The following is a 57,397-nucleotide window of genomic DNA, read 5'->3' on the forward strand; positions in this document are numbered from 1 at the left end:
GGCGGCTTTCAGCCCGGAAGTGCTGGAAGACGGTGCCAACAGCGGTGCCATCGAACTGGACCCGGACACCACCTTGGTCCTGCGCCTGAAAGAGCACAAGAAATCCGCGCTCATGCCACTGGAAGAGGTTTCCGCCGGCATTCATGAAAACCTGGCGCGCAAGAAAGCCGGTGAGGCCGCCAAGGCCGAGGGCGAGGCCATGGTGGCCGAGCTGGACAAGGCAGCCGTCAAGGACTGGAAGGTGGTCCAGGCTGCCACCCGCAACCAGGAGGGCGTCGAGCCCGAAGTGCTGCAGGCGCTGTTCCGCATGGCCAAGCCCGGCGAAGACGGCAAGCCGATCTACTCGGGCGTCAGCCTCGGCAACGGCGACTACGTGGTGGTGCGTCTGGACGGTATCGGCCAGACCAAGAGCGAGCTGAGCGAAGAGGAAAAGGCCAGCTACAGCCGCTTCCTGTCCTCGCGTGGTGGCCAGCAGGACTTCGCCGCCTACCGCCAGCAACTGCAGGAAAAGGCGGATATCGAGCGCTTCTGAGCTGATATCCCTTTCTTAGGGACGGAGCGAGCCGTGGCTCGTTTCAGCCCGTTTCTGATTCGCCTGCAAGGCGCGCTCAGGACGAAAAAGCCGACGAGTCTCTCGTCGGCTTTTTTGCTTCTGCGACCTATAGCCTTTTTCCCGGCATGAAAATCCTCCAGCACCAGTCAAACAGGGAGTGCGAGAGGAGTGCTGATTCATGCCTGCTATGCCATCTTTGGATAAGTTCGCTATGTTCTTATTCCGAGTAGTGCGGCATGGCTTTTGCTCTACTTGGAAAAAGGTCAATAAATTGTCAGCCTTCATGAACGACCAGGCATAACAATCATGAAAACAGTCATTCTGGCCGGCGGCTTGGGCACTCGCATCAGCGAGGAGTCCCACCTGCGGCCCAAGCCGATGATCGAGATAGGTGGCAAGCCGATCATCTGGCACATCATGAAGATCTACTCCCACTTCGGTATCAACGATTTCGTGATCTGCCTGGGCTACAAGGGCTACGTGATCAAGGAGTACTTCGCCAACTACTTCCTGCACATGTCCGACGTGACCTTCGACATGGCGGAAAACCGCATGCACATCCACAACCGTCACGCCGAGCCGTGGCGCGTGACCCTGGTCGATACCGGCGAGAGCACCGCCACTGGCGGACGCCTGAAGCGCGTGCGCGACTACATCGGCGATGAGACGTTCTGCCTGACCTACGGCGACGGCGTCTCCAACATCGACATCCCGCAGTTGATCGATTTCCATCGCAGCCACGGCAAACTGGCCACGGTGACCGCTGTGCAGCCTCCAGGGCGATACGGGGCTTTGGACGTGCAGGGGCAGCAGGTGCACGGTTTCCAGGAAAAGCCCCTGGGCGATGGCGGCTGGATCAATGGCGGATTCTTCGTGCTCGAGCCTGGCGTATTCGACTATATCGACGGGGACGACACGACCTGGGAGTACGAGCCGATGCGCCAACTGGCCGGGGAAGGCCAGCTGATGAGCCATCTGCACCGTGGCTTCTGGCAGCCGATGGATACCCTGCGTGATCGGGTTCTGCTCGAGGAGCGCTGGAAGAGCGGCGAGGCGGAATGGCAGCTATGGCGCTGAATCCGGCGTTCTGGGCGGGGCGCCGGGTCCTTCTCACCGGGCACACCGGCTTCAAGGGGGGCTGGCTGGCCTTGTGGCTGCGCGAGCTGGGGGCGCAGGTCCATGGCTATTCGCTGCCCGCCGCTACCACGCCATCGTTGTGGCAGGAAGCGCGGCTGATGGATGTGGTGCCCGGCACCCTGGCCGATGTTCGCGACGCCGAGACGCTGTCCCGGGCGGTCGCGCAGTTCCGCCCCGAGATCGTCCTGCACCTGGCCGCACAGGCGCTGGTACGCGAGTCCTACCGGACGCCGGCGGATACCTACGCGACTAACGTCATGGGCACGCTCAACCTGCTCGAGGCGGTGCGTCGTTGCGATTCGGTGCGCGCCGTCGTGGTGGTGACCAGCGACAAGTGCTACGAGAACCGCGAATGGCTGTGGCCGTACCGCGAACAGGACATCCTCGGCGGACACGACCCCTATAGCAGCAGCAAGGCCTGCACCGAGCTGCTCTGCGCCTCCTGGCGCGAATCCTTCCTGCGCGAGGCCGGCATCGCCCTGGCCACGGCCCGGGCGGGCAACGTACTCGGAGGGGGCGACTGGTCGGCCGACCGGCTGCTGCCCGATATCCTGCGCGCCTGGCAGGCGGAGCAGTCGCCGGTCCTGCGTTATCCCCAGGCGGTACGGCCCTGGCAGCATGTGCTGGAACCGCTCGGCGGCTACCTGCGCCTGGCACAGGCGCTGGTGGAGCAGGGCGACTCCGTGGCCTCGGCCTGGAACTTCGGACCCGATGCCGAGGGCCTGGTCAGTGTCGGCGAACTGGTCGAGCGGCTGGCCCGGCACTGGCCCGGCGAGGCGCGCTGGAGCATCGATGCCACGGCGCAGCCGCACGAGGCAGGCCTGCTCTCGCTGGACTCCACCAAGGCCCGCGTACAATTGGGCTGGCGACCGCGCTGGTCGCTGGAGCAGGCTCTCGCACGGACCCTCGACTGGCATCGGGCCTGGCAGGCTGGCGAAGACATGCAGACATTCAGCCGCGCACAGATCGCGGCCTATCAGGGCGAAACCCCATGAGCGAGCAGACGGCGCAGCAGTTGCGCCAGCAGATAGCCGAACTGGTGGGCCGCTATGCGGAACTGCAGCTGGCGCCAGCCCCGTTCGTTCCCGGCCAGGCTGTGGTGCCGCCTTCCGGCAAAGTGATCGGCGCCCCTGAACTGCAGGCCATGACCGAGGCCGTGCTGGACGGCTGGCTGACCACCGGGCGCTTCAACCAGGCGTTCGAGAAACGCCTGGCGCGCTACCTCGGCCGGCGCGGCGTGCTCACCGCCAACTCCGGCTCCTCGGCCAACCTGCTGGCCTTCTCGGCGCTGACCTCGCCGCGCCTGGGCGAGCGGGCGATCCGCAAGGGCGACGAAGTGATCGGCGTGGCCGCCGGCTTCCCGACGACGGTCAACCCGATCCTGCAGTTCGGCGCGGTGCCGGTGTTCGTCGACATCGAACTGGGCACCTACAACATCGACCCGGCCCTGATCGAGGCGGCCATCGGTCCGCGTACCAAGGCCATCATGCTCGCCCATACCCTGGGCAACCCTTTCAACCTCAAGGTGGTCCGCGAGTTGTGCGATCGCTACGGCCTGTGGCTGATCGAGGATTGCTGCGACGCCCTCGGCTCGACCTACGAAGGACGCCTGGTCGGCGGCTTCGGCGACCTCGGCACCCTGAGCTTTTACCCAGCGCACCACATCACCATGGGTGAGGGCGGCGCGGTGTTCACCGATTCGCCGCTGCTCAAGCGCATCGTCGAGTCCTTCCGCGACTGGGGCCGCGACTGCTACTGCGCGCCCGGCGAGGACAACACCTGCGGCAAGCGCTTCGGCTGGCAGCTGGGCGAGCTGCCGGCGGGCTACGACCACAAGTACACCTACTCGCACCTGGGCTACAACCTGAAGATCACCGACATGCAGGCCGCCTGCGCCCTGGCGCAGATGGACCGGCTCGACGACTTCATCGCTGCGCGCCGGCGCAACTTCGCCTGGCTCAGCGAGCGCCTGGCCGGCTGTGCCGATCAGCTGATCCTGCCGCACGCCACGCCGGGCAGCGAGCCGTCCTGGTTCGGCTTCCCGCTGACCCTGCGCGATGGCTGCGGCGTCGAGCGGCTCGGCCTGCTGCGCCACCTGGAGGAACAGAAGGTCGGCACCCGCCTGCTGTTCGCCGGCAACCTGACCCGCCAGCCCTACCTGCACGGCCTCGAGTACCGGGTTTCCGGCGAGCTGACGGTGACCGACAAGGTGATGCGGGACACCTTCTGGATCGGCCTCTGGCCCGGCCTGGGCGAGGATCACCTGGAGCATGCCGCGCGCAGCCTGGAAAGCTATCTGCGGAGGCTGCGCTGATGCGCGCCTACGTGCTCTGCGGCGGCTTCGGCACGCGCCTGCGCAGCGTGACGGACGCGCAGAAGGCGCTGGTGCCTGTGCATGGCGAGCCCTTCCTGGCGCGGGTGCTGCGCCAGCTGGGGCAGGCCGGCATCGACGAGGCGGTGCTGTGCGCCCACTATCGTGCCGACCAGTTGGCCGAACAACTTGACGCATTGGCCGCCGGTTCCGGACTGAGGCTGGAAATGGTGGTCGAGCGCGAGCCGCTGGGCACCGGCGGCGCCCTGCTCAACGCCCTGCGCGAGCGGCCGCCGCATGGCCGCTACCTGGCGCTCAACGCCGACACCTTCCTCGATCCGGAAGGCTACCGGCTGGCGGCCCAGGGCGAAGGCAACGCGCTGCTGGCCGTGCGGGTCGCCGACCGCAGCCGCTACGGCAGCCTGGCGCTGGATGCCGCGGGCCTGCTGGTCGCCCTGCGGGAAAAGGGGCAGGGTGGCGAGGGCCTGATCAACGCGGGTGTCTACGCTTTCACCCATGAGGCGTTCGCTGCCGTGCCCGTGCATGCCTGCTCGATGGAGCACGATCTGCTGCCGGCCTTGCTCGAACGGCAGCCGGTCAGGGTCATTGAGTACGCCGGGCGCTTCATCGACATCGGTACGCCGGAGTCGCTCGAACGCTACGCCAACGAATTCCACCCGGATGCTTCCTCATGAGCTTACTCGTGCAGACCCTCAGCATCGGCGAAGGCCAGAGCATCCTCGATGCGGTCAAGTGCATCGAGGCGGGCGATCTGCAGATCGCCTTCGTCGTCGCCGAGGATCGCCGCCTGCTCGGCGTGGTGACCAACGGCGACGTGCGCCGCCATCTGCTGCAGGGCGGGCACACCGATCTGCCGGTCACGGCCTGCATGAACCGCCAGTTCCGCGCGGTGCAGGCCGATGCGACGCGCGAGGAGCTGCTGAAGGTCTTCGACCTCGGCTACAACGCCATTCCCGGTGTGGACGAGCAGGGCCGCCTGGTCGAGGTGTACACCCGGCTGATGGCTGCCAGTGCGGAGGTGCCGGTGCTGGCCCGGGCCCGCGCGCCGGTGCGCATGAGCTTCTGCGGCGGCGGCGCGGACCTGACCTATTTCTTCATCGACCACCCGGCGGCGGTACTCAGTTGCACCGTGGGGCTGTACGCCCACGCCACCCTGGTGCCGCGCGACGATGAGCAGATCCGCATCTTCTCCGAGGACCTGGGGAACGAGGAGCACTACGCCTCCATCGCGGAACTGCTGGTTGCCGCCGACAAGAGTCTGCTGGCGACCATCGTGGCGGTGATCAAGCCCAAGTACGGCTTCGATCTGTACCTGCGCTCGGATTTCCCGGTGGGCTCCGGGCTGGGTGGTTCCTCGGCGGCCACGACCGCCACCATCGCGGCATTCAACGAGCTGCGCCAGGACCGCTGGAGCACCTACGAGATCGCCGAGCTGGCTTTCCAGGCGGAGCGCCTGTGTTTCGGCATCGCTGGCGGCTGGCAGGATCAGTACGCCTCGGCATTCGGCGGCTTCAACCTCATCGAGTTCGAGAACCAGCGCAACCTGGTCCATCCGATCCGCCTGGAGGATGCGATCCGCAACGAGCTGGAATCCTGCCTGGTGCTCTGTGACACGGGGATTTCCCACGATTCGGGGCGTCTGCATGAGTTGCAGCGCGAGGAGATCGAGGCTGAGTCGTCGCAGACCGAACTGCTCAGTGCCAGCGTGACCCTGTGCCGGCGCATGCACCGCTACCTGATCCGTGGCGAGCTGCGCGACTTCGGCAAGTGCCTGGACGAGGCGTGGCAGCTGAAGAAGCGCTTCTCCTCGGCGATCAGCCACGGTCGTCTCGACGACATCTATGACGCTGCCCTGGCGGCCGGTTCCCTCGGCGGCAAGCTGCTGGGCGCCGGCGGCGGTGGCTTCTTCCTCTTCTACGTGCAGCCGCAGCATCGGCAGCGGGTGGTGCAGACGGTGCGCACGCTGGGCTGCCATACCCAGAACTTCCGTTTCGAGTCCTGCGGTGTCACTTCATGGCGAATGAAAATCCAATGACTTCCATGCTTCTAGACGGCATTCCGGTGGGTGACGAACGTGTCTTCGTCATCGCCGAGGTGGGCAACAATCACAACGGCTCGCTGGCGCTGGCCCGACAGCTGGTGGATGCGGCGCTGGACGCCGGCGCGGACTGCGTGAAGTTCCAGCTGCGCAACCGCGAGGCGCTGTATCGGCGCAAGGCCGACGGTTCGCGCGCCGAGGACCTGGGGGTCGAATACATCCAGGACCTGCTGGACAAGGTCGAGCTGAGCCTCGACGAGCACCGCCAGCTGCGCGCCTATTGCGCGGAGAAGGGCATCAGCTACCTGTGCACGCCGTGGGACGAACCCAGCGTCGATGCCCTGGCGAGTTTCGATGTCGCGGCGCTGAAGATCGCCTCGGCCGATCTCTGCAATCCCTATCTGATCGCCAAGGCGGCCAGCCTTGGCAAGCCGCTGATCCTGTCCACCGGCATGTCCTTCGAGCACGAGATCGTGCGTGCCATCGAGCAGCTGAACGCGCTCGGGGTGCCCTTCGCCCTGCTGCATTGCAACAGTGCCTATCCGGCGCCGGAGGCCGATATCCAACTCGGCTACCTGCGTCGGCTGCAGGAACTGCACGGCCTGATCGGCTACTCGGGCCACGAGCGCGGCATCGCGATCACCCTCGGCGCCGTCGCGTTGGGCGCCAAGCTGGTGGAGCGGCATATCACCCTGGATCGCGGCATGGAGGGGCCGGACCACCTGGCCAGCCTGGAGCCACAAGAGTTCCGCCAACTGGTGGAGGGCATCCGGCAACTGGAACTGGCGCTGCCCTGGCAGGGCCCCGGGCGTCACGCCAGCCAGGGCGAGCTGCTCAACCGGGAGAATCTCGGCAAGAGCGTCATCGCGTCGCGCGACATCGCCCAGGGCACTGTCCTCGACGAGAGCATGCTGCGCGTGGCCAGTCCCGGCCAGGGGCTGCCGCCTTATCGGTTGCCCGAACTGCTGGGCAAGCCCGCGAGCCGCGATATCGCCCAAGGCGACTTTCTCTTCGACAGCGATCTCGACGAGCAGCAGCCGGAGGCCGCGCTTTCCTTCGCGCTGCCGATCCGCTGGGGCGTGCCGGTGCGCTATCACGACTTCCTCGACTACCGCCGGCGGATCGAGCCCGACCTGTACGAGTTCCACCTGTCGTACCGTGACCTCGGCCTCAAGCCGCAGCCTTTCCTGGCCGAGGTGGACTGCTCGCGTCTAGTCGTGCACGCCCCCGAGCTGTTCGAGAACAGCGAGTTGCTGGACCTGGCCTCGGATGATCCGGCCTATCGCCAGCGCTCCATCGACAACCTGCAGCGCGTGGTCGAGGCCACGCTGCAGATCGGCGAGTTCTTCCCCAGGGCCGATGCCCGGCTGATCGTCGCCAACATCGGCGGCTTCTCCGCCGACGAGCCGCGGCCGCTGGCGATGCGTCCGGAGCTGTACGAGCGTTTCCACGAGGCCTGCGCGCGTATCGACTTCGCCGGCACCGAGCTGATCCCGCAGAACATGGCACCGTTCCCCTGGCACTTCGGCGGCCAGCGCCACCAGAACATCTTCATGATGCCCGAGGAGCTGGCGGCCCAGGCCCGGGAGCATGACCTGCGCCTGTGCCTCGACCTGTCGCACCTGCAGATGACCTGCTTCCACTTCGGGCTCGATTTCCAGGCCGCGCTGGAGTTGCTGCTGCCCCATTCGGCACACCTGCACGTGGCCGATGCCAAGGGCACCAATGGCGAAGGCGTGCTGATGGGCACCGGCGATATCGACTGGCCCGCCACCTGGGCGCGTATCAGGAAGCACCCCCATGTCAGCTTCATTCCGGAAGTCTGGCAGGGGCACAAGGACCATGGAGCCGGTTTCTGGTCGGCTTTGACCTACTTGCAATCACTATGAGGAAGCGGCCATGGAGACCATGGGCTTGAGTGCGCGACTGGACGCCTTGCTGAGCGAATCGCTGGAATCCATACGGGATCGCCAGTCGCATACCCTGGAGCGACTGATCGGCGGGCTGGATCGTCCGTTCGTGCTTTTTGGCGCAAGCCACCTGGGGCGCAAGACCCAGTCGGTGCTCAAGCAGATGGGCTTCGTCCCCGAGGCGTTCATCGACAACAACCCGGCGGCGTGGGGCACCCTGATCGATTCCATCCCGGTGATGAGCCCGGCGCAGCTGGCCGAGCGGAGCGACGGCCCGCTGCCGGCGGTCATCTGCACGATCTGGAGCGGCCACATCACCGACCGCATGACGGAGCGGCTCGAGCCGCTGAGGGCGCTGGGTTTCGACCGTATCGCCCTGTTCGGCCATCTGGCCTGGCGTCATCCCGAGCACTTCCTGCCGCACTATTCCCTGGACCTGCCGGAGAAGGTGGTGGCCGAGGCCGAGCAGGTCCGCCGTGCGTTCACCCTGCTGGGCGACGACGCGTCGCGGCAGCTGTTCGTGGACCATGTCGAGTGGCGGCTGTCGCTCGACCACGATCTGTTGCCGCCGGCATCGCCCCTGGCGATCTACTTCGATGGGCACTTCAGCAGCGACCGCACCGACGAAGTTCTCTACGACATCGGCGCGTTCAATGGCGATTCGGTCGCGGAATACCTGGAGAGCGGCCGGGGCTACCGGGAAATCCATTCGTTCGAGCCTTCGCCCGCCAACTATGCCGATCTGCGCGATAACCTGGAAAAGCTCGGCGGCGAAGCGCGGGGCCTGCATGCCTACCCGCTCGCCATCGGCGACAGCAACGGGGAAATCCTCATCGAGGACAGCAGTGGCGCCGCCAGTCGGGTAGGGCGTGGCAGCGAGCGCGTACGGATCACCACCATCGACGACCTGAGCGCGCAGATCGCGCCGGCGACCTTCATCAAGATCGATATCGAAGGGTTCGAGCCGCAGTGCCTGGCGGGCGGGCGGCGCCTGATCGCCGAGCGGCATCCGGTGATCGCGGTGTGCGTCTACCACGAGCAGAACCACCTGTGGAGCGTGCTGCTGCAGTTGCACGACTACCACCCCGACTACCACTTCACCCTCTGCCCGCACCTGGCCGAGGGTTGGGACCTGGTCCTCTACGCCGTACCTGCCGCGCGTCTTCCCCAGCAGCCTCTTGCCGAGTAGTCACCCCATGCGTGTTGCCGATTACATCTTCGAGTTCATCGCCAACCAGGGCATCGGCCATGTGTTCTTCCTGCCCGGTGGCGGGGCCATGCACCTCAACAACGCCCTGTATCGCCAGCCGCGCCTGACGGCGGTGAGCATGCTGCACGAGCAGGGCGCGGCGATTGCCGCCGAAGGCTACGCACGCACGTCCGGGCGCTTCGGCGTCTGCCTGGTCACGTCGGGGCCGGGGGCCACCAACGCCATCACCGGCCTGGCCGGCGCCTGGTTCGAATCGACCCCCGCGCTGTTCATCTCCGGGCAGGTGAAGCGTGCCGACCTCAAGGGCGACAGCGGCCTGCGCCAGCTCGGTACCCAGGAGCTGGACATCGTCAGCGTGGTCGGCCCGCTGACCAAGTACGCCGTCTGCCTGCTCGACCCCCAGCGCGTGCGCTATGAGCTGGAGAAGGCTCTGCATCTGATGCTCGGCGGGCGCAAGGGGCCGGTCTGGCTCGATGTGCCGCTGGACGTGCAGGCCACCGAGATCGACCCGGCGCAGCTGCAGGGCTACGTGCCGGAGGCTGGCGAGCAGCCGGCCCCTGTCGACGAGCAGGCGCTGGCGCGCCTGGTGCAGCGCCTGCGCGAGGCGCAACGGCCGGTGCTGCTGGTCGGCAACGGCATCCATGCGGCCGGAGGGGAGCAGCAGACGCGCGAGCTGATCGAGGCGCTCGGCATCCCCACCCAGACCACCTGGATCGGTGCGGACCTGCTGGAGTACGACCATCCCCTCTATGCGGGCCGCTGCGGTACCGTGGCCCAGCGCGGGGCCAACTTCACCGTGCAGAACGCCGACCTGGTGCTCGCCATCGGCTGCCGCATGGACTTCTCCATCACCGGTTTCGACCGCAGCCAGTTCGCCCGCGCGGCGGAGATCGTGGTGGTGGACATCGACCCGGCGGAGATCGCCAAGCTGGGCGACATGCCCGACGAGCGCTTCGTGTGCGATGCCCGGCTTTTCGTCGAGCGGCTGCGCGAGGCCATGGGCACGGATCGGCTGGACTGCCAGGCGTGGCGCGAGCGTTGCGCGGCCTGGAAGGCGGCCTATCCGGTGGTCCTGCCCGAGTACCGCCAGGCCGGCGAATACGTCAACACCTATGTGTTCACCGAGGCGCTGTCGGAAGCGCTGGCCGAGGGGGACCAGATCATTCCCGGCAGTTCCGGGGCGGCGCTGGATACCTTCTGGCTGTCCGTGCGCCTCAAGCGCGGCCAGCGCGCGGTGGCCACCGGCGGGCTGGGCTCGATGGGCTACGGCCTGCCGGCCTCCATCGGCGGCTGCCTGGGCAGCGGCAGCCGGCGAACCGTGTCGGTGGATGGCGATGGCGGCTTCGTCATGAACATACAGGAGCTCGAAGTGGTGCGCCGGTTGGGCCTGCCGATCAAGTACTTCGTGCTGAACAACAATGGCTATGCCTCGATCCGCGCGTCCCAGGGCGGGTACTTCAAGCAGACCATCGGCTGCGACCCCACCTCGGGCCTCACCTTGCCGAACATTCCGGCGTTGGCGGCGGCCTTCGGCCTGCCGGTCCTGCGCATCGACGGCAGCAGCGATCTGAAGGCGGGAATCGAGGAGGCGCTGGCGCTGGAAGGCCCGGTGGTGTGCGAGGTCATGGTCCAGCCCGACCAGGCCATCGGCCCGCGCGTCACCTCGAAGATCGGCCAGAATGGCGCGATGGTCTCCAGCCCGCTGGAGGACCTCTTCCCGTTCCTTGATCGCGATGAGCTGCGCGCCAACATGCTCGTTCCGCTGGTGGGGGAATGACATGGGCGACTATCTGAATCGCTATGCCGACGCCGGCCTCTACACCATGCAGGGCCGTCTGGGTGCGCCGGAAGACGGCCGCTTCCAGTCCTTCCCCCGGCAAGGCTGGCGCCTGGAGATCGAGAGGGCGGCGCAGGCGGGCCTGCGTGGTATCGAGTGGATCTACGACCTCTACGGCGAGGGCGCGAACCCGCTCGAGAGCGACGCCGGTCGGAGCGAGTTGCGCGACCTGCTGGCGAAACACCGGGTCTCGGTGGTTTCCATCTGCGCCGACTATTTCATGGACCGCCCGCTGCTGCGCTGCACCGCAGCCGAGAATGCCGAGCTGCTGCGGCGCATGGAGTGGCTGCTGGGCATCTGCCCGGAGATGGGTGTGGGGCGCGTCGTGCTGCCGTTCGTGGATGCGTCGAGCATCCGCAGCGACGAGGAATTCGAGCAGGTGGTCGCCAACCTGCGGGAGGTCCTGCCGCACGCCGAGCGCCATGCCGTCGAGCTGCACCTGGAGACCGACCTCGCCCCCGAGGCGTTCCGCGCACTGTTGCTGCGCCTCGACCATCCCCTGATCAAGGTCAACTACGACGCCGGCAACAGCGCCTCGCTGGGTTACCAGCCGGCGCAGGAGTTCGCCGCCTATGGCGAGCGTATCGGCAGCTTCCATATCAAGGATCGCCGCCGTGGGGGCAGCACCGTGCCGCTCGGCCAGGGCGATACCGATTTCCGCAGCCTGCGCGAGCTGCTGATCCAGTACGGATATGCGGGCGACTTCGTCCTGCAGGTGGCCCGCGGTGAACCCGGTGACGAACCCGCCTGGCTCGCCGGCATGGCGCGCTTCGCCGAGGATTGGCTAAGAGGTCGCGCACTCTGCGACGAGAAGAGAGAGATATCTTGAAGATTCTTTTCTGTGGGCTCGGCGGGATCGGCCAGCGCCATCTGCGCAACTTGCGCGAGTTGCTTGGCGATGACCTTCGGGTCCACGCCTATCGTGTACGCGGCCAGCGCATCAAGCTGCGCGACAACCTGACGATCGACGAGGGCGCCGACCTCGAGCGGGACTATCGGATTCAGGTTCACCACGATCTGGCGGCAGCTCTGGCGCAGCGGCCGGACGCCGTGTTCGTCTGCAACCCCAACGCGCTGCATGTGCCGGTGGCCCTCGAATGCGTTCGCGCCGGCGTCCCCGTGTTCATGGAGAAGCCCCTGGCCAGCGATCTGGCGGGGGTGGCCGAGCTGCTGGCCGAGGTGAAGGCGCGCAAGCTGCTGTTCCATGTCGGCTACAACTTCCGCTTCCATCCCGGGTTGCAGCGCCTCAAGGCACTGGTCGAGGCAGGCTTCTTCGGCCGCCTGCTCAGCGTGCGCTCGGAAATCGGCGAGTACCTGCCCAACTGGCACCGCTACGAGGACTACCGGCAGATGTATGCCGCGCGGGCCGACCAGGGCGGCGGGGTGATCCTGTCGCAGATCCATGAGATGGACCTGATCTACTGGCTCTTCGGCCTGCCGCGCAGCATCGTCACCCATGGCGGCCAGCTCAGTGGCCTGGAGGTAGACGTCGAGGATACGGCTTCGTCGCTGATGCGCAGCGACGGGCCCGGCGGCAGCTTCCCCATCCTGCTGCATCAGGATTTTCTCCAGCGCCCGCCGGTCCGCACCCTGAAGATCGTCGGTGACGCCGGTTTCGCCGAGATCGATCTGCTGGCCAATCGCCTGCGCATCCACGATGCCCAGGGCGAACTTTGCGAACAGGACGACTTCCCGGGGTTCGTGCGCAACGACATGTTCCTGGCCCAGGCCAGGCATTTTCTCGATTGCCTCGCCCAAGGCACCCGGCCAGTGGTCGATCTGCAGGATGGTCTGCAGAGCCTGCGCCTGGCGCTGGCAGCCTTGCGCTCGCTGCGCGAGGGCCGGGAAGTATTGCTGAGCGAGGTGGATATCCATGGCTAGTACGGAAAGCCTGTTCCGGCTGGACGGCCGGGTTGCGGTCATCACCGGCGGCGCCGGTCTGCTCGGCTACCAGCATGCCGCGACCATCGCCGGCCTCGGTGGCGTGCCCGTGCTGCTCGACATCAATGGCGATGGCCTCGCGGGCAACGCAGCCCGGCTGGCCGGGGAGACCGGCTGCGAAGCCTTGACGCTGGTGGCCGACATCACCGACCTGGGTGCACTGGAGTGCGCCTTCGAGCAACTGATGGCGCGCCATGGCCGGGTGGACATCCTGATCAACAACGCCGCGCGTAACCCCAAGGTGGAGAGCGCCGGCGACAAGGACTTCTCCCGCCTGGAGAACTTCCCCTGGGAGCAGTGGCGGCTGGACCTGGATGTGGGGCTCGGCGGTGCCTTCAACTGCGCCAAGGTGTTCGGCGCTCAGATGGCCCGGCAGGGCGCCGGGGTGATCGTCAATATCGCCTCCGACCTCGGCGTGATCGCCCCGGACCAGCGCCTCTACCGGGTCGAGGGGCGGGAGCCCGAGCGGCAGCCGGTCAAGCCGGTGACCTATTCGGTGGTCAAGCACGGGCTGATCGGCCTGACCAAGTACCTGGCGACCTACTGGTGCGAGCAGGGCGTACGCTGCAATGCGCTTTCTCCAGGCGGGGTCTACGCGGGGCAGAACGATGTCTTCGTGAGCAAGCTGACCCAACTGATCCCGCTCGGTCGCATGGCCGACGCCGACGAGTACCGGGGGGCGATCGCCTTCCTCTGCTCGGATGCCTCCTCATATATGAACGGCGCGAATCTGGTCGTCGACGGGGGACGCAGCACATGGTGAATCGCGAACTGATCGCCCGGCAGTGCATCTGCTGTGGCGGCGACCGCCTGGACAAGTCGTCCGCGGTGCTGATGCCCTTCGTCGCCCACCGGGTGTTCGGCCACGAGCCGGTGGAGATCAAGGCGGAGTGGGGGCTGCGCGACCTGCGTTCGGGCATGGCCTATACCCTGTGCAATTCGCTGCAGTGCCAGGATTGTGGCGCGTTGTTCCTCGACTACCGCTTCACCGACGAGCAGATGAGCGCGCTCTATCGGAACTACCGCGACGAGGCCTACAACTCCGAGCGCATCAGCTACGAGCCGGGCTACACCGCGGTGGTCGCGCACTACGAACAGCGCGCGGACTACCTCGCCGAGGTCGAGGCCTGGCTCGCGCCGCACCTGCCCGAGGCCCCGGCGGTGCTGGACTGGGGCGGTGATACCGGGATCAACAGCCCGTTCCGCGAGCGCAACCGCCTGCTGCACATCCATGACATTTCCGGCGTGGACCTGGTGCCGGGCGCGTGTCGTGTCGATGTCGAGCAGATCGGTCGCCAGGCATACGACCTGGTGGCGTGCAGCCAGGTGCTCGAGCACGTGCCGTGTCCACTGGAGCTGGTCCGCCAGATGCTGCCGGCCATGGGGCCGCAGACGCTGCTCTATCTCGAGGTCCCGCACGAGGCGCTGGTGCGCGAGCACCCGGACAGCAAGTGCCTGGCGCCGTTGAAGCACCACTGGCACGAGCACGTCAACTTCTACAACGAAACGGCGCTGCGCCGGCTGCTGGAGCGGCTCGGGCTGCAGGTGGTGGACAGCCTTCACCTCCCGGTGGACATCGGCTGGACGCGGAGCGAGGTGCTGGGCGTGCTGGCGAGGAAGGCCTGACATGGGGTTGCCAATGGACGAACCGGCCAAGCGCCATCCCGTCATCACCGAGGACATGGAGGCGCTCTTTGCCCTGGGCGAGGACTGGCGGCGCTTCGCTGGCAAGCATGTGGTCATCGCGGGCTCCACGGGCTTCCTGGCCGCCTACCTAGTGGAGTTCTTCGCCTGGCTGAGCGAGCGCTGGCCGGAGTCGCCGGTGCATATCCATGCGCTGGCGCGGCATCGGGAAAAGCTGGCGCAGCGTTTTCCCCACCTGATGGGACAGCCGTGGTTCTTCCCGGTGATCCAGGATGTGTGCGACCCCCTTCCCGGGCTGGAGCGGGCCGACTACATCGTGCACGGGGCCAGCTCCGGCAGCCCCAAGTACTACCTGCGGGACCCGGTCGGCACCGCCAGGGCCAACGTGGTGGGCACCCTGAACCTGCTGGAGCTGGCCAGGCGTACCGGAGCGCGCCTGCTGTTCATGAGCAGCGGCGCCGTCTATGGCAATGGCGACAGCAAGGAGTCGATCGGCGAGACCGACTTCGGCACGCTGGACCCGCTCGATCCCTCCGCCTGCTATGGCGAAGGCAAGCGCATGGGCGAGACGCTCTGTGCTGATTACCACCGGCAATACGGGGTGGAGACGGTCATCTCGCGCATCTCGCACACCTACGGCCCCGGCGTCGCGCTGGATGACGGGCGTTCGTTCGCCGATTTCGTGGCGGATGTGCTGGCCGGGCGCGACATCGTGCTGAACAGCGATGGCAGCAGCAGCCGTCCCTTCTGCTACGTGGCCGACGCCACCGCGGCCTTCCTGATCCTGCTGCTGCGGGGTGAGGCGGGGCAGGCCTACAACGTGGGCATGGATCAGGAAATGACCATCCTCGAATTGGCGGAGCTGGTGGCGAGGTTGTCCCCCCATCCGAACATCCAGGTGCGGCGCCCGCCACCCAGCCCCGGCCGGAAGGTCGAGTTCCGCTCCAGCGGTCATTTCAACCTGGCCAGGATGGAGCGCCTGGGCTGGCGTCCCGGCATCCTGCCCGAGGCGGGGTTCCAGAGAACCTTGCGCTACTTCCTCCCTTTCTGAACAAAAGGTTCCGCCATGAACGGCAAGACGCAGAACGACCTGCTTGCGGCAAGGCAAAAATTCCTCTCGGGCGAAACCACCAAGCTCGAGTACGTGGAGGAGATCAACCAGCGTCACGCGGGCCTGTTCGACTATCCGGCGTTCATCGCCGGCACGGACGTCGGCGCTATCCGCATCACTGCGGAAGGGGTGACGGTCAGTTCCCTCGCGCATGGCATCTCGATGTTCGTCGATCCGGTGGACCTGCACGCCACGCCGTATGCCCTGCTGGGCTTCGGCAGCTACGAGAACAGCGAGACCGCGTTCCTCAAGTCGGTCTTCCGCGACGGCGACGTGTTCTTCGACATCGGCGCCAATCTGGGCTGGTACTCGCTGGTCCTCGGCAAGCAGTGCCCCGGGGCGAGCATCTATGCCTTCGAGCCCATCCCGAGCACGGTGGCGGTGCTCGAGCGTAACGTCGGGCTGAATCGGCTCGACAATGTCGAGGCCGTTCGCATGGGCGTCTTCAACAAGGAAGACGAGTTGAGCTTCATCTTCGTCGAGGACGTTTCGGGCGCGACCTCGCTGAAGCTGGCCGGCCAATCCAGGGGGCGCGCGCCGATCCAGGAGGTCAGGTGCAAGACCACGACCCTCGATGCGTTCTGCGCGAGCAACGGCAAGGTACCGACCCTGATCAAGGTCGATGTCGAGGGCGCGGAGCTGATGGTCTTCCAGGGCGGCGAGGAAACGCTGGCGCATACGCCCATCATCCTCGTGGAGCTGCTGCGCAAGTGGTCGCGGGAGTTCGGATACCATCCCAACGATGTGTTCGAGGCCCTGGCGAAGCACGGCTACGGGGCGTGGATGTTCGCCGAAGACAATGCCGAGGCGTTGATACCCTGCCCGGCGGTCACCGAAGAAACCGTGCAGACCAACTTCGTCTTCCTGCATCCGCAGAAACACGCCGACGTCATCCGCCGTTGGCAAGCGGTTTGAAGGGATCGCCCGCCGACATGCGCAACGGTCCATTTCATTGATTGGTCATGAGCGGCCCGACCGGGTGTCCCGCGAGATCCGCGGACACGGCTCGAAGGCCCGAGGTACAGGCTATGCGTAAACTCCTCTCCACGCGCCCGCAGCCGTATTACATCTATGCGCCGAACTACCGGCGCAGTTCGTCCGGCATCCGCGTGATGCACATGCTCTGCGATGCCCTCATCCGCTCGGGGTACGAGGCCTATGTGACGGCCAGGGTGCTCAGCGACGAATTCATGACCCCGCTGCTGACCGAGGAGGTCATCGACGCGCACCGCGCCCAGGGCCTGGAGCCCATCGTGGTGTACCCGGAAGTGATCGACGGCAACCCCCTGAAGGGCGGCGTGGTCGTGCGCTACATCCTGAACCGGCCGGGTTTCATCGAGGGCAGCGGCGCGTTCGGTGAGGACGACATCCTGTATGCCTATTCGCGGGACCTGCTGATGCCCGGCATCCCGGATGACCGGGTGATGCTCCTGCCGCCGTTCGACCTGGGCGTGTTCCGCCTGCCGGACGATCCCGGCAAGCGGGTGCCGGGCAAGGTCTGCTTCTACCGGGGGCGGCGCGGCGAGCTGCATATCGATCCGTCGCTGCTGCCGCCCGATGCGGTGGAGATCACGCCCCACTGGCCGTCCTCCTGGGAAGACATGGCCGATCTCTTCCAGCAGTGCGAAATCTTCTATTGCGGCGGCTCCTCCGCGCTGGGCACGGAAGCGGTGCTCTGCGGCTGCCTCTGCGTGGTGATCGTGGAGGAGGGCGCTCCCAGGATCGGCGTGTACGAGACCCAGAGCCACGGCGCCGCCTGGGGCACCGCGCCGGAGGAACTCGAACGGGCGCGGCGAACCCTTCCCCTGGCGCGCGACAACTGGCTGAGGCTGGAGAAGGAATTCTGGCCGGCGCTGGATCATTTCGTCGAGGTGACCCAGGAGGCCGCCCGGGAGCGGCGTGGCAACGCCGGTCGATACCAGCTGCAGGAATGGCTGGCGGAGCGGGTGCCGACCAAGCGCCAGAGCGCCCTGATCAGCCAGCGCCTGGAGCAGCAGGCCGGTCCCAGCTTCGGGCTGCTGGTCGTCGACCAGACGGGCGCCACGGAGCGCCTGATGGCGACCATCAAGAGCCTCAGCCTGGAGCAGAGCCTCTATGCCTCGACGCGCATCCTCGCCTTCACCACCGCCGAGGTGCCGAAGACCTCGATAGAGGACAAGCTGCATTTCATTCGCATCGAACCGGGCAGCCTCGTCGCACAGATCAACGCGGCGGTCGCCGCCTCGACATTCGACTGGCTGATGCTGGTGGAGGCCGGCGAGGAGTTCACCCCAAGCGGGCTGATGAGGGTGGCCCTCGAACTGATGGACGCGCCCGATTGCCGCGCGCTCTATGGCGACGAGCTGCAGCGCATCGGCAAGGGCAACCTGGGCGCTGCGCTGCGCCCGGCGTTCAACCTCGACATGCTGCTCAGCTTCCCGGCCGCCATGGCCCGTCACTGGCTGTTCCGGCGCGACCTGTTCCTGGCCAGCGGCGGTTTCGACGCCGCCTGCGACGGTGCGCTGGAGCTGGACCTGCTGCTGCGTCTGATCGAACAGGACGGCATCGTCGGCCTGGGGCACGTGCCCGAGCCGCTGCTCACCGGCAACGCCCCCCGGCTGCAGGACAACCCGGCCGAGCAGACGGCCATCCAGCGCCACCTGCAGGCCCGGGGCTATGCCGATGCGCATGTCGGTTCGGCGATGCCGGGTCGCTACCTCATCGACTATGGCCATCCGCAGCAGCCCTCGGTCTCCATCGTGCTTGCCCTGCACGATCACCTCGAGACGCTGCAGCGCTGCGTCGACAGCCTGCTGGAGAAGACCCGCTACGGCCACTACGAACTCCTGATCGTCGACACCGCCGGCAGCAGCGAGGCCGGCCGTGCCTGGCTGGCCGGCGTGGAGGCGCTGGGCGACGCCAAGGTTCGCGTGTTGCGCTATCCGCACCCCTACAACGCCTCGGCTGTCGCCAACCTGGGGGCGGCGGCAGCGCGTGGCGAGTACCTGCTGTTGCTCGACAGCGATACCGTGGTGGTGCGCGAGGACTGGCTGGAACACCTGCTCAACCATGCACAGCGGCCCGAGGTCGGCGTGGTGGGTGGGCGTTTGCTCCATCCCGATGGCAAGGTCCACGGCGCCGGCCTGATCCTGGGCCTGAATGGCCCGGCGGCGCCGGCGTTCGCCGACGAGCCGATGGAGGCCGCCGGGTATATGCAGCGCCTGCAGCTCGACCAGGACTTCAGCGCCGTCTCCGCAGCCTGCCTGATGATCCGGCGTTCGTTGTTCGACGAAGTCGGCGGCATGGACGAGGCGGCGTTCCAGACCGCCTTCCATGATGTCGACCTGTGTCTCAAGGTGCGTGAGGCGGGCTATCTGACCGTCTGGACGCCCCATGCGGTGCTGGTGGGCGAGGGTGGTCGCAACTACCCGCAACTGCTGGAGGCGCGCCGCCAGCGCGAGGTCCTGGAACAGGATGCGCTGTACGCGCGCTGGTTGCCGCAACTGGCGAACGACCCTGCGTACAACCGCTGCCTGTCGCTCAGCGGCAAGGGATTCGAGCTGGAGATGGACAGCAATCTCAGCTGGAGGCCGTTGTCCTGGCGACCGTTGCCCGTCGTGCTGGCCCACCAGGCCGACCCCTGGGGCTGTGGCAACTACCGGATCATCAAGCCGTTCGCCGCGATGAAGGAGGCCGGCCTGGTGGACGGCATGCTGTCCGAGGGGCTGCTGCAGGTGGTCGACCTGGAACGCTACAACCCGGACAGCATCGTGCTGCAGCGGCAGATCGGCGACGAGCGCCTGGAGGCGATGCGCCGGATCAAGGCGTTCTCCCGGGCGTTCAAGGTCTACGAGCTGGATGACTATCTGCCCAACCTGCCGATGAAGAGCGTGCACCGCGAGCACATGCCCAGAGACATCCTCAAGTCGCTGCGGCGTGGCCTCGGCTTCGTCGATCGCTTCGTGGTGTCGACCCAGCCACTGGCGGATGCTTTCGCCGGGCTGCACGACGATATCCGCGTGGTCGAGAACCGCTTGCCGGTTGGTTGGTGGGGCGGTCTGCACGGCGCCCGCCGCCAGGGTCGGAAGCCGCGTGTGGGCTGGGCCGGTGGCGCCAGCCATACCGGCGACCTGGAGTTGGTACTGGACGTGGTGCGGGAGCTGGCGGAGGAGGTGGAGTGGGTTTTCTTCGGCATGTGCCCGGAAAAGCTGCAGCCCTATGTCAAGGAAATCCATGCCGGTGTCGATATAGATCGTTACCCGGCTGCTCTGGCTGCCCTCAACCTGGATCTCGCCATCGCGCCGGTGGAGCAGAACCTGTTCAACGAGTGCAAGAGCAACCTGCGTCTGCTCGAGTACGGCGCCTGCGGATTCCCCGTGGTGTGCAGCGACCTGGTGTGCTACCAGGGCGATCTGCCGGTGACTCGGGTGAAGAACCGCTTCAGGGACTGGGTCGACGCCATCCGCATGCATATCCATGACCTGGATGCGGCGGCGCTGGCGGGGGACGAACTGCGCCGGCAGGTGATGAAGCACTGGATGCTGGACGGCGACAACCTGGCGCAATGGCGTGCTGCCTGGCTGCCGGACTGATCGAAAGGGCGCCGGCGAGGGGTATGGGCCTCGCCGGTCAGGCGTCAAATTTCCGTGTCATGTTTTCTTGTCAGTGCTAAGCCCTTGTTGGCACAGGTGGAAAGAAAACACACGACAATCCTCGAAAAAAAAACTAAAGCTCCCGCCACCAACGCCGATACAAACCATGAATGCGATCTCTCTGGGCGTCTGAGCATGCAGGCCCTTGGCTCGCAAGCTCAGACAAACGGTTCTAAGGTCATCTGGAGGCAATACCATGGCCCTTACAGTCAACACTAACGTTGCGTCCCTCAACACCCAACGTAACCTCAACTCCTCGTCCAAGGGTCTGGATACTTCCCTCCAGCGCCTGTCCACCGGCTTCCGCATCAACAGCGCGAAGGACGACGCCGCCGGCCTGCAGATCTCCAACCGTCTGACCAGCCAGATCACCGGCCTGGGCGTTGCCACCCGCAACTCCAACGACGGTATCTCCCTGGCGCAGACCGCTGAAGGTGCACTGCAGCAGTCCACCGGCATCCTGCAGCGTATGCGTGACCTGGCTCTGCAATCGGCCAACGGCTCGAACGGCGCTACCGAACGTGCTGCCCTGCAGTCCGAAGTTTCCCAGCTGCAACAAGAGCTGAACCGTATTTCCGATACCACCAGCTTCGGTGGCCGCAAAATCCTCGACGGCTCTTTCGGCTCCCAGAGCTTCCAGGTCGGCGCCAACGCCTACGAGACCATCAACGTCTCCATCGGCTCCGCCGCCACTGACCGTATCGGTATCAACCGCGTCACCACTTCCGGTGGTGCAGCCGGCACCATCGCCAGCGGCGCCAGCGGTGCGGCTGCCTACGGTACTTCGGCCTACTCCGATACTTCCTTCGACATCTCGTCGAAGTTCACCACCGGCGCTTCCGGTGGCGTAGTGACCATCACTGGCCCGGCCAGCGGTGCCGCCGCGAGCGAAGTCGCCCGCGCCGTCAACGCCAAGAGCGATGAGACCGGTGTGACCGCCAACGCCCGTACCGTTGCCGAACTCGGCACCGTCTCGGCCAGCGGCACCATCTCCTTCGAACTGTATGGCGCCAACAGCACCACTTCGGATACCGACAAGTCCGTGATCTCCGCTGTGATCACCGACACCAAGGATCTGGGCGCTCTGGCCGACGCGATCAACAAGGAAACCGGTAAAACCGGCATCTCCGCGATCTCCAAAGGCGACAAGATCGAACTGGTCAGCTCCCGCGGCGACGCCATCGCCATCAAGAACTACCAGGGCGGCAGCGGTGCCACCGCTACTCTGCAGGCGAAGAACTTCGCAGGCGACGAGAACGTGGGTGGTACTCAGTCCATCGCAGCCGGTGCCGGTGCCCGTGCAGACGGGCAGGTACAGCTGGAAGCGGCCGATGCCTTCGAAGTTCGCGGCATGAGCGCAGGCCTGGGTGCCGACAAGTTCAGTACCCTGGACTCGGTGAAGGACATCGACATCAGCACCGCCGGTGGCGCTCAGAAGGCTCTGGGTATCATCAACGGCGCGATCTCCAACATCGACAGCCAGCGTGCTCAGCTCGGTGCCGTGCAGAACCGCTTCGAGAACACCATCTCGAACCTGCAGAACATCGCTGAGAACTCCTCTGCCGCCCGTAGCCGGATTCGTGACACCGACTTCGCTGCCGAAACCTCGGAACTGACCAAGAATCAGATCCTGCAGCAAGCCGGTACCGCGATCCTGGCCCAGGCCAACCAGCTGCCGCAGGCTGTACTCAGCCTCCTCGGCTAAGGTAAGGGGTATTAGGTAGACTGCGGGGGAAAGGCCAGGCCTTTCCCCCGCTTCCTCATTGTGAGGTGAATGCAATGGACGTCAGCTCAATTCAGAATGCACTCAGTCCTGCTGCCCCCGGCGGCTCGAAAGTCGAGCGCTCGCCTGCTGGTGGCCCGGCTTCCGAGAAGGCCGTGACCGGCGAGCGGGCTTCGTCCCAGGCTGCCGAGGAAGAGTCGACCGCGGTCACCCGCGAAGACGTGGAAGCGGCTGTCGCGACCATCCAGGATTTCGTTCAGTCGGTTCGCCGCAACATCAACTTCTCTCTGGAAGAGGGTAGCGGTCGCGTGGTGGTCAAAGTGACCGACCAGGGCTCCGGCGATCTGATCCGACAAATTCCCTCCGAAGAAGCGCTGCAACTGGCGGAGAATCTTTCGGAAGTCAGGAGTCTGTTATTCAAAGCCGAAGCCTGACGCGATTGGCACGGCTTTTGACTCTCTAACGGTCTATAGACGTTAAGAAGTCATTATTTTGGCGAGGTGAACCATGGCTGGGATATTGGGTGTAGGTAGCAACCTTCCTATCGACACGATCGTTAAGGCACTTGTCGACGCCGAGAAGGCGCCCAAGACCAACCAGCTGGATCGACTGGAGTCGCAGACCACCGCGCGTCTGTCGGCCCTGGGTTCCCTCAAGAATGCCCTGAGCACCTTCAAGACGGCCGTCGATGGCCTCAACAAGGCTTCGTTGTTCGAGGGGCGTACCGCCTCGAGTTCCAACAGCAGCCTGCTCAAGGTAACCGCCAACACCACGGCGCCCGCCGGTGTGTATGACGTTCAGATCAAGCAACTGGCAACGAGCAGCAAGGTTGCGCTGCAATCGGTGTCGGGTGGCAATACCGCGACGTTCAACAGCGGGAGCATGAAGATTTCCGCCGGCTCCACCAGCATCAACGTGAATGTCGACTCCACCAACAACACCCTTGCCGGCATGCGCGACGCGATCAACGAAGCCGGCAAGGACAGCGGCATCAGCGCCACCATCATCTCCGACTCTTCGGGCTCCCGCCTGGTGCTCAGCTCGACCAAGTCGGGCGAGGGCAACGATATCAAGGTCGAGGTGAGCGAAGACGGGTTGACCTCCGGCGACAACGCGCTGACCACCCAGAACTTCGAGGCTGCGGACAATCCGGATTCGCCCGGCACCTTCCTTCCTCCCAGCTCCAGCACCGGCGCGGGTGGCGTGATCAACACCGCCAAGTCGGCGAAGCTGACCATCGACGGTCTGGAGCTGGTCCGCGATTCCAACACCGTGACCGATGCGATCGAGGGCGTGACCCTCAACCTGGCAGGCGCGCAATCCGCCACCGACCTGGCCGACGGCAAGAGCGTCACGGTCACCGTCGGAGTCGACAAGGCCGGGATCAAGAGCAGCGTGCAGAAATTCGTCGAGGCCTACAACGCCTTGATCAAGACCACGTCCGAGCTGACCGCCGTCGTCGACATGGGCGAGGACAAGAAGCCGGTGGCCGCCACCCTGGTGGGCGATTCGACGGTGCGCAACGTGATCGCGGGCATACGCAACGAAATGGTGGCGATGACCGGCGAGGGCAACATCAAGGCCCTGGCGAACCTCGGCATCAGCACCACCTTCGTGCCGAAGACCAGTGGCGGTTCGGGCATCAGCGGGACGCTGGTCATCGACGATGCCAAGCTCACCGCGGCGATCGACGGCAATTTCAGTGAAGTCGGCAGCTATCTCACGGGCGACGCCGGCCTCATGGGCCGCCTGAGCAAGTCGGTCGACGGCTACATCAAGACGGGCGGTGTGATCCAGCAGCGTGAAACCGGGCTGCAGAGCACCCACACCAGCATCGATGAGCAGCGTGCCGCACTGAATCTGCGGATCGAGAAGATGCAGACACGCCTGGTCGCCCAGTACACGGCGCTGGATACCCTGGTCGCCAACCTGACGCGTACCAGCGAGGCGCTGGGCACCCAGCTCGCCAGTCTTCCGGGCTTCGTGAAGAAGGATAAGTAAGCGATGAGCAAGAAACCCATCGATACCTACAAGCAGGTCAAGACCGCCCAGGAAGTCAGTCCCTATCGCGCCGTGCAGATGCTGCTCGACGGCGCGCTGGAGCGCGTCCTCCTGGCCCGCCAGGCGCTGCTGGAAGGCGATACCGAGATCCGCGGCCTGGCGGTCGGCAGCACCATCACCATCCTCGGCGTCCTCCAGGGCAGCCTGGACAAGGAACTCGGCGGTGAGATCGCCGAGAACCTCGATGCGCTGTACGATTACATGACCCGGCGTCTGGCCGGCGTCGCGCTTGACGACACGCCGCGCAGCCTCGACGAGGTGCAGCAGCTGCTGACCCAGCTGAAGTCCGCCTGGGATGGCATCGGCCCGGAAGTGGAGCCCGCTGTCGGAGCGCAATGACGCGATTTGCTTCACCCGGCCCTAAAGATGAGGGCCGCGTTGCCGATACAAATCATGTATGCAGGCAATGTTCAGTGGAGCAATCATGAACGCGATGGCGGCCCTCCGGCAGTATCAAACCGTCAATACCCAGTCCCAGATCGGCGACGCCAGTCCGCATCGACTGATCCAGATGCTCATGGAAGGCGGCATGTCCCGCCTGGCCCAGGCCAGGGGCGCCATGCAGCATGGTCAGCAGGCCATGAAAGGCGAGATGATCGGCAAGGCTATTGGTATCATCGGCGGCCTGCGCGAGAGCCTGGACCTGCAGCAGGGCGGCGAAGTCGCCGCCAACCTGGACCGTCTCTACGAATACATGGTCGCTCGCCTGGTGGAAGCCAATATCGGCAACGACGTCGAGATGATCGACGAAGTGGCGGGTCTGTTGCGCAATGTGAAGTCCGGCTGGGATGCCATCGGCCATTGAGTGAAGGGGAAGTACCATGAGTTCATCCGTCCAGCTTCTCGAAGCCACCGGCAACGCATTGCGCGATGCGCTCGCGCGCCGGGACTGGACTGCCATTGGCGAACTTGACGCACAGTGCCGTCAGGCCGTCGATGAGGCCATGGTCGAGGCCGTGCGTGACGAGGAGCTCCTGCGCGAGCGCATGCAGACCCTGCTCGATCTCTACCGCGAACTGGTGACCACCTGCCAGGCCGAGCAGCGCCGGCTGGCGAGCGAGCTGGTCCAGCTCAACCAGTCCCAGCAGGGTGCCAAGGTCTACCAGCTGTTCACCTGATCGCACCTCCTTCCCGCGTCACATTTCCCAGCATCCGCAAGCCCTTGTGGGTGCCTTCGGGAATCTCGGAAAAAACTACGCCATAAAATTGACTCTTGCCTGGTTTTTGACTTTACTAGTGGCCAATTGCTCTTGGCGCTGTGCTTCCAATCGGCGCTCCTCATTTCCAGCCCGCGAGTAAGACCAGAACAAGATGTGGCGTGAAACCAAAATCCTGCTGATTGACGATAACGTCGAGCGCCGCCGCGACCTGGCGGTCATCCTCGGCTTCCTGGGCGAAGAGCACCTGGCCTGCGGCAGCGGCGACTGGCGCGAAACCGTCGGCAAGCTCGAATCCAGCCGCGAGGTGCTGAACGTGCTGCTGGGCGATGTCTCCGTCAAGGGCGGGGCGCTTGAGCTGCTCAAGCAGATCGCGGCCTGGGACGAGAACCTGCCGCTGCTGCTGATCGGAGAGCCGGTTCCCGCCGACTGGTCGGAGGACCTGCGCCGCCGGGTTCTCGCCAGCCTGGAAATGCCGCCCAGTTACAACAAGTTGCTCGATTCCCTGCGCCGTGCCCAGGTCTATCGCGAGATGTACGACCAGGCGCGGGAGCGCGGCCGCCAGCGCGAGCCCAACCTGTTCCGCAACCTGGTCGGCACCAGCCGCGCGATCCAGCAGGTGCGGCAGATGATGCAGCAGGTCGCCGACACCGAGGCCAGTGTGCTGATCCTTGGTGAGTCCGGCACCGGCAAGGAAGTGGTGGCGCGCAACCTCCACTACCATTCCAAGCGCCGCGACGAGCCGTTCGTGCCGGTCAACTGCGGCGCGATTCCGGCGGAACTGCTGGAGAGCGAGCTGTTCGGCCACGAGAAGGGCGCCTTCACTGGCGCCATCACCAGCCGCGCCGGGCGTTTCGAACTGGCCAACGGCGGCACCCTGTTCCTCGACGAGATCGGCGACATGCCGCTGCCGATGCAGGTCAAGCTGCTGCGCGTGCTGCAGGAGCGCACCTTCGAGCGCGTCGGCAGCAACAAGACCCAGTCGGTGGACGTGCGCATCATCGCCGCGACCCACAAGAACCTAGAGAAGATGATCGAGGAAGGCACCTTCCGCGAAGATCTCTACTACCGCCTCAACGTCTTCCCCATCGAGATGGCGCCGCTGCGCGAGAGGGTCGAGGACATTCCGCTGCTGATGAACGAGCTGATCTCGCGCATGGAGTTCGAGAAGCGCGGTTCCATCCGCTTCAACTCGGCCGCCATCATGTCGCTGTGCCGCCACGACTGGCCGGGCAACGTGCGCGAGCTGGCCAACCTGGTCGAGCGCATGGCGATCATGCACCCCTACGGGGTGATCGGGGTCGGCGAGCTGCCGAAGAAATTCCGCCACGTCGACGACGAGGACGAGCAACTGGCGATCAGCCTCCGCGAGGAACTGGACGAGCGCGCGGCGATGAACGCCGGCATGCCGGTCATCTCCAACACCGCCATGCTGCCGCCGGAAGGGCTGGACCTGAAGGACTACCTCGGCAACCTGGAGCAGGGGCTGATCCAGCAGGCCCTGGATGATGCCGGCGGGGTCGTGGCCCGCGCCGCGGAACGCCTGCGCATCCGCCGCACCACCCTGGTGGAGAAGATGCGCAAGTACGGCATGAGCCGCCGAGACGACGAGGGCGGCGACGAGGACTGAGGTCGCCGGATTTCAGGCCCGCCAAGCCGGAGCTTTGACGCAAGCTCCGGCTTTATTTTTCAAGCCATTGAAAATAAAGAATAAATTTTTAGGCATGGCTATTGCTATGACTCTCTCCGAGTGACCGTCTGCTGACGGTTCGCCAAGCGAGAGATGAACATGAGCCGAGCCGTCCCCCTATCCGTCGCCCCCGCAGCCGATACCCCAGCCGCCGAGCCGGCCAGTCGAGCCGACCTGGAGCAGACCTTCGCGCTGTTCAACCAGATGTCGTCGCAGCTGAGCAGCTCCTACAGCATGCTCGAGGCGCGGGTCAGCGAACTCAAGGGCCAACTCGCCCTGGTCAGCGCCCAGCGCATGCAGGAACTGGCGGAGAAGGAGCGCCTGGCGCTGCGTCTGCAGAGCCTGCTGGACCTGCTGCCGGGCGGGGTGATCGTGATCGATGGCCAGGGCGTGGTGCGCGAAGCCAATCCGGTGGCGCGCAGCCTGCTCGGCAAGCCCTTGGTCGGCATGCTCTGGCGCGAGGTCATCGCGCGCAACTTCGCGCCGCGCGAGGACGACGGCCACGAGATTTCCCTCAAGGACGGGCGCCGCCTGTCCATCGCCACGCGCTCCCTGCAGGGCGAGCCGGGGCAACTGGTGCTGCTGGCCGACCTGACGGAAACCCGTCGTCTGCAGGACCAGCTCGCCCGCCACGAGCGCCTGTCCTCGCTGGGGCGCATGGTCGCCTCGCTGGCCCATCAGATTCGTACCCCGCTGTCGGCGGCGCTGCTCTATGCCAGCCATCTTTCCGAGCAGGACCTGCCCTTCGAGCAGCAGCAGCGCTTCGCCGGACGACTCAAGGAGCGCTTGCACGAGCTGGAGCATCAGGTGCGCGACATGCTGGTGTTCGCCCGTGGCGAGCTGCCTTTGCTGGATCGCATCGCGCCCGGTGCCTTCTTCGATGCCCTGCGTCGTTCCGCGGAGCCCCACCTGCTGGATATGAACGTGCGTTGGCAGTGTGACGCCCGCCTGGGCGAGCTGCTGTGCAATCGCGACACTCTGGTCGGCGCCGTGCTCAACCTGATCGAGAACGCCATCCAGGCCGGCGGCCGCGAGACCTGCCTGAAGATTCACCTGCATGCCCGTGGCAACAGCCTGCGTTTGTGCGTGAGCGACAACGGGCCGGGCATCGACAAGGCCACCCTGGCGCGCCTGGGCGAACCTTTCTTCACCACCAAGACCACCGGCACCGGCCTTGGCCTGGCGGTGGTCCAGGCCGTGGTGCGCGCCCACCAGGGCGAGCTGCGGCTGCGCTCCCGCGTCGGCCGCGGCACCTGCGCCACCCTCGTCATGCCGCTGCTCGGCGCGGCACAAGCGGCACAAACGGATATTCAGGAGTAAGCCATGACCGCCAAGGTTCTGCTGGTCGAAGACGACCGCTCGCTGCGCGAGGCCCTTGCCGACACCCTGCTGCTCGGTGGCCACGACTTCCGCGCCGTGGAGTGTGCGGAGGATGCCGTCGAGGCGCTGGGCCAGGAGGCTTTCGGCCTGGTGATCAGCGACGTCAACATGCCCGGCATGGACGGCCATCAGCTGCTGGGCCTGATCCGCGCGCGCTACCCGCAGTTGCCGGTGTTGCTGATGACCGCCTACGGCGCCGTGGAACGGGCCGTGGACGCCATTCGCCAGGGGGCCGCCGATTATCTGGTCAAGCCGTTCGAGCCACGCACCCTGCTGGAACTGGTGGGCCGTCATGCCCTCGGTCGCCCGAGCGTCGGCGAGGGCGATGGCCCGGTGGCCTGCGAGCCGGCAAGTCGGCAGTTGCTGGAGCTGGCGGCGAGGGTGGCGAAAAGCGATTCCACCGTGCTGATCTCCGGCGAGTCCGGCACCGGCAAGGAAGTGCTGGCACGCTACATCCACCAGCAGTCGAATCGCGGCAACGGCCCGTTCATCGCCATCAACTGCGCGGCGATCCCGGACAACATGCTCGAGGCGACCCTGTTCGGCCATGAGAAGGGCGCCTTCACCGGCGCCATCGCCGCGCAACCGGGCAAGTTCGAACTGGCCGACGGCGGCACCCTCCTGCTCGACGAGATTTCCGAGATGCCGCTGGGCCTGCAGGCCAAGCTCCTGCGCGTGCTGCAGGAACGCGAGGTGGAGCGGGTTGGCGCGCGCAAGCCGATCAGCCTGGACATCCGCGTGCTGGCCACCACCAACCGCGATCTGGCCGGCGAAGTGGCGGCCGGGCGTTTCCGCGAGGACCTCTACTATCGCCTGTCGGTCTTCCCGCTGGCCTGGCGCGCCCTGCGCGAGCGGCCCGCCGACATTCTGCCGCTGGCCGAGCGTCTGCTGGCCAAGCACGTCAAAAAAATGAACCACGCTGCCGTCCAGCTTTCGCCCCAGGCCCGCGCGGCGCTGGTCGCCCATGCCTGGCCGGGCAACGTGCGCGAGTTGGACAACGCGATCCAGCGGGCGCTGATCCTGCAGCAGGGCGGGCTGATCCAGCCTCAGGACCTGTGCCTGACCGCGCCGATCGGCATGGCGCCCATGGCAGCGCCGACCGTCACCCTGGTCGCCAGCAATCCGCTGCCCATCGAGGAGCCGGTCGTGGAAGGCGCGAGCGCCTTGGGCGAAGACCTGCGCCGCCGCGAATTCCAGCTGATCATCGACACCCTGCGCGCCGAGCGCGGCCGTCGCAAGGAGGCCGCCGAGCGGCTGGGCATCAGCCCGCGGACCCTGCGCTACAAGCTGGCCCAGATGCGTGACGCGGGTATGGACGTGGAGGCTTACCTCTACGCGAGCTGAGCCGGCCACGCTGTTCGGCGCGGATTCGCGAGCCGGACTCGCTCCCGCCAAGGCGCATGCGGCTGCTCGACGGCCGCATGGCATCGATCCCTCTCTTGGCCCGCCTCGCGCGGGTCTTTCTTTGGGCTGTGTTCCAGTGAGTTATTGCAGACCTTGTGGGAGCGGCCTTGGCCGCGAGGCTTTTCATCAAGCCTTATTCGCGGCCAAGGCCGCTCCCACGGAAGCAGAGTCGTGGCAGCAGCTGGTCACGGGACATGACTTTCTTTTTGGCACCCTGTTTGCACATACCCCTGCAAAGACCGCGTAGCGTCAAAAAAGCCGCGGTCGCTGGAGGAAAAGGTCATGAGCCAGGGTGTCGAATTCAATCGCCTGATGTTGGAAATGCGCTCCATGCAGATGGAAGCCATGGCCAAGCAGAAGCCGGCCGTCGTCAGCGCGCCGGAGCCAGGTGCGCCGAGTTTCACGGACATGCTCGGCCAGGCGGTGAACAAGGTGAACGAGACCCAGCAGATCTCCGGCCAGCTGGCCTCCGCCTTCGAGATGGGGCAGGGCGGCGTCGACATCACCGATGTGATGATCGCCTCGCAGAAGGCCAGCGTTTCCTTCCAGGCCATGACCCAGGTGCGCAACAAGCTGGTTCAGGCCTACCAAGACATCATGCAGATGCCGGTTTAACAGGGCGGATTTGAGACATGGCTGAAGCAGTCGCTGCAAACGTACCCGCCACCACCGGCGCCGACGAGCCGAAGAAGCCGCTGTTCGGGCTGACCTTCCTGGAAAATCTCTCCGAGATGTCCATGCTGCGCCAGATCGTCCTGCTGGTCGGCCTGGCCGCCAGCGTGGCGATCGGCTTCGCCGTGGTCCTGTGGTCGCAGCAGCCAGACTACAAACCGCTGCTGGGCAGCCTGGCGGGCATGGACAGCAACCAGGTGATGGAGGTGCTCAACGCCGCCGACATCGCCTATACCGTCGAGCCGAATTCCGGTGCGCTGCTGGTCAAGTCCGAAGACCTGGGCCGCGCGCGCCTGCGCCTGGCCGCCGCCGGCGTCGCGCCGAGCGACAACAACGTGGGCTTCGAGATCCTCGACAAGGAGCAGAGCCTGGGCACCAGCCAGTTCATGGAGGCCACCCGCTACCGCCGCGGCCTCGAAGGTGAGCTGGCGCGCACCATTTCCAGCCTGAACAACGTCAAGGGTGCTCGCGTGCACCTGGCGATCCCGAAGAGCTCGGTGTTCGTCCGCGACGAGCGCAAGCCCACCGCCTCGGTGCTGGTTGAGCTGTACCCGGGCCGTTCCCTGGAGCCGAGCCAGGTGATGGCCATCGTCAACTTAGTGGCCACTTCCGTGCCGGAGCTGACCAAGTCGCAGGTCACCGTGGTCGACCAGAAGGGCAACCTGCTGTCCGACCAGCAGGAACTGTCCGAACTGACCATGGCCGGCAAGCAGTTCGACTACACCCGGCGCATGGAAACCCTGTTCACCCAGCGCGTGCACAACATCCTGCAGCCGGTGCTGGGCAACGGCCGCTACAAGGCCGAGGTCTCCGCCGACGTGGACTTCAGCGCGGTCGAGTCGACCTCCGAGTCGTTCAACCCGGACCAGCCGGCCCTGCGCAGCGAGCAGCAGGTCAACGAGCAACGCACCAGCAGCCTGCCGCCGCAGGGCGTGCCGGGTGCGCTGAGCAACCAGCCGCCGGGCGCCGCCAGCGCTCCCGAGCAGGCTACCGGCCAGGCCGCCCCGGCCGGCCCGATTGCCGCGGGTCAGCCGCTGGTCGATGCCAACGGCCAGCAGATCACGGACCCGGCCACCGGCCAGCCGATGCTGGCGCCGTACCCGGCCGACAAGCGCGAGCAGTCCACCCGCAACTTCGAGCTGGACCGTTCGATCAGCTACACCAAGCAGCAGCAGGGCCGCCTCAAACGCCTGTCGGTCGCCGTGGTGCTGGACGACAAGATCACCGTCGCCGCCAACGGTGAGGTCACCCGCAGCCCCTGGGGCGCCGAGGACCTGGCCCGCTTCACCCGCCTGGTGCAGGATTCGGTGGGCTTCGACGCCAGCCGTGGCGACAGCGTCAGCGTGATCAACGCGCCGTTCAGCAGCGAGCTGGGCGAGGTGGTCGAGCTGCCCTGGTACCAGTCCGAGCTGTTCCTGATGGCGATGAGCGGCCTCAAGCAACTCTTGCCGGCATTGCTGATCTTTACCCTTGTATGGTTCGTGCTGCGCCCGGTGATGAAGAACATCGCCAACCCGTCGCGCCAGGGCGAAGATGCCGAGGGCGACGTGGAGCTGGGCGACATGGGCGGCCTGGAGGGCGAGCTGTCGTCCGACCGGGTGAGCCTGGGCGGACCGCAGAGCATCCTGCTGCCCAGCCCCTCCGAGGGGTATGATGCACAACTGAACGCCATCAAGAGTCTGGTGGCGGAAGATCCGGGCCGCGTGGCCCAGGTAGTCAAAGACTGGATCAACGCCGATGAGTGACAATCGCACCGCCGTCAAGCTGAACAAGGTCGACAAGGCCGCCATTCTCCTGCTGTCCCTCGGCGAGACGGACGCAGCGCAGGTGCTGCGCCACCTCGGGCCGAAGGAAGTGCAGCGCGTCGGCGTGGCCATGGCCGGCATGCGCAACGTGCAGCGCGAGCAGGTCGAACAGGTGATGGGCGAGTTCGTCGAGATCGTCGGCGACCAGACCAGCCTGGGCGTCGGCTCCGATGCCTACATCCGCAAGATGCTCACCGCGGCGCTGGGCGAGGACAAGGCCGGCAACCTGATCGACCGCATCCTGCTCGGCGGCAGCACCAGTGGCCTGGACAGCCTGAAGTGGATGGAGCCGCGCGCGGTGGCCGACGTGATCCGCTACGAACACCCGCAGATCCAGGCCATCGTGGTCGCCTACCTCGACCCGGACCAGGCCGGCGAGGTGCTCAGCCATTTCGATCACAAGGTGCGCCTGGACATCATCCTGCGCGTGTCTTCGCTGAACACCGTGCAACCGGCGGCGCTCAAGGAGCTCAACCAGATCCTCGAGAAGCAGTTCTCCGGCAGCGCCAACACCACCCGTGCCAGCCTGGGCGGCGTGAAGCGCGCGGCCGACATCATGAACTTCCTCGACAGCTCAGTGGAGGGCCAACTGATGGACTCCATCCGCGAGGTGGACGAGGACCTGTCCAGCCAGATCGAGGACCTGATGTTCGTCTTCGACAACCTGGCCGACGTCGACGACCGCGGCATCCAGGCGCTGCTGCGCGAGGTCTCCTCCGACGTGCTCGTGCTGGCCCTCAAGGGCGCCGACGACGGCATCAAGGAGAAGGTGTTCAAGAACATGTCCAAGCGCGCCGCCGAGCTGCTGCGCGACGACCTGGAGGCCAGGGGCCCGGTGCGCGTCAGCGAAGTGGAGACGGCGCAGAAGGAAATCCTCACCATCGCCCGGCGCATGGCCGAGTCCGGCGAGATCGTCCTCGGCGGTGCCGGCGGCGAGGCGATGATCTAAGCGATGGCCAAGGATGCACACAGCGAGCTGATTCGCGCCAAGGACGTGGCGGGGTTCGACCGCTGGGCGCTGCCCAGCTTCGACCCCGAGGTCGAAGCGCCTGCCGAGCCGGAACCCGAGCCGGCCGCGCCGCCGGTCGAGGAGCCGGAGCAGGCCCAGGTGGAGGAGGTGGCGGTCGAGGACGTCAAGCCGCTGACGCTCGATGAGGTCGAGGCGATCCGCCAGGACGCCTACAACGAAGGCTTCGCCACCGGCGAGAAGGACGGCTTCCACGCCGGCCAGCTCAAGGCCAGGCAGGAGGCGGATGCGGCCCTGGCCGGCAAGGTCGCCCAGCTCGAACAGGTCATGGGGCATCTGCTGGAGCCCATCGCCAACCAGGATCAGGAACTGGAGAAGGCGCTCGTCAGCCTGGTCAGCCAGATGGCCCGCCAGGTGATCCAGCGCGAACTGGTCACCGATTCCAGTCAGATCCGCAACGTGCTGCGCGAGGCGCTGAAGCTGCTGCCGATGGGCGCCAGCAACGTGCGCATCCATATCAACCCGCAGGATTTCGAGCTGGTCAAGGCGCTGCGTGAGCGCCATGAGGAGAGCTGGCGCATCCTCGAGGACGAATCCCTGCAGCCCGGCGGCTGCCGCGTGGAAACCGAGCACACGCGCATCGACGCCAGCGTCGAGACGCGCATGGCCCAGGCCCTCAAGCAGCTGTTCGAGCAGCAGCGGGCGCAGGTCTCCAATCCGCCGGAGCCCGACATCCGGGTCGATCCGGAGACACCCGATGCGCCTTGAGCGCACCAGCTTCGCCAGGCGCATGGCCGGCTACGCCGACGCCATCGAGCTGCCGACCCAGCCGGTGGTGGAGGGCCGCCTGCTGCGCATGGTCGGCCTGACCCTGGAGGCCGAGGGCCTGCGCGCCGCGCTCGGTAGCCGCTGCCTGGTGATCAACGACGACAGCTATCACCCCGTGCAGGTCGAGGCCGAGGTGATGGGTTTCTCCACCGGCAAGATCTACCTGATGCCGGTCGGCAGCCTGGCCGGCATCGCTCCTGGCGCGCGGGTGGTGCCGCTGCCGGACACCGGCCGCCTGCCGATGGGCATGTCCATGCTCGGCCGGGTGCTGGACGGCGCCGGCCGCGCGCTGGACGGCAAGGGTGGGATGAAGGCCGAGGACTGGGTGCCGATGGACGGCCCGGCCATCAACCCGCTCAATCGCCACCCCATCAGCGAACCGCTGGACGTCGGCATCCGCTCGATCAACGGCCTGCTCACCGTCGGCCGTGGCCAGCGCCTGGGCCTGTTCGCCGGCACCGGCGTGGGCAAGTCGGTGCTGCTGGGCATGATGACCCGCTTCACCGAGGCGGAGATCATCGTGGTCGGGCTGATCGGTGAGCGGGGCCGCGAGGTGAAGGAGTTCATCGACGAAATCCTCGGCGAGGAGGGCATCAAGCGCTCCGTGGTGGTCGCCTCGCCGGCGGACGACGCGCCGCTGATGCGCCTGCGCGCCGCCCAGTACTGCACGCGCATCGCCGAATACTTCCGCGACAAGGGCAAGAACGTCCTGCTGCTGATGGATTCGCTGACCCGCTACGCCCAGGCCCAGCGCGAGATCGCCCTGGCCATCGGCGAGCCGCCGGCGACCAAGGGCTACCCGCCGTCGGTGTTCGCCCGGCTGCCCAAGCTGGTGGAGCGTGCCGGCAACGCGGAGGAGGGCGGCGGCTCGATTACCGCCTTCTACACCGTATTGAGTGAGGGCGACGACCAGCAGGACCCCATCGCCGACGCCGCCCGGGGCGTGCTCGACGGCCACTTCGTGCTGTCGCGCCGGCTGGCCGAGGAAGGGCACTACCCGGCCATCGACATCGAGGCCTCGATCAGCCGGGTCATGCCCCAGGTGGTCAGCCCCGAGCACCTCAAGCAGGCCCAGCGCTTCAAGCAGCTGTGGTCGCGCTACCAGCAGAGCCGCGACCTGATCAGCGTCGGCGCGTACGTGGCCGGTGGCGATGCCGACACCGACCTGGCCATCGCGCGGCAGCCGGCGATGGCCCGCTACCTGTGCCAGAGCCTGGGCGAGAGCGTGTCCATGGCCGAGAGCGTCAACCAGCTGGCGCTGGTCTTCAATCCGCAGGCGCAGGCCTGATAGATGGCCAACAGCCGCGCCGCGCGCCTGGCGCCCGTGGTCGAGATGGCCGAGCGGGAGGAGCGCGAGGCGGCGCGGCAGATGGCCCATATGCAGGGGTTGCTGGCCAGGGCCGAGGCCCAGCTGGGCGAGCTGGAACGCTATCGCGCCGACTACCAGCAGCAATGGATCAGCGAAGGCAGGCAGGGCGTGTCCGGGCAGTGGCTGATGAACTACCAGCGCTTCCTCAGCCAACTCGAAACGGCCATCGGCCAGCAGCTGCAGAGCATCGCCTGGCACCGGCACAACCTCGACAAGGCGCGGGAGCTCTGGCAGCAGCGCTACGCGCGGGTGGAGGGGCTGCGCAAGCTGGTCCAGCGCTACGTCGACGAGGCCCGCGCCGCCGAGGACAGGCGCGAGCAGAAGCTGCTCGACGAGCTGTCGCAGCGCCTGCCGCAGCGCGATCAACCGTGATCCCGGTTGCCGCCGTCAGCGGCGGGTGCTACATCTTGTCTCTGCCCAAGCATCTACAAAGGAGTGCTACATGGCCATCACCGCGCTACCCTCGGGCGACGGACAGGAGCTGACCATTCATATCCAGGGACGTTTCGATTTCTCCGCGCACCAGGAATTCCGCGATGCCTACGAGCGGGTCAACCTCACTCCCAAGCGCTACGTGGTGGATCTCAAGGGCGCTACCTACCTGGACAGCTCGGCGCTCGGCATGCTCCTGCTGCTGCGTGACCACGCCGGCGGCGACCATGCGCGCATCAGCCTGATCAACTGCAACCCCGACGTGCGCAAGATCCTCTCCATTTCCAACTTCGAACAGCTGTTCCAGATCGGTTGAATCCATGTCCAGCCGCCTGTCCATCCTGATCGCCGAGGACAGCGCGGCGGACCGCATGCTGCTGTCCACCATCGTCAGCCGCCAGGGACACCGGGTGCTGACCGCGGGCAATGGCCTGGAGGCCGTCGCCCTGTTCGAGCAGGAGCATCCGCAGCTGGTGCTGATGGACGCCCTGATGCCAGTGATGGATGGCTTCGAGGCAGCCTGGCGGATCAAGCAGGCGGCCGGCGAGGCGCTGGTGCCGGTCATTTTCCTCACTTCGCTGACCGAGAACGAGGCGCTGGTGCGCTGCCTGGAGGTCGGCGACGACTTCCTGGCCAAGCCCTACAACCCGATCATCCTGGAAGCCAAGATCCGCGCCATGGACCGGCTGCGCCGCCTGCAGCAGACGGTGCTGAAGCAGCGCGACCTGATCGCCAAGCACAACGAGCATCTGCTCACCGAGCAGCGCGTGGCCAAGGCAGTGTTCGACAAGGTGGCGCACTCAGGCTGTCTCAGCGCGCCCAACATCCGCTACCTGCAGTCGCCCTTCGCCCTGTTCAACGGCGACCTGCTGCTGGCCGCCTTCAAGCCGTCCGGTGGCATGCATGTGCTGCTCGGCGACTTCACCGGCCACGGCCTGCCGGCTGCCATCGGCGCCATGCCGCTGGCGGAAGTCTTCTACGGCATGACCGCCAAGGGCTTCTCCATGGCGGAAATCCTCCGGGAGATGAACGCCAAGCTGAAACGCATCCTGCCGGTGGGCGTGTTCTGCTGCGCCACCATGCTCAACCTCAGCTTCCAGCGCCGGGTGGTGGAGGTGTGGAACGGCGGCCTGCCGGACGGTCACCTGTTGCACGTCGCCAGCGGCGAACGGGTGCCGCTGGTGTCGCGCCACCTGCCGCTGGGCGTGCTCGAGCCGGGCGCGTTCAACGATGTCTACGAGGTGCATCCGCTGCAGCCGGGGGATCGCATCTTCCTGCTCTCGGACGGTGTGCTGGAGACCCGCGATGCCAGTGGGCAGCTGTTCGGCGAGGATCGGTTGCTGCAGGTGTTCGCCGCCGAGCACTCGCCGGAGTGCCTGTTCGAGAATATCCAGGCGGCCCTGGCCGCCTTCCGGGGCGAGGCTCAGGACGACGTCAGCATGATCGAGCTGAGCATGGTCGAGGACGGCGCCCTGAGCCGGCCGCCGCTGTCCTTCTCCGACAGCGGCCAGAGCAGCGCGCTGGACTGGTCGGTCTCCTTCGAGTTCCGCGCCGAGGCGCTCAAACGCTTCAATCCCTTGCCGTTCCTGCTGCAACTGCTGATGGAAGTGCGTGGCCTGCGGGCCAGGGGTGGCGCGCTGTATGCGGTGATGGCCGAGCTGTACTCCAACGCTCTGGAACACGGGGTGCTGGGGCTGGACTCCACCCTGAAGTCCGACGCCCAGGGCTTCGCCCGCTACTACTTCGAGCGCGGCCAGCGCCTGCAGACGTTGCAGGACGGATTCGTGAAATTCGAGCTGGAGCTGTTGCCGGAGGAGGGCGGCGGTTGCCTGCGCATCCGCGTGCAGGACAGCGGCAAGGGGTTCGACGTGGCCGGCGTGCTGGCCCGGCAGGACGATTGCGTCAGCCTCAGCGGTCGCGGCATGCGCCTGGTGCGCCAGCTCGCCGATCGTTGCGACTGGGCGGCGGATGGCTGCGGCGCCGTCGTGGAGTTTCGCTGGACGGCTCAGGCATAATCGTCGCTTCCCGGCCAAGGAGTGAGCAGGTGTCCGATTCCCATCTCGATCAGAGCGTGCTGGCGTCCCTTCTGGACGTCATGGGGGAGGAGTATCCCGTGCTGCTGGACACCTTCCTGGCCGATTCCGAGGAACGCCAGCGGCACATCCACGAGGCCATGGTCGGGGAGGATGCGCAGGCCCTGCGCCTGGCCGCCCACAGCTTCAAGGGCAGCTGCAGCAACATGGGCGCGCCGCTGCTGGCCGGGCTGTGCAAGCAGCTGGAAGAAGCCGCCCGGCGCGAGCGCCTGGACGAGGTGCCGGACCTGGTCGAGCAGATCGGCCGCGAATTCGCTATCGTCCGCATCCTGCTCAAGTCCGAACGTCAGCGGTATCGCTGAGCGGAGTTGGAGACAGCGCATCGGGTGGATATACGCTGTCGTCCCCGCGAAAGCGGGGACCCAGGGACGCAGTGTTTCGACCCGCACATGGATTCCCGCCTGCGCGGGAATGACGGGGAATTCTACCTTCTGTGTGTAGAAGGCCTTCACCAGGGTTATCGAGTGGAGCTGTCGACGCCCGTCATCCCCGCGAAGGCGGGGACCCAGGGATGCGGTGTCTCGACCCGAACATGGATTCCCGCCTTCGCGGGGATGACGGGATTTCCTACCTTCCTTGCCCGGACGAAGTTTCACCCGATTGCCCCGGCGCCCAGACAAAGTTGGCCCGGCCCTTGCTCTCTCCCCGATACGATCCATCCCTAACGGAGAGTATCCATGTCCGTTGCACCCGATTTCCTTCTCCAGTCCGCGCCCGAGGTGCGGCCGAAGGCAGCCGCCGCGAAGGCGCCCGCCACCGGTCCGGAACCCAGGAACAAAGACGCTTCCAGCTTCGCCGACGTCTACGCCCGGGAGCGTCAGGCGAAGGTGGCGGAGCGCAAGGAGGCCGCCGCCAAGGCAGCCGAGCAGCGCTCGGCCGACTCCAAGCCGGCCGGCGAGCCGAAGGCCGAGGCTGCCGCCGGGCAGCCGGCGGTTGCCGAAAGCGGCAATGCCTTGCCGGAGGAAGAGGTGGTCGAGAGTGGCGAGGACGTCATCGATCCGCTGCTGCTGATGGGCATGACCGGGCAATTGCCGGCGGCCGAGATCGAAGACCCCGCGCTGGGCGTAGAGGTCGAGGCGCCGGTCGAGGAGGTCGATCCGCTGCTGCAGCAGGCCCCCGTGGTGGTCAGCGCGGCGCCGGCGGCCCTGACCGAGGCGAACCACGATCCCGAACTGGACATGCTCAATAGCCTGCCCGGGGTCAAGCTCGCCCTGGAGATCGGCGCGCAGGGCCAGGCCGCGGCCCAGCAGCAACTGAGCCCGGGTGCGGTGGCGGCGGAGCGCTCGACCAGCCCCGGCCAGGGCTTCGCCAATGCTCTGGCCGCTCTTTCCGGCGACGCCATGCCCAGCGAGGAAACGCCGTCGGAAGGTCTGGAGGCCGATCTGTTCGGCGAGGGTACGGACAAGCCCCTGCCGAATCTGCGCGAGGGCCAGGCCGAGGTCCGCGCCGACAACTTCGCCAGCCGGCTCAGCGCGCTGAGCCAGGCCATCAACCAGCAGACCAACGTCCAGCAGCGCCTGCCGCTGGTGCCGGGGCAGCCGCTGCAGATGAACCACGCGGGCATGAGCGAGGCGGTGGTGGACAAGGTAATGTGGCTGTCCAGCCAGAACCTCAAGTCCGCCGAGATCCAGCTCGACCCGGCCGAGCTGGGGCGCCTGGAAGTGCGCATCGAGCTGAACAAGGACCAGGCGGCCCAGGTCACCTTCGTCAGCGCCAACGCCAACGTGCGTGACCAGCTGGAAGGCCAGGCCCACCGCCTGCGCGAGCTGTTCTCCCAGCAGGGCATGAACCAGCTCGACGTGAATGTCTCTGACCAGTCGCTGGCCCGTGGCTCCCACGGCGGTGGCGAGGAAGGGCAGCGGCGCTCCGCGGGCCGTGGCCTGGGCGATGCCGGTGGCGATGAGGTGCTGACCGGCGTCAGCGAGATCCGCGGTGGGCAATCGGCCGCCGCGCCGCTCGGGCTGGTGGACTACTACGCCTGACACCAGCTCCGCAGTCCTGCCAGACCCTGCGCCCGGTGGCGATAATCCACCGGGCGCAGTCGTTTTCGGGTGACAGGTGGTCGTCGCCTTGGTATATCGGCTGCCTGTGTCGGGCGGGGCAGGACCGGCTATCTTGTTTACAAGGTGGCATAACACTTGCTCCTAAGCCCTTGAACAGGGACAAAACACTCAAGAGTGACGGATTTCTGGCATGGCAAAGAAACCAGCACCCCAGCCTCCGGCCGCCGATGGCGGCGAAAAGGCCGGCGGCAAGGGCAAGCTCAAACTCATCATCCTGATCGTGGTCGCGTTGCTGCTGGCCATCGGTCTGTCCGTGGGGGCCACCTGGTTTCTGCTCAGCAAGGACAAGAAGGACGACAAGCCGGCCGCCGAGGAGAGCAGCGCCAGCGCGCCGGCCGTGCGCCAGCCGGCGCTGTACGAGAGCATCGCGCCGGCTTTCATCGCCAACTACAAGCACCAGGGCCGGCAGCGCTACATGCAGGTCAGCGTGGCGCTGATGGCGCGCAACCAGGCCGAACTGGACGCCCTCAAGGTACACATGCCGCTGATCCGCAACCGCCTGGTGATGCTGTTCTCCGGCCAGGACTTCGGCACGCTGATGACTCCGGTCGGCAAGGAAATGCTGCGCAACCAGGCCACCGCGGTGGTGCAGGAACTGGCGCAGAAGGAAACCGGTAAAACCGTGGTCGAACAGGTACTGTTCACCAACATCGTGCTGCAATAGCGGGAGCGTTTTTCATGGCCGTACAGGATCTGCTGTCACAGGACGAGATCGACGCGCTGCTGCACGGCGTCGACGATGGCCTGGTCGAGACCGAGAGCGATGCCGAGCCCGGCAGCGTCCGCAGCTACGACCTGACCAGCCAGGACCGCATCGTCCGCGGGCGCATGCCGACCCTGGAGATGATCAACGAGCGCTTCGCCCGCTACACCCGCATCAGCATGTTCAACCTGCTGCGCCGCTCCGCCGACGTGGCCGTGGGCGGCGTGCAGGTGATGAAGTTCGGCGAATACGTGCATTCGCTCTACGTGCCGACCAGCCTCAACCTGGTGAAGATGAAGCCGCTGCGCGGCACCGCGCTGTTCATCCTGGACGCCAAACTGGTGTTCAAGCTGGTGGACAACTTCTTCGGCGGCGACGGCCGCCACGCCAAGATCGAGGGCCGCGAGTTCACCCCGACCGAGCTGCGGGTAGTGCGGATGGTGATCGACCAGGCCTTCGTCGACCTCCGCGAGGCCTGGCATGCGGTGCTGGACGTCAACTTCGAGTACATCAACTCCGAGGTGAACCCGGCGCTGGCCAACATCGTCAGCCCCAGCGAGGTGGTGGTGGTGTCCACCTTCCACATCGAGCTGGACGGCGGCGGCGGCGACCTGCACATCACCATGCCCTATTCGATGATCGAGCCGATCCGCGAGATGCTCGACGCCGGCTTCCAGTCCGACGTGGACGACCAGGACGAGCGCTGGATCAAGGCCCTGCGCGAGGACATCCTCGACGTCAACGTGCCGCTGGGCGCCACCCTGGCCCATCGCCAGCTGAAGCTGCGCGACATTCTGCACATGCAGCCCGGCGACGTGATCCCGGTGGAGCTGCCCGAACAGATGATCATGCGCGCCAACGGCGTGCCGGCCTTCAAGGTCAAGCTGGGCGCCCACAAGGGCAACCTGGCCCTGCAGGTTCTCGAACCCGTGGAGCGCATGCGCTGAGTCGCGTGTGCTTCCCATAGACCAGATGGATAGCCAGCCGAGGTAGAGCGATGGCAGACGAAAACGAAGGCACCAGCCCCGAGGAGCAGGCCCTGGCCGACGAGTGGGCCGCGGCCCTCGCCGAGGCCGGCGATGACGCCGGGCAGGCGGACATCGACGCGCTAATGAGCCAGGGTGGTGGCGCCGCGGCTCCGGCCGCGCCGCGCATGGCGATGGAGGAATTCGGTGCGTCGCCCAAGCCGGGCAACGGTCCGGTGGCCCTGGAAGGGCCGAACCTGGACGTGATCCTCGACATCCCGGTGTCCATCTCCATGGAAGTGGGCAGCACGGAAATCTCCATCCGCAACCTGCTGCAGCTCAACCAGGGCTCGGTGGTGGAACTGGATCGGCTGGCAGGCGAGCCACTGGATGTGCTGGTCAACGGCACCCTGATCGCCCATGGCGAAGTGGTGGTGGTCAACGAGAAGTTCGGCATCCGCCTGACCGATGTGATCAGCCCCAGCGAACGCATCAAGAAGCTGCGCTGAGGCCATGATGCGCGGACTCTGCAGCTTCCTCCTGCTGGCCCCGCTGACGGCGCTGGCCGCCGAGCCGGCCTCCCGGGCGGCAACCACGCCCATGGCCGGCAGCGACGTAGGTGGCCAGCTGATGCAACTGGTGCTCGGCCTGCTGCTGGTCATCGGCCTGATCTTTGCCCTGGCCTGGGTGATGCGCCGCGTGCAGCAGATCGGCCCGCGCGGCAGCCAGGCGATCCGGCTGGTGGCCAGCCAGGCGCTGGGCCCGCGCGACCGGCTGCTGCTGGTGCAGGTCGGCGGCGAGCAGATCCTGCTGGGCATCAGCGCCGGCCGCATCACGCCGCTGCACGTGCTCAAGGAGCCGGTACAGACGGGCGAAAGCGAGCCGGCCACCCCCGAGTTCGCCCAGCGGCTGATGGAGCTGCTCGGCAAGGATCAGAAGGACCATAAGGACAACTCATGAGCGCCTGGCGCATTCTGCTGAGCCTGCTGCTGGTCGTGGCCTCGCCGCTGGCGTTCGGCGCCGACAATCCGCTGTCGATCCCGGCCATCACCCTGAGCACCGACGCCGCGGGGCAGCAGGAGTATTCGGTCAGCCTGCAGATCCTGCTGATCATGACGGCGCTGAGCTTCATCCCGGCGTTCGTCATGCTGATGACCAGCTTCACCCGGATCATCATCGTCTTCTCCATCCTGCGCCAGGCCCTCGGCCTGCAGCAGACGCCGTCGAACCAGATCCTGATCGGCCTGGCGCTGTTCCTGACCATGTTCATCATGGCCCCGGTGTTCGACCAGATTAACCGCGAGGCGCTGCAGCCCTATCTCAACGAGCAGCTCCCCGCCCAGGAGGCCATCGCCAAGGCCGAGGTGCCGATCAAGGCCTTCATGCTGGCGCAGACCCGCGCGTCCGACCTCGAACTGTTCGTGCGCCTGTCCAAGCGCACCGACATCGCCAGCCCGGAGGCGGCGCCGCTGACCATCCTGATTCCGGCGTTCGTCACCTCCGAGCTGAAGACCGCGTTCCAGATAGGCTTCATGATCTTCATCCCGTTCCTGATCATCGACATGGTGGTGGCGAGCATCCTCATGGCGATGGGTATGATGATGCTGTCACCGCTGATCATTTCCCTGCCGTTCAAGATCATGCTGTTCGTGCTGGTGGATGGCTGGGCATTGATCATGGGCACACTGGCCGGCAGTTTCGGCACGTTATAGAGGGCGAGCAGATGACCCCGGAAATCGCCGTCGACCTGTTCCGCGAGGCGCTCTGGCTGACGGCCATGATCGTTGGCCTCATGGTGTTGCCGAGCCTGCTGGTGGGCCTGCTGGTGGCCATGTTCCAGGCGGCCACGCAGATCAACGAACAGACCCTGAGCTTCATCCCGCGCCTGCTGGTGATGTTGCTCACCCTCATGTGGGCCGGCCCCTGGCTGGTGCGCGAGCTGATGGAGTACACCCAGACGCTGGTGCACAACATTCCGCTGCTGATCGGCTGATGCTCGAGCTGAGCAACGCGCAGATCGGCGGCTGGGTGGGCCAGTTCCTGCTCCCGCTGTTCCGCATCGCCTCCATGCTGATGGTGATGCCGGTGATCGGTACGCAGCTGGTGCCGATCCGCGTGCGCCTCTACCTGTCCCTGGCCATCTGCCTGGCGCTGGCGCCGAACCTGCCGCCGATGCCGCAGGTCGACGCGGTCAGCCTGCAGGCCATGCTGCTGATCGGCGAGCAGGTGCTGATCGGGGTGATGCTGGGCTTCGTCCTGCAGCTGTACTTCCACCTGTTCATCGTCGCCGGGCAGATCATCGCGATGCAGATGGGCCTGGGCTTCGCCTCCATGGTCGACCCGACCAACGGCGTGTCGGTGCCGGTGCTCGGCCAGTTCCTGCTGATGCTGGTGACGCTGCTGTTCCTGGCGATGAACGGCCATCTGGTGGTGTTCGAAGTGCTGGCCGAGAGCTTCGTCACCCTGCCGGTGGGCGAGGGGCTGATGGCGGACCACTACTGGACGCTGGCCGGCAAGCTGAGCTGGGTGATCGCCGCCGGCCTGTTGCTGGCCCTGCCGGTGATCACCGCCTTGCTGATCGTCAACCTGTCCTTCGGCGTGATGACCCGCGCCGCGCCGCAGCTCAACATCTTCTCCATCGGCTTTCCGCTGACCCTGGTGCTCGGCCTGTTCATCTTCTGGGTCGGCCTTTCGGACTTCCTCGCGCACTTCCAGACGCTGACCAGCGAGGCCCTTCTACAACTGCGCGAACTGGCGCGCATTCGCTGAGGAGGCTCCGCCATGGCCGAGAGTGAAAGCGGCGCCGACAAGAGCGAGGAACCCACCAGCAAGCGCCTGGAAGAGGCGCGCAAGAAGGGCCAGATCGCCCGTTCCAAGGAGCTCAACACCTTCGCGGTCACGTTCGCCGGGGCGGCGGCGCTGCTGATTTTCGGTGCCCAGATGGGGCATGCGATGCTGGGAATGATGCGTGGCAACTTCTCCCTGCCGCGCGAGGTGCTGCAGGACGAAGGCGCCATGGCCCGCTACCTGCTGGCCACCGGCATGGAGGCGTTGCTGGCCCTGCAGCCGTTCCTCACCGTGCTGCTGGTCGCCTCCATCATCGGCCCGATCGCCCTCGGTGGCTGGCTGTTCTCCAGCGAAGCGCTGATGCCCAAGTTCAGCCGGATGAATCCGCTGGAGGGGCTCAAGCGCATGTTCTCCGCCAAGGCGCTGGTGGAGCTGCTCAAGGCTCTGGCCAAGTTCGTGGTGATCCTGCTGGTGGCCCTGGCGGTGCTGAACTCCGACCGCGAAGACCTGCAGGCCATCGCCAACGAGTCGGTCGAGTCGGCGATCCTGCACGCCATGCAGGTGGCCGGCTGGAGCCTGCTGTGGCTGGCCTGCGGGCTGATCCTGATCGCCGCGGTGGACGTGCCGTTCCAGCTCTGGGACAGCAAGCAGAAGCTGAAGATGACCAAGCAGGAGGTCAAGGACGAGTACAAGGACAGCGAGGGCAAGCCCGAGGTCAAGTCGAAGATTCGTCAGTTGCAGCGGCAGATGGCCGAGCGGCGGATGATGCAGCAGGTGCCCGACGCCGACGTGGTCATCACCAACCCGACCCACTTCGCCGTGGCGCTGAAATACGACCCGGCCAAGGGCACTGCGCCGATGCTGCTGGCCAAGGGCGGCGATTTCCTGGCGCTGAAGATCCGCGAGATCGCCCAGGAGAACAGCATCACGCTGCTGGAGTCGCCCGCCCTGGCGCGGGCCGTGTACTACTCCACCGAAGTGGATCAGGAGATCCCCGCCGGCCTGTACCTGGCCGTGGCCCAGGTGCTGGCCTACGTGTACCAGCTCAGGCAGTTCCGCTCTGGCAAGGGCAAGCGCCCCGGTCCGCTGCCGGACCTGCCGATTCCGCCGGACCTGCGCCGCGACGAATAGTGTCGCCGACCTGCCGCCCGAGGGGCGGCGGGTCGGCGAGGTGCTGGCCTCAGCGGATCACGCCACAGGCCACGCGAACGCCGCCACCGCCGAGCGGCATGGGGTGGTCGGCATGGTTGTCGCCGCCGGCATGGACCATCAGGGCGCGGCCCTTGAGATCGTCCAGGCTCTTCAGGCGCGGTGCCAGCACCGGCTGCTCGGCCTTGCCATGGGCATCGACGTAGAGCGGCGGCAGGTCGCCACGGTGGGCGTTGTCTTCCCAGGGCGCGCCGTGGCGGCTGGTGCCGTTCGGGTCCCAGTGGCCGCCGGCGGCTTCCGCGGGAGAGGGCTTGCCTTCCTTGAGGCCCGCCTCGCAACTGGCGTTCATGTGCACATGGAAGCCATGCAGGCCGGGCGTGAGGCCTGCCAGGGCAGGGGTGAACACCAGGCCGTAGGGGGTCTGTTCGACGCTGACCGTGCCGACCTCCTTGCCGACGCCATTGGCGTCCACCGCATCGAGCTGCACGCTCAGCGGCGCGGCCTGGGCGGTGCCATAGAGGCCGAGCAGGGCGGCGGCGATGACCATCTTCTTCATTGTGTTTCTCCTTGGGTGATGAACGGGTCTTGGTCGACCTGTGACTGTAGCCCGCTTCCTTGGTTTCCTGCGAATGGGAACTGTTTCAGCGAGTTGGCAAAGCTGGCCGACTTCTTGCTCTGACTCCAGCACGACGCATATCGCGTCAAAAGATTGAATTGGCTGGGGTAAGCAAGTGGCAGTGGATCGCGCTCAACTGATCGGCAACATGCGCAGCAATCTCGCAGGGCTGGGGCATGGCAACCTCGGCGTGCCGGTGCTGGTGCTGGTGCTGCTGGCGATGATGACGCTGCCGATGCCGGCGTTCCTGCTGGACGTGTTCTTCACCTTCAACATCGCCCTGTCGATCGTGGTCCTGCTGGTCAGCGTGTACGCGCTGCGGCCGCTGGACTTCGCCGTGTTCCCGACCATCCTGCTGGTCGCCACGCTGCTGCGCCTGGCGCTGAACATCGCCTCGACCCGGGTGGTGCTGCTGCACGGCCAGGAAGGCCACGACGCCGCCGGCAAGGTGATCCAGGCCTTCGGTGAGGTGGTGATCGGCGGCAACTACGTGGTGGGTATCGTGGTGTTCGCCATCCTGGTGATCATCAACTTCGTGGTGGTCACCAAGGGCGCCGGACGCATCTCTGAGGTCAGCGCGCGCTTCACCCTGGACGCGATGCCCGGCAAGCAGATGGCCATCGACGCCGACCTCAACTCCGGCCTGATCGACCAGGACACCGCCAAGCTGCGGCGCAGCGAGGTGGCTCAGGAGGCCGACTTCTACGGCTCGATGGACGGTGCCAGCAAGTTCGTGCGCGGCGACGCGGTCGCCGGCCTGCTGATCATGTTCGTCACCCTGCTCGGCGGCATGGGCATCGGTATGCTGCAGCATGGGCTGTCGTTCAACGAGGCGAGCAAGATCTACGCCCTGCTGACCATCGGTGACGGCCTGGTGGCGCAGATCCCGTCGCTGCTGCTGTCCACCGCCGCGGCGATCATGGTGACCCGCGTGTCCTCCTCCGAGGACATGGGCCAGCAGGTCAACCGGCAGATGTTCGCTTCGCCCAAGGCGCTGGCCGTGGCTGCCCTCATCATTGCGGTGATGGGGCTGGTGCCCGGCATGCCGCACGTGCCGTTCCTCGGCCTGGCGCTGCTGGCGGCCGGCGGCGCCTTCCTGATCTGGCGCAGCAAGCAGCAGAAGGTCAAGGCCGAGGCCGAGGCGGTCAAGCGCCAGCAGGAGCTGCTGCCGGCGCAGAAGGCCCAGGAGGTCAAGGAACTGGGCTGGGACGACGTCACCCCGGTGGACATGGTCGGCCTGGAAGTGGGCTACCGCCTGATCCCGCTGGTCGACCGCAACCAGGGCGGCCAGTTGCTGGCGCGGATCAAGGGCGTGCGCAAGAAGCTGTCTCAGGAAATGGGCTTCCTGATGCCGTCGGTACATATCCGCGACAACCTCGACCTGCTGCCCAACGCCTATCGCCTGACCCTGATGGGCGTCAGCGTGGCCGAGGCGGAGGTCTACCCGGAGCGCGAACTGGCGATCAACCCGGGCCAGGTGTTCGGCACCCTCAACGGCATCGCCGCCAAGGATCCGGCGTTCGGCCTGGAAGCCGTGTGGATCGACCCCGCCCAGCGCGACCAGGCCCAGTCGCTCGGCTACACCGTGGTGGACGCCAGCACGGTGGTCGCCACCCACCTGAACCAGGTCCTGCACAAGCACGCCCACGAGCTGCTCGGCCACGAGGAAGTCCAGCAACTGCTGCAGCTGCTGGCGAAGAGTTCTCCCAAGCTGGCGGAAGAACTGGTGCCGGGCATGGTCTCGCTGTCGACCCTGCTCAAGGTGCTGCAGATCCTGCTGCAGGAACAGGTGCCGGTACGCGACATCCGCAGCATCGCCGAGGCCATCTCCAACGTCGCCGGCAAGAGTCAAGATCCCGCCGCGATGGTGGCGGCGGTGCGCGTCGCACTTTCCCGTGCAATCGTGCAAAGCATTGTGGGACTAGAGCCGGAGCTGCCCGTGATCACTCTGGAACCCAGGTTGGAACAGTTATTGCTGAATAGCCTGCAGAAGGCCGGTCAGGGCTCCGAGGATGGCATCCTCCTCGAGCCCGGCATGGCGGAGAAGCTGCAACGCTCCCTGGTGGAAGCGGCGCAGCGCCAGGAAATGCTCGGCAAGCCGGTGATCCTGCTGGTGGCCGGCCCGGTCCGGGCGATGCTGTCGCGATTCGCGCGGCTCGCCGTACCGAACATGCACGTACTGGCCTACCAGGAAATACCGGACAACAAGCAGGTCACGATCGTCGCCACGGTCGGCCAGAACTGAGGGTTCTAAGCCATGCAAGTCAAACGCTTCTTCGCCGCCGACATGCGTACCGCCATGAAACTGGTGCGCGACGAACTGGGCGCCGATGCCTCGATCATCGGCAACCGCCGCGTGGCCGGCGGCGTGGAGCTGACCGCGGCGCTGGACTACCAGCCGGCCGCGCCGTCCCGCCAGCCCAATCCGGCGCTGGAGGCCGAGCTGCGCAAGACCCAGGCGAAGATCGCCAACGCCCAGGCCGAACTGGCCGTTCGTGCCGTGGCCGACGAGCGCAAGGACCGCCAGCTGTTCGCCAACGAATCGCTGGTCGCGCCCGAGCTGCCGGCCACCGCGGTCAAGATGCAGCGTCCGATTGCCGGCGAGCAGCCCGAATCCAGGCCGTCCGCCGCCGCTGTCGACCAGCGCGCCCTCGACGCCATGCGCTTCGAGCTGCACGGCCTGCGCGAGCTGATCGAAGTGCAGCTGGGCTCAATCGCCTGGGGCCAGTTGCAGAACCGCAAGCCGCAGCAGGCCAACCTGTGGCGCCGCCTGCAGCGCATGGGCCTGTCCGCCGAGCTGTCCAGGGCGCTGCTGGAGCGCGTGGCCAAGGTCGCCGACCCGCGCCAGGCCTGGCGCATGCTGCTGGCCCACCTGGCCCATGCGATCAAGACGCCCGAGGTCGAGCCGCTGGAGGAGGGCGGGGTGATCGCCTTGGTCGGCCCGGCCGGCATGGGCAAGACCACCACGCTGGCCAAGATGGCCGCGCGCTACGTGCTGAAATACGGCCCGCAGAGCATCGCCCTGGTCAGCATGGACTGCTTCCGCATCGGTGCCCAGGAGCAGATCAAGACCCTCGGTCGCATCCTCAACGTGCCGGTGACCCAGGTCGACCCCGGCCAGTCCCTGGTGCAGGCCCTGGCGCCGCTGGCGCGCAAGAAGGTGATCCTGATCGACACCGCCGGCCTGCCGGGCAACGACCCGGCCCTGCGTCTGCAACTGGAGAGTCTGGCCGCCCGCGGGGTCAAATCGAAGAACTATCTGGTGCTGGCCGCCACCAGCCAGGCCCAGGTGCTCAAGGCCGCGTACCATAGCTACAAGCAGTGCGGCCTGGCCGGGTGCATCCTGAGCAAGGTGGACGAGGCAGCCAGCCTGGGTGAGGTTCTGGGGCTGGCTATCAGCCAGCATCTACCGGTAGCCTATCTGGCAGATGGGCCGAAGATTCCGGATGATCTGCAGGTGCCGCGCAGCCACCAGCTGGTGAGCCGTGCCGTGAGCATGCAGACTGCGGAGGATCCGAGCGAGGAAGCCATGGCCGACATGTTCGCCGGCCTGTATCAGCATCCCGCGCGTCGCGCGGGCTAGCAGGCGGCGGTGTACAAGGCGTTCTAAGGTGTAGGAAAGGGTCGGTGTAGTTGCCCGACCAGCCCAGTCCAGGCAAGAAGGTAAGAGAAGAACATGGGTAGTATGCATCCCGTACAGGTGATCGCAGTCACAGGCGGCAAGGGCGGCGTCGGCAAGACCAACGTGTCGGTGAATCTGTCGCTGGCGCTGGCCGACCTCGGCCGCCGGGTGATGCTGATGGACGCCGACCTGGGCCTGGCCAACGTCGACGTGCTGCTGGGCCTGACCCCCAAGCGCACGCTGGCCGACGTGATCGCCGGCGAGTGCGATCTGAAGGACGTGCTGATCCAGGGCCCCGGCGGCGTCCGCATCGTGCCGGCCGCCTCCGGCACCCAGAGCATGGTGCAGCTGTCGCCGGTGCAGCACGCCGGCCTGATCCAGGCCTTCAGCGACATCAGCGACAACCTCGACGTGCTGGTGATCGACACCGCCGCCGGCATCGGCGACGGCGTGGTCAGCTTCGTCCGCGCGGCCCAGGAAGTGATCGTGGTGGTCTGCGACGAGCCGACCTCGATCACCGACGCCTATGCGCTGATCAAGCTGCTCAACCGCGACTACGGCATGAGCCGCTTCCGCGTGCTGGCCAACATGGCCCACAGCCCGCAGGAAGGTCGCAATCTGTTTGCTAAGCTGACCAAGGTAACCGACCGTTTTCTTGATGTGGCCTTGCAGTACGTCGGCGCCGTCCCCTACGACGAGTCCGTACGCAAGGCCGTGCAGAAGCAGCGCGCGGTATACGAAGCCTTCCCGCGCTCGAAATGCGCACTGGCGTTCAAGGCGATCGCCCAGAAAGTCGACACGTGGCCGCTCCCGGCCAACCCGCGCGGCCATCTGGAGTTCTTCGTCGAGCGTCTGGTGCAGCAACCGATCGCGGGTACGGCCGTATGACAGCAGCCAGTGGACTTCGAATGTACAACAAGGCGCAGGCGCAGGACTCCCAGCATCAACTGATCGAGCGCTACGCGCCGTTGGTCAAGCGTATCGCCTACCATCTGCTGGCGCGTCTTCCCGCCAGCGTGCAGGTGGACGACCTGATGCAGGCCGGCATGATCGGCCTGCTCGAAGCGTCGAAGAAATACGACGGCAGCAAGGGCGCCAGCTTCGAGACCTATGCCGGCATCCGCATCCGCGGCGCCATGCTCGACGAGGTGCGCAAGGGCGACTGGGCACCGCGTTCCGTCCACCGCAACACGCGGATGGTCAGCGACGCCATCCGCACCATCGAGGCCCGCACCGGAAGAGACGCTAAAGATCAAGAGGTTGCGGCCGAACTCCAATTGAGTCTCGAAGATTACTACGGCATTCTTGGCGACACTCTGGGCAGCCGTCTGTTCAGCTTCGACGACCTGGTGCAGGACGGCGAGCAGGGCGGGTTGCACGAAGACGTCTCCGGCAGCCATGGCGGTCCGCTGCATGGCCTGGAAGACGAGCGCTTCCAGGCGGCCCTGGCCGATGCCATCGCCAACCTGCCGGAGCGCGAGCGCCTGGTGTTGTCGCTCTACTACGACGAAGAACTGAATTTGAAGGAAATCGGTGAGGTCCTGGGGGTCAGCGAATCCCGGGTCAGCCAGTTGCACAGCCAGTGCGCCGCGCGTCTGCGCGCCAGGCTGAGCGAGTGGCGGGCGAGCTGACGGCCGGCCGGTTTCATGATTTGCGACGCAACCGGGCCGCCGGGGCGTTTAGGACTGTACGGAGGTCGACTTGGACAAGAACATGAAAATCCTCATCGTTGACGATTTTTCGACGATGCGACGGATCATCAAGAACCTCCTGCGCGATCTGGGGTTCACCAACACGGCCGAAGCCGACGATGGCAACACGGCGCTGCCGATGCTGCAGAGCGGCAGCTTCGACTTCCTGGTGACCGACTGGAACATGCCCGGCATGACCGGCATCGACCTGCTGCGCGCGGTGCGCGCCGACGAGCGACTGAAGACCCTGCCAGTGCTGATGGTGACTGCCGAAGCCAAGCGCGAGCAGATCATCGAGGCCGCCCAGGCCGGTGTTAACGGCTATGTGGTCAAGCCGTTCACCGCCCAGGTGCTGAAGGAGAAGATCGAGAAGATCTTCGAACGCGTTAACGGCTGATGTCCGCCGCGGGGGCACTATGGCAAACGATGAATCCTCCCTGGGCGAACTCGAGTCGACCCTGAAGGCACATGCTACCCAGCTGGTCGAAAGCCTTGAGAAAGGCCGCTTCGGCGAAGCTGTGCATCTGATCCACGAACTGAGCCAGGCACGCGATCGCGGCCTGTATCAGGAAGTCGGCAAGCTCACCCGTGAGCTGCACAACGCGATCGTCAATTTCCAGCTCGACCCGTGCAATCCGCATGCCCAGGAAATCTCGCAGATATCGGACGCCACCGAGCGGCTGTCCTACGTCGTGCAGATGACCGAGAAGGCGGCCAACCGCACCATGGACCTGGTGGAGCAGAGCGCCCCGCTGGTCAATGACCTAGGCGACGAGGCCAAGGCCCTGTCCGGTGACTGGAGCAAGTTCATGCGCCGGGAAATGAGCGCCGACGCCTTCCGCGACCTGGCCAAGCGCATCGAGCTGTTCCTCGCCCGCAGCGAGCGCGACAGCCAGAAACTGTCCGGCCAGCTCAACGACATCCTGCTGGCGCAGGACTACCAGGATCTCACCGGCCAGGTGATCAAGCGCGTGACCCAACTGGTCACCGAGGTGGAAGGCAACCTGCTGAAGCTGGTGCTGATGGCCAGCCACGTGGACCGCTTCGCCGGCATCCAGCACGACATGGACGAGCTGCGCGCCGAGCAGGAAAAACAAAAAGAGCCTTCCAAGGGTGAAGGTCCGCAGATTCATGCCGATAAGCGTGATGACATCGCTGCCAGCCAGGATGATGTCGACGACCTGCTATCCAGCCTTGGATTTTAAGAGCTCTAACAGAGCCTTTGGAGCGCACCGATGAGCTTCGACGCCGATGAAGAAATCCTCCAGGACTTTCTGGTAGAGGCCGGCGAGATTCTTGAACAACTGTCCGAGCAACTGGTCGAGCTGGAAAGCCGACCGGATGACATGGACCTGCTCAATGCCATTTTCCGTGGCTTCCACACCGTCAAGGGGGGAGCCGGCTTTCTCCAGCTCAACGAACTGGTCGAGTGCTGCCATATCGCGGAGAACGTGTTCGACATCCTGCGCAAGGGCGAGCGCCGCGTCAGCGCGGAGCTGATGGACGTGGTGCTGCAGGCGCTGGATGCGGTCAACGAAATGTTCGGCCAGGTGCGCGAGCGTGCCGAGCCTACCCCGGCCTCTCCCGAACTGCTGGCGGCGCTGGCACGCCTGGCCGAGCCGGAGAGGGCCGAGGAGCAGAGCGCCGCCGTCGAGCCGGAGCCGGAGCCCGAAGCGGAGCCGGAAACCGCTGCCGCCACCGGCGATATCACCGACAGCGAGTTCGAGCAGCTGCTGCAATCCATCGGCGACCAGCCCCAGCCGGTGGTCGCCGAAGCCCCGGCACCGGCCGCGGGCGGTGACGAGATCACCGACGACGAATTCGAGGCACTGCTGGACCAGCTGCATGGCAAGGGCAAGTTCGCCAGCGCTGCCGAGCAGCCGGTCGCGGCGCCCGTGGCCGCTCCCGCGCCGACCGCGGGTGGCGATGAGATCACCGACGACGAGTTCGAGGCGCTGCTGGACCAGCTGCACGGCAAGGGCAAGTTTTCTGGCCCGGCCGAAGAGCCTGTCGCCGCGCCGCAGCCTGCCGCAGCCGCTCCCGCGCCGGCGGGCGGTGGCGACGATATCACCGACGACGAATTCGAGGCACTGCTGGACCAGCTGCATGGCAAGGGCAAGTTCTCCGCTGCCGAGCAGCCTGCGCCCGCGCCTGTGGCCAAGCCCGTGCAAGCGGCTCCTCCGCCCAAGCAGCCCGAGCCGAAGAAGCCCGAGCCCGCCAAACCCTCCGCTCCCAAGCCTGCCGCCGCCAAGCCCGAGCCGGCCAAGGCCGCGGCTCCTGCTGCCGCGCCGGCCGCCGCCGCGGGTGCCAGCGAGACGGAAACCACGGTGCGGGTCGATACCGCGCGCCTGGACGAGATCATGAACATGGTCGGCGAACTGGTGCTGGTGCGTAACCGCCTGGTGCGCCTGGGCCTGAACAGCGGCGACGAGGCCATGGCCAAGGCCGTGTCCAACCTGGACGTGGTCACCGCGGACCTGCAGACCTCGGTCATGAAGACCCGCATGCAGCCGATCAAGAAGGTCTTCGGCCGCTTCCCGCGCCTGGTCCGCGATCTGGCGCGCAACCTGAAGAAGGAAATCAACCTGGAGCTGGTCGGCGAAGAAACCGACCTCGACAAGAACCTGGTCGAGGCGCTGGCCGACCCGCTGGTCCACCTGGTGCGCAACGCCGTCGACCACGGTGTCGAGACGCCCGAGGAGCGCGAGGCCGCCGGCAAGCCGCGCACCGGGCGCGTGGTGCTCTCCGCGGAGCAGGAGGGTGACCACATCCTGCTGATGATCACCGACGACGGCAAGGGCATGGACGCCAACGTCCTGCGCGCAAAGGCGGTGGAGAAGGGACTGCTGGACAAGGACGCCGCCGACCGGCTCACCGATCTGGAGTGCTACAACCTGATCTTCGCCCCGGGCTTCTCGACCAAGACCGAGATTTCCGATGTGTCCGGCCGCGGCGTCGGCATGGACGTGGTGAAGACCAAGATTTCCCAGCTCAACGGCACGGTCAACGTGTTCTCGCAGAAGGGCCAGGGCTCGAAGATCGTCATCAAGGTGCCGCTGACCCTGGCGATCATGCCGACCCTGATGGTGATGCTGGGCAACCAGGCCTTCGCTTTCCCGCTGGTCAACGTCAACGAGATCTTCCACCTCGACCTGTCGCGCACCAACGTGGTGGACGGCCAGGAAGTGGTGATCGTCCGCGACAAGGCCCTGCCGCTGTTCTACCTCAAGCGCTGGCTGGTCCGCGGTGCGTCCGGCGACGAGCAGCGCGAGGGCCACGTGGTGATCCTCACCGTGGGCAGCCAGCGGATCGGCTTCGTGGTCGACCAGCTGGTGGGCCAGGAAGAGGTGGTGATCAAGCCGCTCGGCAAGATGCTGCAGGGCACGCCGGGCATGTCCGGCGCTACCATTACCGGTGACGGGCGCATCGCCCTGATCCTCGACGTACCTAGCATGCTCAAGCGCTACGCGCGTCGCATCTGATCGCATGCGGCTGGCGGGACCAGTCGCTCTGGAGTGTTTATGGCAGTCAAGGTCCTGGTGGTGGACGATTCCGGCTTCTTCCGCCGCAGGGTCTCGGAGATTCTTTCCGCCGACCCCGATATCCAGGTGGTCGGAACCGCCACCAACGGTCGCGAGGCCATCGATCAGGCCCTGGCGCTGAAGCCGGACGTGATCACCATGGACTACGAGATGCCGATGATGGACGGCATCACTGCGGTGCGTAACATCATGCAGCGCTGCCCGACGCCGGTCCTGATGTTCTCCTCGCTGACCCACGAAGGCGCCCGGGTCACCCTCGACGCGCTGGACGCCGGCGCGGTCGACTACCTGCCGAAGAACTTCGAGGACATCTCGCGTAACCCGGACAAGGTCAAGACCATGCTGTGCGAGAAGGTCCACACCATCGCCCGCAGCAACCGCCGCTACAGCACCTTCAGCCCGTCGGCCTCCAGCCCTTCGGCGAGCCATGCGCCGAGCCCGGCCGGCGCGCGCCCGGCGGCGACCACGCCGCTGGCCAGCCGACCCTCGGCCGCGCCGGCACCCCAGGCGCCGAGCGCAAGCGGAGCGGCACCGAAGCGCAAGTCGTACAAGCTGGTCGCCATCGGCACCTCCACCGGCGGCCCGGTGGCCCTGCAGCGGGTGCTCACCCAGCTGCCCGCCGGTTTTCCGGCGCCGATCGTACTGATCCAGCACATGCCGGCGGCCTTCACCAAGGCCTTCGCCGATCGCCTGGACAAGCTGTGCCGGATCACCGTCAAGGAAGCCGAGGACGGCGACCTGCTGCGCCCCGGACTGGCGCTGCTGGCGCCCGGCGGCAAGCAGATGATGGTCGACTCGCGCGGCGCGGTGAAGATCCTGCCCGGCGATGAGCGCCTCAACTACAAGCCCTGCGTCGACATCACCTTCGGCTCGGCGGCCAAGTCGTTCAACGACAAGGTCCTGGCGGTGGTGCTCACCGGCATGGGCGCCGACGGCCGCGAGGGCGCACGGCTGCTCAAGCAGAGCGGCAGCCAGGTGTGGGCGCAGGACGAGGCGAGCTGCGTGATCTATGGCATGCCCATGGCGGTGGTGAAGGCCAACCTGGCCGACGCCGTGTATGGCCTGGACGAGATCGGCCGGCATCTGGCCGAGGCCTGCATCTGATGGATGTACTCACCCTCGTCGGCGTCATCCTGGCCTTCGTCGCCATCATCGGCGGCAACTACCTCGAGGGTGGCCACATCGGCGCGCTGCTCAACGGGCCGGCGGCGCTGATCGTGATCGGCGGTACGTTGGGCGCGGCCTTCATCCAGACACCGATGAGCGTGTTCAAGCGGGCCCTGAGCACCCTGAGGTGGATCGCTTTTCCTCCCCGCATCGACCTGGCCGGCGGCATCACCCGGGTCGTCAGCTGGAGCATGACCGCGCGCAAGGAAGGCTTGCTCGGCCTCGAACCGGTGGCCGACAGCGAGCCGGACCCGTACGCGCGCAAGGGCCTGCAGCTGCTGGTCGACGGTGTCGAGCCGGAAGCCATCCGCAGCATCCTCGAAGTCGATCTGTATACCCAGGAGGCCCGCGACATTCAGGCGGCCAAGGTCTTCGAGAGCATGGGCGGCTATGCGCCTACCATCGGCATCATCGGCGCGGTGATGGGCCTCATCCATGTGATGGGCAACCTCGCCGACCCCAGCAAGCTGGGCAGCGGCATCGCCGTGGCCTTCGTCGCCACCATCTATGGCGTGGCCTTCGCCAACCTGCTGCTGTTGCCGGTGGGCAACAAGCTCAAGGCCGTCGCCGCTCGCCAGTCGTGCTACCGGGAGATGCTGCTGGAAGGCATCCTGTCGATCGCCGAAGGCGAGAACCCGCGTTCCATCGAATTGAAGCTGCAGGGCTTCATGGACTGAGCCATGGCCCGGCGGCGCAATCACGAAGAGCATGAGAATCACGAACGCTGGCTGGTGTCCTACGCGGACTTCATCACCCTGCTGTTCGCCTTCTTCGTGGTGATGTATTCGATCTCCTCGATCAACGAGGGCAAGTACAAGGTCCTGTCGGAGAGCCTGGTCGGCGTGTTCAGCGAGCCGGAGAGGGCGATCAAGCCGATTCCCATCGGCGAGGAGAAGCCCCGCACCACCGAGCCCGACCGCTCGGTGATCGAGGACAATCCGAACAGCACCACCTCCAGCGACGATTCCGCCATCGATCCGCTGACCCAGATCGCCAGCAGCATGCGCGAGGCCTTCGGCGACCTGATCGCCTCCGAGCAGCTGACCGTGCGTGGCAACGAGCTGTGGGTGGAGATCGAACTGAATTCCAGCCTGCTGTTTCCCAGCGGCGATGCGGTGCCCAACGATACGGCCTTCGAGCTGATCGAGAAGGTCGCGAGGATCCTGG

The 57,397-nt window shown here is 66.2% G+C and carries 54 protein-coding genes (2 of these 54 cut by a window edge); 53 read left to right on the forward strand and 1 reads right to left on the reverse strand.

Annotated elements, in window-relative coordinates:
* The 43 genes from N7640_RS09250 to flhB all read left to right on the forward strand — a co-directional run.
* Positions 1–532, forward strand: partial view of a SurA N-terminal domain-containing protein gene (locus N7640_RS09250; RefSeq protein ID WP_279902271.1) — the final stretch only. It extends 1,319 nt beyond the left edge of the window; 532 of the gene's 1,851 nt are visible here — the last part of the coding sequence; its start codon lies beyond the left edge, outside the window; its stop codon occupies positions 530–532.
* 327 nt (positions 533–859) lie between these two features.
* A complete protein-coding gene (gene rfbF / locus N7640_RS09255) occupies positions 860–1,630 on the forward strand; it encodes a glucose-1-phosphate cytidylyltransferase (RefSeq protein ID WP_279902270.1) in 771 nt (256 codons plus the stop codon).
* Positions 1,621–2,685, forward strand: a complete 1,065-nt coding sequence (gene rfbG, locus N7640_RS09260) for a CDP-glucose 4,6-dehydratase (RefSeq protein WP_279902269.1) — start codon at positions 1,621–1,623, stop codon at positions 2,683–2,685. The genes rfbF and rfbG overlap by 10 nt, the downstream gene beginning before the upstream one ends.
* Positions 2,682–4,004, forward strand: coding sequence for a lipopolysaccharide biosynthesis protein RfbH (gene rfbH, locus N7640_RS09265; RefSeq protein ID WP_279902268.1), 1,323 nt, complete (start codon positions 2,682–2,684; stop codon positions 4,002–4,004). The genes rfbG and rfbH overlap by 4 nt, the downstream gene beginning before the upstream one ends.
* Positions 4,004–4,696, forward strand: coding sequence for a sugar phosphate nucleotidyltransferase (locus tag N7640_RS09270; protein WP_279902267.1), 693 nt, complete (start codon positions 4,004–4,006; stop codon positions 4,694–4,696). The genes rfbH and N7640_RS09270 overlap by 1 nt, the downstream gene beginning before the upstream one ends.
* On the forward strand, positions 4,693–6,057 hold the full coding sequence (locus N7640_RS09275; RefSeq protein WP_220813426.1) for a CBS domain-containing protein: 1,365 nt from the start codon (positions 4,693–4,695) through the stop codon (positions 6,055–6,057). The genes N7640_RS09270 and N7640_RS09275 overlap by 4 nt, the downstream gene beginning before the upstream one ends.
* A complete protein-coding gene (locus N7640_RS09280) occupies positions 6,054–7,949 on the forward strand; it encodes an N-acetylneuraminate synthase family protein (protein WP_279902266.1) in 1,896 nt (631 codons plus the stop codon). The genes N7640_RS09275 and N7640_RS09280 overlap by 4 nt, the downstream gene beginning before the upstream one ends.
* Before the next feature lie 10 nt (positions 7,950–7,959).
* On the forward strand, positions 7,960–9,159 hold the full coding sequence (locus N7640_RS09285; RefSeq protein ID WP_279902265.1) for an FkbM family methyltransferase: 1,200 nt from the start codon (positions 7,960–7,962) through the stop codon (positions 9,157–9,159).
* A 7-nt stretch (positions 9,160–9,166) separates the two neighbouring features.
* Positions 9,167–10,957, forward strand: coding sequence for a thiamine pyrophosphate-binding protein (locus N7640_RS09290; protein WP_279902264.1), 1,791 nt, complete (start codon positions 9,167–9,169; stop codon positions 10,955–10,957).
* 1 nt (position 10,958) lies between these two features.
* Positions 10,959–11,846: a sugar phosphate isomerase/epimerase gene (locus tag N7640_RS09295; protein WP_279902263.1), complete on the forward strand. Its 888-nt coding sequence runs from the start codon at positions 10,959–10,961 to the stop codon at positions 11,844–11,846.
* The gene (locus N7640_RS09300) at positions 11,843–12,898 is read left to right on the forward strand and encodes a Gfo/Idh/MocA family oxidoreductase (protein ID WP_279902262.1); all 1,056 of its coding nucleotides are present in this window, start codon (positions 11,843–11,845) and stop codon (positions 12,896–12,898) included. The genes N7640_RS09295 and N7640_RS09300 overlap by 4 nt, the downstream gene beginning before the upstream one ends.
* Positions 12,891–13,721: an SDR family oxidoreductase gene (locus N7640_RS09305; RefSeq protein WP_279902261.1), complete on the forward strand. Its 831-nt coding sequence runs from the start codon at positions 12,891–12,893 to the stop codon at positions 13,719–13,721. Before N7640_RS09300 ends, N7640_RS09305 begins: the two co-directional genes overlap by 8 nt.
* The gene (locus N7640_RS09310) at positions 13,715–14,584 is read left to right on the forward strand and encodes a methyltransferase domain-containing protein (protein WP_279902260.1); all 870 of its coding nucleotides are present in this window, start codon (positions 13,715–13,717) and stop codon (positions 14,582–14,584) included. The genes N7640_RS09305 and N7640_RS09310 overlap by 7 nt, the downstream gene beginning before the upstream one ends.
* A gap of 1 nt (position 14,585) precedes the next feature.
* The gene (locus tag N7640_RS09315; RefSeq protein ID WP_279902259.1) at positions 14,586–15,653 is read left to right on the forward strand and encodes an NAD-dependent epimerase/dehydratase family protein; all 1,068 of its coding nucleotides are present in this window, start codon (positions 14,586–14,588) and stop codon (positions 15,651–15,653) included.
* 15 nt (positions 15,654–15,668) lie between these two features.
* Complete coding sequence (locus N7640_RS09320; RefSeq protein ID WP_279902258.1) at positions 15,669–16,628, forward strand: FkbM family methyltransferase; 960 nt, start codon at positions 15,669–15,671, stop codon at positions 16,626–16,628.
* Between the two features lie 113 nt (positions 16,629–16,741).
* Positions 16,742–20,284: a glycosyltransferase gene (locus N7640_RS09325; RefSeq protein ID WP_279902257.1), complete on the forward strand. Its 3,543-nt coding sequence runs from the start codon at positions 16,742–16,744 to the stop codon at positions 20,282–20,284.
* Between the two features lie 256 nt (positions 20,285–20,540).
* On the forward strand, positions 20,541–22,049 hold the full coding sequence (locus tag N7640_RS09330; RefSeq protein WP_220813417.1) for a flagellin: 1,509 nt from the start codon (positions 20,541–20,543) through the stop codon (positions 22,047–22,049).
* Positions 22,050–22,123: 74 nt separating this feature from the next.
* Positions 22,124–22,501, forward strand: a complete 378-nt coding sequence (locus tag N7640_RS09335) for a flagellar protein FlaG (RefSeq protein WP_220813416.1) — start codon at positions 22,124–22,126, stop codon at positions 22,499–22,501.
* Between the two features lie 73 nt (positions 22,502–22,574).
* A complete protein-coding gene (gene fliD / locus N7640_RS09340) occupies positions 22,575–24,068 on the forward strand; it encodes a flagellar filament capping protein FliD (protein WP_279902256.1) in 1,494 nt (497 codons plus the stop codon).
* 3 nt (positions 24,069–24,071) lie between these two features.
* Positions 24,072–24,467, forward strand: a complete 396-nt coding sequence (gene fliS, locus N7640_RS09345) for a flagellar export chaperone FliS (RefSeq protein ID WP_279902255.1) — start codon at positions 24,072–24,074, stop codon at positions 24,465–24,467.
* Between the two features lie 85 nt (positions 24,468–24,552).
* A complete protein-coding gene (fliS, locus tag N7640_RS09350) occupies positions 24,553–24,933 on the forward strand; it encodes a flagellar export chaperone FliS (RefSeq protein WP_220813413.1) in 381 nt (126 codons plus the stop codon).
* Positions 24,934–24,949: 16 nt separating this feature from the next.
* Positions 24,950–25,246: a flagellar protein FliT gene (gene fliT / locus N7640_RS09355; RefSeq protein WP_279902254.1), complete on the forward strand. Its 297-nt coding sequence runs from the start codon at positions 24,950–24,952 to the stop codon at positions 25,244–25,246.
* Between the two features lie 193 nt (positions 25,247–25,439).
* Complete coding sequence (locus tag N7640_RS09360; protein WP_279902253.1) at positions 25,440–26,915, forward strand: sigma-54 dependent transcriptional regulator; 1,476 nt, start codon at positions 25,440–25,442, stop codon at positions 26,913–26,915.
* Between the two features lie 159 nt (positions 26,916–27,074).
* Positions 27,075–28,295, forward strand: coding sequence for an ATP-binding protein (locus N7640_RS09365; RefSeq protein WP_279902252.1), 1,221 nt, complete (start codon positions 27,075–27,077; stop codon positions 28,293–28,295).
* 3 nt (positions 28,296–28,298) lie between these two features.
* Positions 28,299–29,699: a sigma-54-dependent response regulator transcription factor FleR gene (gene fleR / locus N7640_RS09370; protein WP_279902251.1), complete on the forward strand. Its 1,401-nt coding sequence runs from the start codon at positions 28,299–28,301 to the stop codon at positions 29,697–29,699.
* A 342-nt stretch (positions 29,700–30,041) separates the two neighbouring features.
* Positions 30,042–30,374, forward strand: a complete 333-nt coding sequence (gene fliE, locus N7640_RS09375) for a flagellar hook-basal body complex protein FliE (RefSeq protein WP_279902250.1) — start codon at positions 30,042–30,044, stop codon at positions 30,372–30,374.
* A gap of 17 nt (positions 30,375–30,391) precedes the next feature.
* Positions 30,392–32,176, forward strand: coding sequence for a flagellar basal-body MS-ring/collar protein FliF (gene fliF, locus N7640_RS09380; protein ID WP_279902249.1), 1,785 nt, complete (start codon positions 30,392–30,394; stop codon positions 32,174–32,176).
* Positions 32,169–33,185 (forward strand): flagellar motor switch protein FliG, encoded by a 1,017-nt coding sequence (fliG, locus tag N7640_RS09385; protein WP_220813406.1) that lies wholly within the window; start codon positions 32,169–32,171, stop codon positions 33,183–33,185. The genes fliF and fliG overlap by 8 nt, the downstream gene beginning before the upstream one ends.
* A gap of 3 nt (positions 33,186–33,188) precedes the next feature.
* Positions 33,189–33,971 carry a flagellar assembly protein FliH gene (gene fliH / locus N7640_RS09390; protein ID WP_220813405.1) on the forward strand — a complete coding sequence of 261 codons (783 nt, stop codon included), beginning with the start codon at positions 33,189–33,191 and terminating at the stop codon, positions 33,969–33,971.
* Positions 33,961–35,319, forward strand: coding sequence for a flagellar protein export ATPase FliI (fliI, locus tag N7640_RS09395; RefSeq protein WP_279902248.1), 1,359 nt, complete (start codon positions 33,961–33,963; stop codon positions 35,317–35,319). The genes fliH and fliI overlap by 11 nt, the downstream gene beginning before the upstream one ends.
* 3 nt (positions 35,320–35,322) lie before the next feature.
* A complete protein-coding gene (gene fliJ / locus N7640_RS09400; RefSeq protein ID WP_220813403.1) occupies positions 35,323–35,772 on the forward strand; it encodes a flagellar export protein FliJ in 450 nt (149 codons plus the stop codon).
* Between the two features lie 70 nt (positions 35,773–35,842).
* On the forward strand, positions 35,843–36,148 hold the full coding sequence (locus N7640_RS09405; protein WP_220813402.1) for an STAS domain-containing protein: 306 nt from the start codon (positions 35,843–35,845) through the stop codon (positions 36,146–36,148).
* A 4-nt stretch (positions 36,149–36,152) separates the two neighbouring features.
* The gene (locus N7640_RS09410; RefSeq protein ID WP_279902247.1) at positions 36,153–37,847 is read left to right on the forward strand and encodes a fused response regulator/phosphatase; all 1,695 of its coding nucleotides are present in this window, start codon (positions 36,153–36,155) and stop codon (positions 37,845–37,847) included.
* A gap of 29 nt (positions 37,848–37,876) precedes the next feature.
* On the forward strand, positions 37,877–38,227 hold the full coding sequence (locus N7640_RS09415; RefSeq protein WP_279902246.1) for an Hpt domain-containing protein: 351 nt from the start codon (positions 37,877–37,879) through the stop codon (positions 38,225–38,227).
* Between the two features lie 375 nt (positions 38,228–38,602).
* Positions 38,603–39,907: a flagellar hook-length control protein FliK gene (locus tag N7640_RS09420; RefSeq protein ID WP_279902245.1), complete on the forward strand. Its 1,305-nt coding sequence runs from the start codon at positions 38,603–38,605 to the stop codon at positions 39,905–39,907.
* Positions 39,908–40,118: 211 nt separating this feature from the next.
* Positions 40,119–40,652, forward strand: a complete 534-nt coding sequence (gene fliL, locus N7640_RS09425) for a flagellar basal body-associated protein FliL (RefSeq protein WP_279902244.1) — start codon at positions 40,119–40,121, stop codon at positions 40,650–40,652.
* 14 nt (positions 40,653–40,666) lie between these two features.
* Positions 40,667–41,638 carry a flagellar motor switch protein FliM gene (fliM, locus tag N7640_RS09430; RefSeq protein ID WP_220813397.1) on the forward strand — a complete coding sequence of 324 codons (972 nt, stop codon included), beginning with the start codon at positions 40,667–40,669 and terminating at the stop codon, positions 41,636–41,638.
* Positions 41,639–41,688: 50 nt separating this feature from the next.
* The gene (gene fliN, locus N7640_RS09435) at positions 41,689–42,165 is read left to right on the forward strand and encodes a flagellar motor switch protein FliN (RefSeq protein WP_220813396.1); all 477 of its coding nucleotides are present in this window, start codon (positions 41,689–41,691) and stop codon (positions 42,163–42,165) included.
* 7 nt (positions 42,166–42,172) lie between these two features.
* Entirely contained in the window at positions 42,173–42,616 is a 444-nt protein-coding gene (gene fliO, locus N7640_RS09440) for a flagellar biosynthetic protein FliO (protein ID WP_279902313.1), read from the forward strand.
* Complete coding sequence (gene fliP, locus N7640_RS09445; RefSeq protein ID WP_279902243.1) at positions 42,613–43,368, forward strand: flagellar type III secretion system pore protein FliP; 756 nt, start codon at positions 42,613–42,615, stop codon at positions 43,366–43,368. The genes fliO and fliP overlap by 4 nt, the downstream gene beginning before the upstream one ends.
* A gap of 11 nt (positions 43,369–43,379) precedes the next feature.
* Entirely contained in the window at positions 43,380–43,649 is a 270-nt protein-coding gene (gene fliQ / locus N7640_RS09450; protein ID WP_220813393.1) for a flagellar biosynthesis protein FliQ, read from the forward strand.
* On the forward strand, positions 43,649–44,425 hold the full coding sequence (gene fliR, locus N7640_RS09455; protein WP_220813392.1) for a flagellar biosynthetic protein FliR: 777 nt from the start codon (positions 43,649–43,651) through the stop codon (positions 44,423–44,425). The genes fliQ and fliR overlap by 1 nt, the downstream gene beginning before the upstream one ends.
* 12 nt (positions 44,426–44,437) lie before the next feature.
* Positions 44,438–45,574, forward strand: coding sequence for a flagellar biosynthesis protein FlhB (flhB, locus tag N7640_RS09460; protein WP_220813391.1), 1,137 nt, complete (start codon positions 44,438–44,440; stop codon positions 45,572–45,574).
* A gap of 49 nt (positions 45,575–45,623) precedes the next feature.
* Here the strand turns inward: flhB and sodC are convergent, their stop codons facing one another.
* Positions 45,624–46,148, reverse strand: a complete 525-nt coding sequence (gene sodC, locus N7640_RS09465) for a superoxide dismutase [Cu-Zn] SodC (RefSeq protein ID WP_279902242.1) — start codon at positions 46,146–46,148, stop codon at positions 45,624–45,626.
* Positions 46,149–46,329: 181 nt separating this feature from the next.
* Here sodC and flhA point away from each other — a divergent pair, with 181 nt between their 5' ends.
* The 10 genes from flhA to motD form a co-directional block, all read left to right on the forward strand.
* Positions 46,330–48,453 carry a flagellar biosynthesis protein FlhA gene (flhA, locus tag N7640_RS09470; protein ID WP_279902241.1) on the forward strand — a complete coding sequence of 708 codons (2,124 nt, stop codon included), beginning with the start codon at positions 46,330–46,332 and terminating at the stop codon, positions 48,451–48,453.
* A gap of 12 nt (positions 48,454–48,465) precedes the next feature.
* Complete coding sequence (gene flhF, locus N7640_RS09475; protein WP_279902240.1) at positions 48,466–49,791, forward strand: flagellar biosynthesis protein FlhF; 1,326 nt, start codon at positions 48,466–48,468, stop codon at positions 49,789–49,791.
* A gap of 93 nt (positions 49,792–49,884) precedes the next feature.
* On the forward strand, positions 49,885–50,718 hold the full coding sequence (gene fleN, locus N7640_RS09480; protein ID WP_220813387.1) for a flagellar synthesis regulator FleN: 834 nt from the start codon (positions 49,885–49,887) through the stop codon (positions 50,716–50,718).
* The gene (gene fliA / locus N7640_RS09485; protein WP_220813386.1) at positions 50,715–51,461 is read left to right on the forward strand and encodes an RNA polymerase sigma factor FliA; all 747 of its coding nucleotides are present in this window, start codon (positions 50,715–50,717) and stop codon (positions 51,459–51,461) included. Before fleN ends, fliA begins: the two co-directional genes overlap by 4 nt.
* An 82-nt stretch (positions 51,462–51,543) precedes the next feature.
* On the forward strand, positions 51,544–51,918 hold the full coding sequence (locus tag N7640_RS09490) for a chemotaxis response regulator CheY (protein ID WP_169920072.1): 375 nt from the start codon (positions 51,544–51,546) through the stop codon (positions 51,916–51,918).
* Between the two features lie 19 nt (positions 51,919–51,937).
* Positions 51,938–52,726 (forward strand): protein phosphatase CheZ, encoded by a 789-nt coding sequence (locus N7640_RS09495; protein WP_220813385.1) that lies wholly within the window; start codon positions 51,938–51,940, stop codon positions 52,724–52,726.
* Between the two features lie 30 nt (positions 52,727–52,756).
* Positions 52,757–55,003 (forward strand): chemotaxis protein CheA, encoded by a 2,247-nt coding sequence (locus tag N7640_RS09500; protein ID WP_279902239.1) that lies wholly within the window; start codon positions 52,757–52,759, stop codon positions 55,001–55,003.
* 39 nt (positions 55,004–55,042) lie between these two features.
* The gene (locus N7640_RS09505) at positions 55,043–56,167 is read left to right on the forward strand and encodes a chemotaxis response regulator protein-glutamate methylesterase (RefSeq protein ID WP_279902238.1); all 1,125 of its coding nucleotides are present in this window, start codon (positions 55,043–55,045) and stop codon (positions 56,165–56,167) included.
* The gene (locus tag N7640_RS09510) at positions 56,167–56,907 is read left to right on the forward strand and encodes a flagellar motor protein (RefSeq protein ID WP_220813382.1); all 741 of its coding nucleotides are present in this window, start codon (positions 56,167–56,169) and stop codon (positions 56,905–56,907) included. Before N7640_RS09505 ends, N7640_RS09510 begins: the two co-directional genes overlap by 1 nt.
* 3 nt (positions 56,908–56,910) lie before the next feature.
* On the forward strand, positions 56,911–57,397 hold the 5' portion of the coding sequence (gene motD, locus N7640_RS09515) for a flagellar motor protein MotD (RefSeq protein ID WP_220813381.1). It continues 401 nt past the right edge of the window; 487 of the gene's 888 nt are visible here — the first part of the coding sequence; the start codon lies at positions 56,911–56,913; the stop codon falls past the right edge of the window.

The organism is Pseudomonas sp. GD04015 (assembly GCF_029837675.1).
GTDB lineage: Bacteria > Pseudomonadota > Gammaproteobacteria > Pseudomonadales > Pseudomonadaceae > Aquipseudomonas > Aquipseudomonas paralcaligenes.

Bases quoted from the DNA above. Each gene is read 5' to 3' on its own strand.
- N7640_RS09490 (WP_169920072.1), top strand. From the start codon at position 51,544: ATGAAAATCCTCATCGTTGACGATTTTTCGACGATGCGACGGATCATC.
- sodC (WP_279902242.1), bottom strand. From the start codon at position 46,148: ATGAAGAAGATGGTCATCGCCGCCGCCCTGCTCGGCCTCTATGGCACC.
- fliS (WP_279902255.1), top strand. From the start codon at position 24,072: ATGAGCAAGAAACCCATCGATACCTACAAGCAGGTCAAGACCGCCCAG.
- N7640_RS09500 (WP_279902239.1), top strand. From the start codon at position 52,757: ATGAGCTTCGACGCCGATGAAGAAATCCTCCAGGACTTTCTGGTAGAG.
- N7640_RS09305 (WP_279902261.1), top strand. From the start codon at position 12,891: ATGGCTAGTACGGAAAGCCTGTTCCGGCTGGACGGCCGGGTTGCGGTC.
- N7640_RS09505 (WP_279902238.1), top strand. From the start codon at position 55,043: ATGGCAGTCAAGGTCCTGGTGGTGGACGATTCCGGCTTCTTCCGCCGC.
- fliP (WP_279902243.1), top strand. From the start codon at position 42,613: ATGAGCGCCTGGCGCATTCTGCTGAGCCTGCTGCTGGTCGTGGCCTCG.
- N7640_RS09410 (WP_279902247.1), top strand. From the start codon at position 36,153: ATGTCCAGCCGCCTGTCCATCCTGATCGCCGAGGACAGCGCGGCGGAC.
- fliO (WP_279902313.1), top strand. From the start codon at position 42,173: ATGCGCGGACTCTGCAGCTTCCTCCTGCTGGCCCCGCTGACGGCGCTG.
- N7640_RS09365 (WP_279902252.1), top strand. From the start codon at position 27,075: ATGAGCCGAGCCGTCCCCCTATCCGTCGCCCCCGCAGCCGATACCCCA.
- fliF (WP_279902249.1), top strand. From the start codon at position 30,392: ATGGCTGAAGCAGTCGCTGCAAACGTACCCGCCACCACCGGCGCCGAC.
- N7640_RS09510 (WP_220813382.1), top strand. From the start codon at position 56,167: ATGGATGTACTCACCCTCGTCGGCGTCATCCTGGCCTTCGTCGCCATC.
- N7640_RS09315 (WP_279902259.1), top strand. From the start codon at position 14,586: ATGGGGTTGCCAATGGACGAACCGGCCAAGCGCCATCCCGTCATCACC.
- fliI (WP_279902248.1), top strand. From the start codon at position 33,961: ATGCGCCTTGAGCGCACCAGCTTCGCCAGGCGCATGGCCGGCTACGCC.
- N7640_RS09405 (WP_220813402.1), top strand. From the start codon at position 35,843: ATGGCCATCACCGCGCTACCCTCGGGCGACGGACAGGAGCTGACCATT.
- N7640_RS09285 (WP_279902265.1), top strand. From the start codon at position 7,960: ATGGAGACCATGGGCTTGAGTGCGCGACTGGACGCCTTGCTGAGCGAA.
- N7640_RS09270 (WP_279902267.1), top strand. From the start codon at position 4,004: ATGCGCGCCTACGTGCTCTGCGGCGGCTTCGGCACGCGCCTGCGCAGC.
- N7640_RS09330 (WP_220813417.1), top strand. From the start codon at position 20,541: ATGGCCCTTACAGTCAACACTAACGTTGCGTCCCTCAACACCCAACGT.
- N7640_RS09325 (WP_279902257.1), top strand. From the start codon at position 16,742: ATGCGTAAACTCCTCTCCACGCGCCCGCAGCCGTATTACATCTATGCG.
- fliJ (WP_220813403.1), top strand. From the start codon at position 35,323: ATGGCCAACAGCCGCGCCGCGCGCCTGGCGCCCGTGGTCGAGATGGCC.
- N7640_RS09335 (WP_220813416.1), top strand. From the start codon at position 22,124: ATGGACGTCAGCTCAATTCAGAATGCACTCAGTCCTGCTGCCCCCGGC.
- fliT (WP_279902254.1), top strand. From the start codon at position 24,950: ATGAGTTCATCCGTCCAGCTTCTCGAAGCCACCGGCAACGCATTGCGC.
- rfbF (WP_279902270.1), top strand. From the start codon at position 860: ATGAAAACAGTCATTCTGGCCGGCGGCTTGGGCACTCGCATCAGCGAG.
- flhF (WP_279902240.1), top strand. From the start codon at position 48,466: ATGCAAGTCAAACGCTTCTTCGCCGCCGACATGCGTACCGCCATGAAA.
- fleR (WP_279902251.1), top strand. From the start codon at position 28,299: ATGACCGCCAAGGTTCTGCTGGTCGAAGACGACCGCTCGCTGCGCGAG.
- fliM (WP_220813397.1), top strand. From the start codon at position 40,667: ATGGCCGTACAGGATCTGCTGTCACAGGACGAGATCGACGCGCTGCTG.
- fliD (WP_279902256.1), top strand. From the start codon at position 22,575: ATGGCTGGGATATTGGGTGTAGGTAGCAACCTTCCTATCGACACGATC.
- N7640_RS09420 (WP_279902245.1), top strand. From the start codon at position 38,603: ATGTCCGTTGCACCCGATTTCCTTCTCCAGTCCGCGCCCGAGGTGCGG.
- flhB (WP_220813391.1), top strand. From the start codon at position 44,438: ATGGCCGAGAGTGAAAGCGGCGCCGACAAGAGCGAGGAACCCACCAGC.
- fleN (WP_220813387.1), top strand. From the start codon at position 49,885: ATGGGTAGTATGCATCCCGTACAGGTGATCGCAGTCACAGGCGGCAAG.
- N7640_RS09310 (WP_279902260.1), top strand. From the start codon at position 13,715: ATGGTGAATCGCGAACTGATCGCCCGGCAGTGCATCTGCTGTGGCGGC.
- fliQ (WP_220813393.1), top strand. From the start codon at position 43,380: ATGACCCCGGAAATCGCCGTCGACCTGTTCCGCGAGGCGCTCTGGCTG.
- N7640_RS09360 (WP_279902253.1), top strand. From the start codon at position 25,440: ATGTGGCGTGAAACCAAAATCCTGCTGATTGACGATAACGTCGAGCGC.
- rfbH (WP_279902268.1), top strand. From the start codon at position 2,682: ATGAGCGAGCAGACGGCGCAGCAGTTGCGCCAGCAGATAGCCGAACTG.
- fliR (WP_220813392.1), top strand. From the start codon at position 43,649: ATGCTCGAGCTGAGCAACGCGCAGATCGGCGGCTGGGTGGGCCAGTTC.
- fliL (WP_279902244.1), top strand. From the start codon at position 40,119: ATGGCAAAGAAACCAGCACCCCAGCCTCCGGCCGCCGATGGCGGCGAA.
- fliN (WP_220813396.1), top strand. From the start codon at position 41,689: ATGGCAGACGAAAACGAAGGCACCAGCCCCGAGGAGCAGGCCCTGGCC.
- N7640_RS09495 (WP_220813385.1), top strand. From the start codon at position 51,938: ATGGCAAACGATGAATCCTCCCTGGGCGAACTCGAGTCGACCCTGAAG.
- N7640_RS09275 (WP_220813426.1), top strand. From the start codon at position 4,693: ATGAGCTTACTCGTGCAGACCCTCAGCATCGGCGAAGGCCAGAGCATC.
- rfbG (WP_279902269.1), top strand. From the start codon at position 1,621: ATGGCGCTGAATCCGGCGTTCTGGGCGGGGCGCCGGGTCCTTCTCACC.
- N7640_RS09320 (WP_279902258.1), top strand. From the start codon at position 15,669: ATGAACGGCAAGACGCAGAACGACCTGCTTGCGGCAAGGCAAAAATTC.
- N7640_RS09280 (WP_279902266.1), top strand. From the start codon at position 6,054: ATGACTTCCATGCTTCTAGACGGCATTCCGGTGGGTGACGAACGTGTC.
- fliG (WP_220813406.1), top strand. From the start codon at position 32,169: ATGAGTGACAATCGCACCGCCGTCAAGCTGAACAAGGTCGACAAGGCC.
- N7640_RS09295 (WP_279902263.1), top strand. From the start codon at position 10,959: ATGGGCGACTATCTGAATCGCTATGCCGACGCCGGCCTCTACACCATG.
- N7640_RS09290 (WP_279902264.1), top strand. From the start codon at position 9,167: ATGCGTGTTGCCGATTACATCTTCGAGTTCATCGCCAACCAGGGCATC.
- fliH (WP_220813405.1), top strand. From the start codon at position 33,189: ATGGCCAAGGATGCACACAGCGAGCTGATTCGCGCCAAGGACGTGGCG.
- fliA (WP_220813386.1), top strand. From the start codon at position 50,715: ATGACAGCAGCCAGTGGACTTCGAATGTACAACAAGGCGCAGGCGCAG.
- fliS (WP_220813413.1), top strand. From the start codon at position 24,553: ATGAACGCGATGGCGGCCCTCCGGCAGTATCAAACCGTCAATACCCAG.
- fliE (WP_279902250.1), top strand. From the start codon at position 30,042: ATGAGCCAGGGTGTCGAATTCAATCGCCTGATGTTGGAAATGCGCTCC.